We start from the raw sequence: 57671 nt of genomic DNA, 5'->3' as shown, positions 1-57671 counted from the left end.
GCCAGACCAACCCCCGAAGATGCAGACGCATCGCCGCTGGCCAGAAATACCTGCGGATCTTCCGCTGGCGTCACACCGGCAAACGCAATCCCGACGTGGTCATAAACATCAGAACTACACGACGTTAATCGCAGTGAAAACGGTACGCTGGTAGAGGCAAAGCTTCCCGTTCCGGAGAAGGCATTGGTACGATATTGCCCCATTTGCACCCGCAAATTCTGGCTGTCGGTGGCGACCGTACAGGCGCCGTTAACGAGCTGCCCTCGTAAGTGGAGGCGCCCGCTTTCCAGTATTACCGTATGAGCAAGCGCAGGCATTACGCACAGCATTCCCGCCAGCGCCACGCCTTTCCCTATCATCTGCCGCATCCTTTTTCATCCCCGGATATTGCCTCATCCAATGAGGCGAACATCATCCTTGCGCGAATCTAAACGGCTTATTCGTACTTCATGATAAACGTCGCGTCGGCATTCGCCTGACCCGGCGTAGCGCTGGTCGCGGTCGCTTTATAACGGGCAGAGAAACGCAGGGTGTTGGTCCCTTCTACCAGCGCCTGAGCGGTAGAGAAGGTTGCTCCATCCGGCTTCAGCGCGGTGGACGTATTGTCCAGAATTTCAATCCCTACACCGCCCGCGGTAGTGCTGTTATCCGAGGAGGAAACGGCCAGCAGGTTATTGTTAATGAGGTCAGTCTGACCAGAGAAAGCAACCGCGGCGGTCGCAGCCACTTTCGGGTCACAGTCGTTCAGTACGATAGTGAACGGAATTTGTGCCGTCGTGTCGCCTACTGCAGCAAAACTGGCGGTACGATATTGGCCTAACGTAACAACCTGATCGGATGACTGAGTGCTGACTGCACAGGCTGCATTGACCAGTTCACCTTCAAAATGCACGGTACCACCGCTAACGCTTACCGGATCGGCCGCAACCGCTGCGCCCGCAACTAACATCAGGCTGGCAATAACAGAAGAGGTCATTAATTTACGTTTCATGGATTTCCCTTGAATTACATACATCCGGCTCCGGCGTCCTGCGGGATCCGTTTGAATCATTATCGACATTAAATGTCAGGCTAATTATCTCTGCATCCTGTAAAGATATATATCGCAAGAGAATTAGTTAACTTTTTACCCCTACTCTCCTGAGTATTTGATTCACTAATTAATCTTCGCGAATATGACTATTCGTCACAGCGTTAAATTAAACATTTCAATTAATGAAAAATACCTGCAAATCCTTTTAATGCTCCTGGCTAATTCTTATTGGGATCCAGGAAAATTCTGGGTAAAAATGAGGTAAAAGACACCATAATCAGACGTAACAGACTGGTTTATGGTGCATTAACCTTGAAAACACCAGGGTGATGAGTTGTTTCATTGACGTTAAATTTAATTAGCATGATCATGAGTTATGTGAACGGTCTCAGCGTCTGAACCGACCCTGCCCGCTGACCGCGTTCCCCGCAATCGCACGTAAAAACGCAAACGAAAACTGACAGCACGTTCTGCTTCTGACAAAATAGTGACATCCCCTTCGATTTAACGTAACAGACGGAATCCTCTCTCTGATGGCAGCAAAGATTATTGACGGTAAAACGATTGCGCAGCAGGTGCGCTCTGAGGTTGCTCAAAAAGTTCAGGCGCGTTTAGCGGCTGGATTACGCGCCCCAGGCCTGGCTGTTGTGCTGGTAGGTAGCAACCCGGCTTCGCAGATTTATGTCGCGAGTAAACGCAAAGCCTGTGATGAAGTGGGGTTTGTCTCCCGCTCTTATGACCTGCCTGAAACCACCAGCGAGGCGGAGCTTCTTGAGCTGATCGATACGCTCAATGCAGATACCACCATCGACGGTATCCTGGTACAACTGCCATTACCGGCAGGTATCGACAACGTTAAAGTGCTGGAGCGTATTGCACCGGATAAAGACGTAGACGGTTTCCACCCGTATAACGTTGGTCGTCTGTGTCAACGCGCGCCGCGTCTGCGTCCATGTACTCCGCGCGGGATTGTCACTCTGCTTGAGCGTTATAACATCGATACCTATGGTCTGAATGCCGTAGTGATTGGCGCCTCAAATATTGTCGGACGCCCGATGAGCATGGAGCTGCTGCTGGCTGGCTGCACCACCACGGTCACCCACCGATTCACCAAAGATCTGCGTCGCCACGTAGAACATGCGGACCTGCTGATTGTTGCTGTCGGCAAACCTGGCTTTATTCCCGGCGAGTGGATCAAAGAAGGTGCGATTGTGATTGATGTCGGCATCAACCGTCTGGAGAATGGTAAGGTTGTTGGCGATGTGGTCTTTGAAGATGCTGCCGCGCGTGCGTCATATATCACGCCGGTACCGGGCGGCGTAGGCCCAATGACTGTCGCCACACTTATCGAAAACACGCTACAGGCGTGTGTTGAATACCATGATGTAAAGGACGTTTAAGATGGCCACATTTTCACTGGGTAAACACCCTCACGTTGAACTCTGCGATTTGCTGAAGCTGGAAGGCTGGAGCGAAAGCGGCGCCCAGGCAAAGATTGCTATTGGCGAAGGTTTAGTGAAGGTCGATGGCGCTGTTGAAACGCGCAAACGCTGTAAAATCGTTGCCGGACAGACCGTCAGCTTTGAAGGCCACAGCATTAACGTCGTGGCGTGACCCCGAGTGCCGGATGAGGTTAACACCGCGTCCGGCCACTTCCCCATCTCATTTTCAGATAATGACTTCATCCCTACTTCACAGTGAACGGCTAGCATGTTGTTTTTCCACACGAAGCGAACATCATGCCAACCATCATTACTCACGCGGCCGTTCCACTCTGTTTAGGATTAGGTCTCGGACTTAAAGTCATTCCCCCGCGATTACTGTTTACCGGCGTCATTCTGGCTATGCTGCCGGATGCCGACGTGCTGTCGTTTAAGCTTGGCGTCGCCTACGGCAACGTGTTTGGTCATCGTGGCTTTACCCACTCACTGCTGTTCGCCTTTGTCGTGCCGCTACTTTGCGTATTGATTGGCCGACGATGGTTTAAAGCCGGATTGATTCGCTGCTGGCTATTCCTGACGCTTTCACTGCTGTCGCACAGTCTGCTGGATTCTGTCACCACCGGCGGCAAAGGCGTCGGCTGGCTGTGGCCGTGGTCGGATGAACGCTTTTTCGCGCCGTGGCAGGTGATTAAAGTCGCGCCGTTCGCGCTGTCACGCTACGCGACCCCTTACGGGCATCAGGTTATTATTTCGGAATTATTATGGGTGTGGCTACCGGGAGTGATGATGATGGGTGTGCTGTGGTGGTACAGACGTCATTAATAGTGCCTGATGGCGCTATGCTTATCAGGCCTACCGATCATTACATCGTAGGCCGGATAAGGCGTTAGACGCCATCCGGCAATAGAGAGTTACTTACGGCGCCAGGTGGTGCCCTGCGGGCCATCTTCCAGCACGATGCCCATCTCGTTGAGACGGTCACGCGCGGCGTCAGCTGCCGCCCAGTCTTTGGCTTTACGCGCGTCCAGACGCTGCTGAATTAACGCTTCAATTTCAGCAACTTCACCGTCATCCGCCTGCGCGCCGCTTTGCAGGAACGCTTCCGGATCCTGTTCCAGCAGGCCCAGCACGCTGGAGAGCTTGCGCAGATGCGCAGCCATACCGTTAGCCGCCGCCATATCTTCACCCTTCAGGCGGTTAACTTCACGCGCCATATCAAACAGCACGGAGTAAGCTTCCGGCGTGTTGAAGTCATCGTCCATCGCTTCAATGAAACGCGCTTCAAAGTCCTCGCCACCCGCAGGGGCAACGGATTTGTCGGTACCACGCAGCGCGGTGTACAGACGTTCCAGCGCAGAACGCGCCTGTTTCAGGTTCTCTTCGCTGTAGTTCAACTGGCTACGGTAATGACCCGACATCAGGAAGTAGCGAATGGTTTCGGCGTCGTAGTATTTCAGCACGTCGCGTACGGTAAAGAAGTTGCCCAGCGATTTGGACATTTTCTCGCGGTCAACCATCACCATCCCGGAGTGCATCCAGTAGTTCACGTATTCGCCATCGTGCGCACAGGTGGACTGCGCGATTTCGTTTTCATGGTGCGGGAACATCAGGTCGGAGCCACCGCCATGAATATCGAAATGGTTGCCCAACTGTTTGCAGTTCATCGCCGAACACTCGATATGCCAGCCCGGACGACCTGCGCCCCATGGAGACGGCCAGCTAGGTTCGCCCTCTTTGGACATTTTCCACAGCACAAAGTCCATCGGGTTGCGCTTCACGTCAACCACGTCAACGCGAGCGCCCGCCTGCAACTGATCCAGAGCCTGGCGTGACAGCTGACCGTAGTTCGGGTCAGTCGGAACGTCGAACATCACGTCGCCGTTATCGGCAACATAAGCGTGACCTTTGGCAATCAGCTGTTCGGTGATCTCAATAATCTCGGCGATATGGTGCGTAGCGCGAGGTTCCAGGTCCGGGCGCAGAATATTCAGCGCATCGAAATCGCTATGCATTTCCGCAATCATACGATCAACCAGCGCGACAAAGCTCTCGCCGTTTTCATTTGCGCGCTTGATGATTTTGTCGTCGATATCGGTAATGTTGCGCACATACTTCAGCTTATAGCCGAGGAAACGCAGATAACGCGCAACGACGTCGAAAGAAACAAAAGTACGTCCGTGGCCAATATGACAGAGATCGTAAACGGTAATACCACACACGTACATGCCGACTTCCCCGGCATGAATAGGTTTGAATTCCTCTTTTTGGCGCGTCAGTGTATTAAAGATTTTTAACATCGAAGATTCCGTGTAGACGTGTGTGGATAGTAAAGTCTGTATAATACCCATAATTTAGACCGGAAGCAGCACACTTTGCGAGGTGATCGCAGCTTGCGGTTATGCTATAACACACCCCTAACTCTGACCCTTGACAGGGTCGAAGCACCAATCTATCGGAACAGGATGCAAAAATGGTTACTTTCCACACTAATCACGGCGATATCGTAATCAAAACGTTTGATGATAAAGCGCCTGAAACAGTTAAAAACTTCCTGGACTACTGCCGCGAAGGTTTTTATAACAACACCATTTTCCACCGTGTTATTAACGGTTTCATGATCCAGGGCGGTGGTTTCGAGCCAGGCATGAAGCAAAAAGCCACGAAAGAAGCGATCAAAAACGAAGCGAACAACGGTCTGAAAAACACCCGTGGTACGCTGGCAATGGCGCGTACTCAGGCTCCGCACTCCGCAACCGCACAGTTCTTCATCAACGTTGCTGACAATGACTTCCTGAACTTCTCCGGCGAAAGCATGCAGGGTTGGGGTTACTGCGTGTTTGCTGAAGTTGTTGAAGGCATGGACGTGGTTGATAAAATCAAAGGCGTTTCCACTGGTCGCAGCGGTATGCATCAGGATGTGCCTAAAGAAGACGTCATCATTGAAAACGTGACCGTCAGCGAGTAATCGTGGCGACACTGTTTATTGCAGATCTTCACCTCTGCACAGAAGAACCGGCGATCACCGCCGGTTTTCTGCGTTTTTTAGCCGGTGATGCGCGACAAGCCGATGCGCTGTACATTCTCGGCGACCTGTTCGAAGCCTGGATTGGCGACGACGACCCTAATCCGCTGCATCATCAAATAGCCGCGGCGATAAAATCACTGGTTGATTCCGGCGTTCCCTGCTTTTTTATTCACGGCAACCGTGATTTTCTGCTCGGCAAACGTTTTGCCCGTGAGAGCGGCATGACTTTACTGCCCGAAGAGAAAATGCTCGATCTGTATGGTCGCAAGGTACTGATCATGCATGGCGACACGTTATGCACCGACGATGCTGGCTATCAGGCGTTTCGCGCCAAAGTGCATCAATCCTGGTTACAAAAACTATTCCTCGCCCTGCCATTGTTCATTCGCCAACGTATTGCCGCGAAAATGCGCGCCAACAGCAAAGCAGCCAACAGCAGTAAGTCGCTGGAGATCATGGATGTGAATCAGCAGGCCGTTATTGCCGAGCTGGAAAATCATCAGGTCCAGTGGTTAATTCACGGTCATACCCACCGTCCGGCAGTACACGAACTTACGGCCAATGGGCAACCCGCCTTCCGCGTAGTATTAGGCGCCTGGCACAGCGAAGGTTCGATGATCAAAGTCACACCACACGACGTTGAACTGATCGCATTTCCATTTTAACTCCCCCGTCAAAACGCTTGCTACACAGGCTACGCAATCGTTTTCCTTGACGGTGAATTATGCTATTCTCTGTGGCCTCAAAAGTCGAGTGTAGTGCACCACAGGAGTTTTCAGACGCATGTCTTCCCGCAATAATCCGGCGCGTGTCGCCATCGTGATGGGGTCCAAAAGCGACTGGGCTACCATGCAGTTCGCCGCCGAAATCTTCGAAATGTTGGACGTTCCACATCATGTTGAGGTCGTCTCTGCTCACCGTACCCCAGACAAACTGTTCAGTTTCGCCGAAGGCGCTGAAGAGAACGGTTATCAGGTGATTATTGCCGGTGCCGGTGGTGCTGCACATTTGCCTGGTATGATTGCGGCGAAAACGCTGGTGCCTGTTTTAGGCGTTCCGGTACAAAGCGCAGCGTTGAGCGGCGTAGATAGCCTTTATTCCATCGTTCAAATGCCTCGCGGTATTCCGGTGGGCACGCTGGCGATCGGCAAAGCGGGCGCGGCCAATGCGGCCCTGCTGGCCGCGCAAATTCTGGCAACACACGACAAAGAATTGCATCAGCGTCTGGCTGAGTGGCGTAAAGCGCAAACCGACGAGGTGCTGGAGAACCCGGACCCGCGAGGTGTAGCATGAAGCAGGTCTGCGTACTCGGCAATGGTCAGCTAGGACGCATGTTGCGTCAGGCCGGTGAGCCGCTGGGGATTGCGGTCTGGCCCGTCGGGCTGGACGCCGAACCCGCCGCCGTTCCTTTTCAACAAAGCGTGATCACCGCTGAGATTGAGCGCTGGCCGGAAACGGCGCTCACCCGCGAACTGGCACGTCACCCGGCGTTTGTTAACCGCGACGTCTTCCCGATTATTGCTGACCGTCTGACGCAAAAACAGCTTTTTGACAAACTCAACCTGGCGACCGCGCCATGGCAACTGCTGGCGGATAAAAGCGAATGGTCTGCGGTGTTTGACAAACTCGGCGAGTTGGCAATTGTGAAGCGTCGCGTCGGCGGCTACGACGGTCGTGGACAGTGGCGTTTACGCGCGAATGAAACCGAACAACTGCCAGACGACTGCTACGGCGAGTGCATCGTCGAGCGAGGAATCAACTTCTCCGGTGAAGTCTCACTGATTGGCGCGCGTGCGCACGACGGCAGCACCGTCTTCTATCCGCTGACCCATAACCTTCATCAGGACGGCATTCTGCGCACCAGCGTGGTATTTCCGCAGGCTAACGCTAAACAACAGGCGCAGGCCGAAGCGATGCTCTCTGCCATCATGCAGGAGCTGGGCTATGTCGGTGTGATGGCGATGGAGTGTTTCATCACCCCGGAAGGTCTGCTGATTAATGAACTGGCTCCGCGCGTGCACAACAGCGGGCACTGGACGCAAAACGGCGCCAGCATCAGCCAGTTTGAACTGCATCTGCGCGCCATTACCGGCCTGCCGCTGCCGACGCCGGTGGTGAACAATCCTTCGGTGATGGTAAACCTGATCGGCAGCGACCTGAACTACGACTGGCTGAAGCTGCCGCTGGTGCATCTGCACTGGTATGACAAAGATGTACGCGAAGGGCGTAAGGTGGGACACTTGAACCTGAGCGACAGCGATACCGCGCGCCTTAGCGCCACGCTGGAAGCGCTCATTCCCCTGCTGCCGCCGGAATATGCCAGCGGTATCATCTGGGCGCAGTCAAAGCTGAAATAAACCGATACGGGAGGTGTGCCTGCGCACGCCTCCCGTTACTTTTACAGACGAATGCAGGTTCCGGCTTTCCCCGCCAACGTGTCTTCAATGCGAGACAGCGCGCCAATCCACGCGGGTTTTCCACGTCGCTTCACGTATCCGCTTACGGCTGTCACCTTTGGCCCCATCGAACCATCAGCTTTAGCAAACGGTGCCAGTTCATCAGGAGAGGCTTGTCGAATCGCACGTTGCTCTGGTGTGCCCCAGTTCTCATAGACCGCATCAGCATCGGTGAGGATAACCAGACCGTCGGCATCGATCTGTTCAGCCAGCAATGCCGCCGCCAGATCCTTATCAATGACCGCTTCAGACCCAACCCCTTCCCCGGTAACCGGCACGCCGCCACCGCCGCTACAAATCACCACATGGCCTTCTTTGAGCAAGAGCTTAATAGCATCGCTTTCGACGATCTGGCGAGGCTCAGGCGAGGCGACAACACGACGCAGGTATTTGCCGTCACGTTTCATATGCCAGCCGTAGGTGGCTTCCAGCTGCGTTTGATCTGCAGGCGAATACACCGGGCCGATAAATTTTTCCGGCGCCATAAACGCGGGATCGTCTTCAGACACCACAATTCGCGTTAACACTGTGGTCACCGGCGGCATCTCCGGTTCAGCGGTCAGACTTTGCGCTAACATATAACCAATCATGCCCTGAGTCTCTGCCACCAGCACATCCAGCGGGTAAGGTTCAACCTCCTTCCAGGCAAGATTCTGTAACGATAACAGACCAACCTGCGGCCCATTGCCATGTACGATGGCCAGGCGGTACGAACGCGCCAGACGCGCCAGGGCAGGTACGGCGCTGGCAATATTACGATATTGATTTTCTGCCGTCAGCGCCTCGCCGCGCTGCAATAATGCGTTGCCACCAAGAGCAACAACCAGCGTTTTCATTCCCTATCCTTCTATGATTTGTTGCCCAAGCCAGAACCCCAACAGGGTGTCTGCGCCGGAGGTATGCCCGAGCGCTAGCAGCGAATTTATCGCCGCGTCCATCCTTTGGTGTCGGCCCAAAGCATGAGTGAAGTGGAGCAAAGGTGAAGCGAAGTATCCTAATGCCGCGTAGCGTAAGTAGCTCACGCTAACCACGGTCGTCGCCAGTTCAAGATTGCCGGAATATTCAAAGAAACGATGGCCGGAATCCTTATTCAGCGCGCCAAAATACCAGGCGGCCAGAAGCATTCCGGTCAACGTATCATCATGGCTGGGCGTTAAACCTGGCCCCTTACCTAACCACTGCCGCCAGTCTGTCGATAAGCCAGCCAGCGCCGAGAAAAAGCAATGGCGGAACTGACGTAACTCGGAGCACAAAGGCAAATTTGCCGCCAGCATTAACGGCCCGAATAACCCCGTTTCCTCGCCGCGCTCCATCCAGGCGGATGCAAGGCGTGGAGCATGTGGGCGGGACGTTATTTTCAACGAACAATAACGCTGCGGTTGGCGCAACAGAAACGGTCCCAACACGATCCCCTCGGGGACAGCCTGAGGGGTTTCACTACCGCTTAACGCCATACACAGCGCATCAAAATCAGGCGCACGGATCACCCATCCTCCCGGGCTAAAACCACTGCCCTGGCGGTGCAGCGTTAACAGTGCGCCTCCTTCGGCCACAAGGTTAATCGAGCGCCGCCAGATCCCGGATAGCTGCCATGACTGGCGAAAATCCGGAGACTGCTGACTGCCCATCAGAGGACGGATGATCATCATGCGCGGCTCTCTTAGCTAATGCCCATACTTTCAGCCAGCGCTTCCAGAGCCAGCTCAAAGCAGGCCAACGGCGCACGAACTGTGCCCGCGCCGATCTGACCAATACCGGCTTCTTTATGGGCAATACCCGTGTTGATCAGCGGCGTAATACCTGTTTCCACGACGCGACGGATATCAAGACCAAGGCAAGCCCCCTGGAAATCCCAGCCAGGGATCTGCAACTGCATATTGCGTTCCAGATAGATTTCAGCCATCTCCTCGGAAACGGACTTCGCGGCCTCCATCCCTCCGGCACCGACAAAACGCGTTACGCCAGGGGCAGCGATCATCGCGGCGCCGCCAATCCCAAAGGTTTCGGTGATGGCGCTATCGCCCATATCCGGGTTAGCTTGTTCCTGCGAGAAGCCGGTAAAGAACAGCCCCTGCGGTGTGTTAACCGGCGCAGTAAACCAGCGATCGCCAAGTCCGCTCACCCGGATACCGAACATATCGCCATTACGGGTCATTGCGGTCACAATACTGCCGGAACGCACCATTGCTCCGGCATCCATTGCCGCTTTGCAGTAAGCCATCGCCAGGTTCAAGAAGAACTGGTCGGTCACACTGAGAAAATCCATCACCTCAGCAATCTGCTGCTTATCATGTTCCAGACGGGCAATTTGCGGTGCCAGAGTTCGCATCAGCAGAGCTGAAGAGGCAATGTTGCGCTGATGGAACTCATCGCCCATCGTAATGCCCTGCGCCATCATGGCGGTCAGATCAATACCCTGTTCCAGATTGGCCAGCGCCGCGCTTAAAACAGGCATCAGGACATCGCGCATCCAACGTAGACGCTGCTGGACATCTTCGCCATACGCGCCGAAGCGCATCACTTTGCCAATCCCTTCGTTGAGATTGCAGTAAGCCCGGTTACCGTCGGTGATATTTTCCACCACCAGCATCGGCATGCTGGCAGAGGTGATTCCCCCCATTGGCCCCACAGCATTAACATGGTGGCAAGGTACGAACCGGACTTTGCCCTGCTCCAGTAAAGCCAGCGCGCTCATCTCATCATTGGCCCACCCTTCAAACAGACATGCACCAATACAGGCCCCTTTCATCGGACCAGTCATCTCTTGCCAACGCATTGGCGGTCCCGCATGCAGCAACGTTTTCCCTTCATTGAGCTCGCGAATTAATGAGGAGGCTGGTTGCACATCCAGCCAGTGCGGACGCGCACGACGAATTTGTTCGATTACTGCAGCATTGGCTTGCGCCACTGATGTAAACATTGGAACCCCTTATTGCAAACGTTCTAATAAACGAGCCAGTTTCTTATTACCGCCAGCGACAGGCGCCCACTGGTAATGCACCACAGGCATTTCTGCCGCCTGTAAATCCAGTGCAAAACTGCGTAACCCGGCATTGATGACCGCCACTTTTTCCAGTAGCGGAGGTGTGGATTTGTCAGATAACGGTTGAGATGGACGAATCAGTTCGGCGGCAAGCAGCGTTGCCTCAGGCAGTGAACTCACTACGGCAATGCCGGCATCTTCCAGTGTGGCAATCTGCAGTGAGCGACACTGCGGATCGCGTTCTGTACCTGTCACCGTCGCAATCGCATACAGCGGTTGCTCATGGCCTCGCGCAGCGCACGCCTTCTGCCAGGCCTGAACCAACGATGCGGCCGGATCTGCCGTCGCGCCGTAACCAATCACGACATCAACTAACAGTACGCGTACCTGCGGCTGCGTCCCCAGATCCGTAATCAGTTGATTACGTAAGGCAGGGTCAATCATCGGATGCGGCCGCCCGACGGTGTAAAAATCATCCCCCAGATCGATAATCTGGTGCCCGGCGGCATCCAGCATCATGCCATGATGATGTTGTGCATCCGCGGTGACATTCAGGTGGGCGGCCAGCAGCCCAGCGGCTTCGGCGGCCAGCGTACCTCCGGTGTATAACCCTCGGATCACACCGTCTCCTGTGGTTGAAAGCGAGCTGCGTCGCGCCGCGACTCTCGCCAGTAAACAGGCCAGACGGGCCGCATCGTCCAACGTCGCGGCAAACCAGACGTTTTCGTCGCGGGCGACCGCGGAGGTGTAACCTAAAAACAGGGCTACCACGGGTTTGCCGGTGGCCTTCATCGCCGTCACGATATGCTGGCGAACAACCTCCGCCGGTGGTTTCGACACAAAAGCCAACACCTGGCTTTTGTCGTCTGCGCCAAGCATCTCCATCGCGGTAAGCGCGCTAATCCCCCCTACCTCGGCGCTCAGGTCCCGTCCGCCCAGACCGATGGCGTGAGTGATGCCTTCCCCGGCCAGCGCTATCTGTGAACAGAGCTCCTGAATCCCTGTGCCGGAGGCGCCCAGCACACCGATATTGCCTTCCGGCATCACGTTGGCAAAAGCCAGCGGCGTGCCCGCAATCATGGCGGTTCCGCAGTCCGGTCCCATCACCAGCAGACCTTTATCCTGCGCACGGCGCTTGAGGGTGATTTCATCTTCCAGGGTCACGTTATCGGAGAACATCATGACATTCAGGTTGCGATCCAACGCCTGGTTCGCCAGCTCCGCCGCGTATTCACCGGCGACGGAAATGAGCGTCATATTCGCCTCAGGCAGTTTCTGGCACGCGCTTTCCCAGCGTCTGACCTGCAGGAGCGTTTGGCTACCGCCAGTGGCCTGCGCCAGCTGCTGCAACGACTCATCCAGTTGTTGCAGAATGGCCTGCGTAATACTTTCATCAGCCGTTTCAGTGCGAATCGCCACACAAATATCGTTTGGCGTCGCATTATTAAAATCGTCATGCCAAAACCCGGTCGTTTCCAGCAATGATTTATTTGCTGGCGTTCCCATCATGACCGATACATCGTCTACATTTTCGGACTCACTCAGCTTGCGTGAAATAATCATTAAACTGACAGAGTCCTGAAAACACCCTTTTTTAATAAAGGCGTGGATCATAACAACCCCTTAATAATTGCACCCATGGCAATTGCACGAGTAGTGTTAATGTGTAGCTCAAGGTATATATCTGGAATCCCAAATAGAGTGACTGGCATCACACTGGAATTATTAACAAAATAAATTTAACAACCACCAGAGTATTAAACATTATTTTTTAACGGCATTGTTTATTTAAAAAGAAAGGGCAAATCAACACTGATTATCAAATAAATTCTAACTATATTTTTTTGTGTGTCTGGATCACATAATCAATTTTTATTCCCGGTATGTTAACGGCAGTCATGCTTCACACCGTCGTTAAAAAGGAAGACAGATGAAAATCAGTCGGGAAACACTCCACCAGCTTATCGAGAATAAGCTTTGCAAGGCCGGACTAAAACGTGAGCACGCCACAACGGTTGCTGAGGTATTGGTTTACGCCGATGCCAGAGGCATTCACTCTCATGGCGCCGTACGCGTTGAATACTATGCTGAGCGCATTTCAAAAGGCGGTACCAACCGCGAACCCACATTTCGTTTTGAAGATACCGGTCCCTGTACAGCGATTTTGCATGCCGATAATGCCGCCGGGCAAGTCGCAGCAAAGATGGGTATGGAGCATGCCATTAAAATTGCTAAAAAAAATGGTGTCGCCGTCGTTGGCATTAGCCGAATGGGGCACAGCGGTGCCATTTCTTACTTTGTGCAGCAAGCCGCTCGCGCTGGTCTGATCGGCCTCTCCGTGTGCCAGTCCGACCCGATGGTGGTACCGTTCGGCGGCGCAGATATTTACTACGGTACCAATCCGTTAGCCTTCGCTGCGCCAGGAGAAGGCGACGACATCATGACGTTTGATATGGCGACAACGGTGCAGGCATGGGGAAAAGTTCTGGATGCCCGCTCCCGCAACGAGCCGATTCCGAATACCTGGGCAGTCGATAAAAACGGCGCGCCAACTTCCGATCCATTTGCTGTCAATGCGTTGCTACCTGCGGCTGGGCCTAAAGGCTATGGCCTGATGATGATGATCGATGTGTTATCCGGCATTTTATTGGGATTACCGTTTGGTCGTCAGGTCAGTTCAATGTATGAGGATTTACATGCCGGTCGGAATTTAGGCCAACTGCATTTGGTTATTAATCCCGACTTTTTCTCCTCCAGCCAATTATTCCGCCAGCACCTCAGCCAGACCATGCAAGAGTTAAATAACGTTACTCCTGCACCCGGCTTTAAACAAGTTTATTACCCCGGACAGGATCAAGATATTAATCAACGCAATGCCGCGGTCCATGGTATCGACATTGTTGACGATATTTATCAATACCTGATTTCCGATGCCCTCTATCTCAAGTCATACGAAACAAAGAATCCCTTTGCACAATAATTATTGAAACAGGAATTTCATATGATCAACCATTTTCGTCACGCAATTGAAGAAACCCTTCCCTGGCTCTCTTCCTTTGGCGCGGATCCTACCGGTGGGATGACGCGCTTGCTGTATTCGCCAGAATGGCTTGAAACACAACAGCAATTCAAAAAACGCATGGACGCCAGCGGCCTGGAAACTCGCTTTGATGAAGTGGGCAACTTATACGGTCGTCTGCTTGGGAACGAATCGCCGGAACAGGTCATTTTAAGCGGCTCGCATATTGATACCGTCGTCAACGGCGGCAATCTTGACGGCCAGTTTGGCGCGCTGGCGGCATGGCTCGCGGTTGACTGGCTCAAGAGCACCTATGGCGCACCGCTGAAAACGGTCGAAGTCGTTTCCATGGCGGAAGAGGAAGGCAGCCGTTTCCCGTATGTCTTCTGGGGCAGCAAAAACATTTTTGGACTGGCAAATCCCGATGACGTCCGTAATATCCAGGACGCGAAAGGCACCCGTTTTGTTGACGCAATGAACGCCTGCGGCTTTACCCTCCCCGCAGAGCCGCTTCATGCCCGTAATGACATCAAAGCCTTCGTTGAATTACACATCGAACAAGGTTGTGTGCTTGAAAGTAATGGCCAGTCGATAGGCGTCGTCAGCGCGATTGTCGGCCAACGTCGCTATACGGTAACGCTGAACGGTGAATCCAACCATGCGGGGACAACGCCGCTGAGCTACCGTCGCGATACCGTATACGCTTTCAGTCGCATCTGCAGCCAGTCTATCGAGAAAGCCAAAAAGCATGGCGATCCTCTGGTACTGACCTTTGGTAAGGTAGAGCCGCAGCCGAACACCGTCAACGTGGTGCCAGGCAAAACGACCTTCACAATCGATTGCCGTCATACCGATGCCGACGTATTGCGTGATTTTACTCAACAACTGGAAAACGACATGCGCGCCATCTGCGATGAAATGGATATCGGCATTGATATCGATTTGTGGATGGATGAAACGCCGGTCCCGATGGACAGTAAACTGGTCTCTACCCTTACCGAACTGTGTGAAAAAGAACAGCTGAACTACCGTGTCATGCACAGTGGCGCAGGCCATGATGCGCAAATTTTCGCTCCCCGCGTACCGACCTGCATGATTTTCATTCCCAGCATTAACGGTATCAGCCACAACCCCGCTGAACGCACAAACATTAACGACCTTGCCGAAGGGGTCAAAACTCTGGCATTAATGCTTCATCAACTTGCCTGGCAGAAATAAGGAGTCACCCATGGGATATCTGAATAACGTCACGGGTTATCGCGATGATTTATTGGCTAATCGCGCAATTGTAAAACACGGTAACTTTGCCCTGCTAACCCCGGACGGACTGGTTAAAAATATCATTCCGGGTTTTGAAAACTGTGACGTCACCATCCTCTCAACGCCAAAACTGGGCGCGTCATTTGTTGACTATCTGGTGACCCTACGCCAGAACGGCGGCCACCACAGCGGTTTTGGCGGCGAAGGTATTGAAACGTTCGTGTATGTTATTTCCGGCAAAATTGAGGCGAAAGCGGAAGGTAAAACCTTTGCTTTAACCCAGGGCGGATATCTGTATTGCCCGCCAGGTGAACTGCTCACCTTTAATAATGCCCAGACAGAAGACAGCCAACTGTTTTTATACAAACGCCGTTATACGCCGGTGGCAGGCCATTCACCATGGCTGGTCTCCGGTAATGCCAACCAGTTAGAACGTATTCATTATGAAGGCATGGATGACGTAATCCTGCTGGATTTCCTGCCTAAAGAATTAGGCTTCGATATGAATATGCATATTCTGTCATTCGAACCCGGCGCCAGTCATGGTTATATCGAAACGCATGTACAGGAACATGGGGCTTATATTCTCTCAGGTCAGGGCGTTTATAACCTCGATAACCAATGGATCCCGGTGAAAAAAGGCGACTACATCTTTATGGGCGCGTACTCCCTGCAGGCGGGTTACGGCGTGGGGCGTGGTGAAGCGTTCAGCTATATCTATTCCAAAGATTGCAACCGGGATGTTGAGATTTAACGGCGAACAGCCCGCCTGATAATTTTTTATTTAGCTATGTTGGGTTTTGCCACGGTTAACACCGTGGCTTTTTTTATGCTTAACGCAGATTAATCGCCTGACCGAGCTTCATCGCGCAAGCAATATTACGCGCACAGTGATAAAGGTTGGTTTCACCACTCGCCAGCACTTCCGCCAATGGCGCGAGTCGCGGCAAAATACTGAATACCGCATCAATACCATGATCGTGAACCACCTCCACACCTTCCCCCAGCACCCCGGCGATACCAATAACCGGAACATGATGCTGCATAGCAACAGAAGCAACACCGATTGGCGCTTTTCCCCCGACCGTTTGCGAATCAATACGTCCCTCGCCGGTGATGACCAGCGATGCATCTTTGATGGACTGCTCCAGTTGAACGGCCTGCAGCACAATCTCAATCCCTGGTTTCATGATGGCCTGCAGAAAGATAGCCGCAGCGATGCCCATTCCACCCGCCGCCCCACCGCCCGCAACCTGAGATACATCCTCACCGGTCAACGTTCGCAGCACATGCGCGTAGTTGAGTAATCCTTCTTCCAGTTTCTCAACCATTTCCGGCGTCGCCCCTTTCTGCGGACCGAATACTCTTGCCGCGCCACGCGGGCCAACCAATGGGTTATCCACATCACAGGCAACTTCGATCCGACATGCTGTCAGCCGCGGATCGCACTGTTGCAGGTCAATGCTCGCGAGGCGAGATAAGCTACCACCTCCCGCCCTCAATGATGTCCCTTGCACATCAAGGAACCGCACGCCTAGCGCCTGAGCCATCCCCATGCCGCCATCAACTGTCGCACTCCCGCCGATACCGAGGATAATATGACGAATACCGGCATCCAGCGCATGCCGAATCAGTTCGCCAGTCCCGTAACTTGATGCCAGCAGTGGATTACGCGCCTGCGGTTCGACCAACATCAGTCCACTCGCCGCGGCCATTTCAATAATGGCGGTCTTTCCATCACCGGTCAGGCCATAAAATCCCATGACCTTTTCCCCCATCGGCCCACAGACCTCCAGCGAGACCACTTTTCCACCTGTCGCCGCCACCATGGCATCCACGGTCCCCTCCCCGCCATCTGCAATTGGTAAACAAATGTATTCTGCATCCGGGAATATGGCTGAAAATCCAGCTTTAATTGCCTGGCAGCATTGGTCGGCGCTTAAGCTCTCTTTAAACGAATCTGGCGCAATTACAATTTTCATCATTAATCCTTTTTCATCCTGTTATTTAATGCGTTCCCATGGAATGAGGTTTTCCATAAGCACTGCCAGTAAAATCCCCACCAATAAGCCATTACTCAGTAATGGCCGAATAGTCAGTGGAAGATCTTGTAAATAAACCGGAGGCAGCCCCATCAAAAAAATCCCCACAAACAGCGGGAGTGCCAGCCGATAAATATTTCGTGCGGTAAATGTGATTTGCTGGCTGAAAACCAGACCGGAATAGAGCAACGGCAGATAAGATACCAACATAACGGCACTGCTGATTGCCAGTGGAATGGCGCAGAATAAGCGGGTTAGCGGCGTCACTATCGCCACCAATAAACATAATACGCTGCCATAAATAAATGATTTTCGCGAACTGTCGCCAGTTTGTGTTAACAGCCCGATAGAAGAGACAAAAGGTGAAAATGGAATCACGGCAAAAGGCACTGTCACCAGCGTCATAAAACCGGAAATGATAAAGCTACGACGATAACGCGAGCTGCTGGAGCCTTGATGCGTGTAAAAGATGTCCGTGCCGCGCACCGCGCCATAGGTATTACTGATATTCACCAGACCGGTGATAACCGCCGTCAGGATAATACCGGGTAACAGCCTGCCATGACTGCCTAACGGGAACCACTGCCAGCTTAATTCCCCAGACGGCAAAGACGTTGATGGAAAGCACAACCGCCAGAGTCCCCATCCCACTACCGCCCCCACCAGCAGGGCGTAACGGGAGATCCGCTGCGGTAAAAAAATGATCATCGCAAGGATGAAGCACATCACGCCAACCGCCAGGCTAAAAGGCGCCAGTTGAATTTTGACGCTGGTGTCAGCAATGCCAAAAGGCAATCCCAACATGCCCTTAAAAAAGATAGTGGTGAGCTGAGCGCCCAACAGCAGCATAAAAAAGACCATCACCGTTGGGGTAAATAGCCGGGCCAACCGGTGTCCTAAGCCGCTAAAGCCGATAATCATCGTCAGCACAGCGGAAATGACAATCCCGACGCTCAGACTGGTGGCGATATCATTGAGCGGTGTCCCGCGTGACGCCTCAGCCAGGGTAATTGTCAAAATGGTGCCCCACCATAAACCGGTCGGACCTTCCATAATGGCGCGACGATGGCCACAAATAACCTGCGCAAGGCAGGCCAGCGATGTCGTGAAAAAAGCGTATTGCGTGAGCATTAACAGATTGCTCGCGGGGAGATGAAAAGCAGAAACCAGCGTTGGGGGGACCACGACCGTATTGCAAAAAATAAAGAAAAACCACTGAAAGCCAGATAGCAAACTTTCGCGGTTAATAACAGGAAGCATATTCATACCTTAAAATAGAGAATGCCCGCCAGCATGACGGGCATTAATTCACATCACATTATTGTTGATGTTTAAGGATAAATTGACCTTTTGGCGCTACCGGGAACCCCTGCTCGATGTCATAGATAACATCCCCGCGAAGAATAGTTTTCGTAATGCGCGCGCCAATCGTCCGGCCAACATACGGACTGACCTTGTGGCGATATTCCAGGTCTTCGTTTTTCAGAACGTATTTGCTGTCCGGTTGAATAAAGACGAAGTCAGCATCTTTACCCGGGGCAATACGTCCTTTCTGCTTCAGGCCGAAAATATCTGCGGCGTTGGTTGCCATCAATTTAGCGAATAGCGGCAGTGACATACCGCGTTTTTGCACGGCCTCATCAAACATGACGTCCATACAGCTCTGCAGCCCGGCAATGCCGCCCCACGCCTGCATGATATTGCCAGCCTTCATTTCTGGTGGGCATGGCGAGTGGTCGGAAACCAGGCAGTCAATCTCACCATTGAACAGTTTTTCCCACATGCCTTGTTGATTCTGTCGATCGCGGATCGGCGGAGAACATTTTGCCAGCGTGCCAATCTCTTCAAACTGATCGGTATCCAGCACAAAATAATGCGGGCAGGATTCGCAGGTCACATCCTGGCCTTCCTGACGGGCACGGGTCACTTCTTCCACGCCTTCCGGGCTGCTGATATGGCAAACGTGCAGGCGGCAACCGGCGACTTTCGCCAGATACAGCACGCGGCGAATAGCTTCCACCTCAGTGAAAACCGGACGTGAAGCCACATAATCATGTGCCGTCACACGGCCTTCGCGTTTAGCTTCCTCGCCAAGCTCGTCGCAAATGAGCGCATTTTCGCAATGCACCAGCACCGTCTGGTCCATTTCTGCTAACTTCTGCGCGCCTTTGTAGAACTGCCAGTCGTTAACGTCACGGAAGTCATTGTCGATTCCGCGATCGCCACAGGTAGCAACAAAGCATTTGAAACCGACGACACCGACCTCATCCAGCTCGTGCAGACGATCAAGGTTGTAAGAAACCAGACCGCCAAGCTGCGCGGCATCAATGGTCAATTTACCTTTTGCCGCATCAAATTTAAGTTCGATGGTTTCACGATCTACCGTCGCGGGCAGCTGGTTGAGAGGCATTTCGATCATTGTGGTGATACCGCCTTTTGCCGCGGCACGCGTTCCGGTCTCATAGCCCTCCCAATGTGTACGTCCCGGCTCAGAGATATGGGTATGCGCATCAACCATGCCCGGTGAAACCACCAGACCTGTCGCATCCATTACCTGCTTTGCCTCACCCAGATTCTCGCCAATGGCGGCGATTTTTCCTGCCTGGACGGCAATATCAACAATACGAGCTTCATTTTCTAAAATAACAGTACCGTTCTTAATAATTAAATCAAAAGACATAACGAACTCCTTGTATGGATACAGATAGTTTTTATAAATAACGCACGCTTACACCTACGTTTACTGATTTCATTACAACTGACCTGTTGCTTTTTCTACTGCGGCAGGTTGTCCAACCGTTCTTTTTTTCAGTAAGGCATATGCCACAAATGCGACAATAACCCCAACAAACCACGACACTCGCGATAACGGCTCAAGCAATGGAATAAACTTTCCACCCAGTGAAAGAATTACCGCCACTAACGTTACGGAGAATGCCGTCAGGTTAAATCCATTATCATAATATTGATAATTACCACTAGCGGTATATAATTCATCAAGATTAATCTTGCCACGCATAACGACAAAATAGTGCGCTAACATAACACCAATAACAGGACCGAGCATACCGCCAATGATATCCAGAAACAGATAAATACTGCTCTGATTTTCCATGAGTTTCCATGGACAAATCAGTAAGCTAATAATACTGGCAATCAATACACCATTTTTATATGTTAGTTTTGTTGGCGCAATTGCGGCAATCTGATAACCAGCCGGGATTATATTACCCGTAGCGTTTGTTGAGATTGTGGTCATCAGAATAACCAAAACCGCGAAGAAGGAGGCAAACAGACTGTCCCAACGCTGTACGATATCCAGCACATTCCAGGTATCCGTTCCATAATGAATACTGGCACCGGCAATAATACACACGCTGGCAATCGCAAATAACACGTACGCGACAATAAGACCCAGCGTCTGGCCTAACGCCTGTTCACGAAATGAGTGGGCATTTTGCGTAAAGTCCGAGGCGCTCACCGCCGGAGCGGCCCATACCGCAACCACGGCGTTAATCACTACCAGGAACAGGAATCCGCTGTTTCCCGCTTTTTGCACACCGCCCGGAATGTAGTCCAGAATGGGGCCAATCCCTACCAGGGATATCGCCCAGATAGCCATTCCGCCAAAAACGATATAAATGCAAGGATTCAGGATCGCAGTAAATTTATTTAATACTTTACCGCCGCCAAAACCGATACCAACGTTAATCAGCCAAAAGATAAGAAATGTGATTAACCCCGGCAGGGACAACCCCAGTAATGTAAAATCACCGCCCAGCGTTAAAAAACCAGGCCATATCTTGCCAATCAGAATAAGAAAAGCCAGCGATCCGGCATAACATTGCAGACCGAACCACATAATTGCAGCAATCCCGCCTCTTAATAATCCCGGGAAAAGCGCGCCACGTACGCCATACGAGCCACGCAGAATCATTGCAAAAGGTACACCGTATTTACTTCCGGCGGCGCCGTTCATAACCATGACTAATGCAATAAACAATGCACTAATAATAATAGCCAACATAATACTGAATGTGGACAGCCCGAGAATGAAGAACCCGCCAACCATAACGTAATTAGGTACGTTATGTACTGACCCCATCCATAAAGTAAAATAGTTAAATGTTTTCCAGTTTCGTTGTGCTGCCGTTTTTGGTAATAAGTCGTCACTATAACCACGTTGTTGGTATAGATCTCTTTGATGTTCCATAAATCCCTCTTGTCACGTATCGGATAACGTTGTAATGGGTTTAGCTATGCGGAACAAAAACAATATATAAAGTAATGCAAATAGTTTTAATTATATTTTTATGCTGAAGCAGTAACTGGTGTTGCTTTCTTTTTATATAACGTCACGCCGGCAAAAATAAGCGTTCCGGTAACAACCAGACAAGCAGAGATGACAAAGCTTATCTCTTTTGAGCCAGTCAAATCGGAAATAAATCCGGTTAACGTTGGCGCAATAACGGCTGAACTCATACCAAAGAAGTTAAACAGGCTAAATGCTCTGCCCAGCGTTTTCGCCGACGCCTGCTCAGACACGAAGGAGATCAGGATGGGATCCACCGCCATTTTTCCCAATAAACCGTACAGGGTCAGGCTGACCATCAACATCGTGGTATTCGGCGATAACACCGTAAACACCAGCATTGCGGCGGCCATAATTTCCAGCCCAAGAATGACTTTGACTTTGCTGTTACGGAATTTATCGGACAGATGACTGAAGAACAACGCACCGGGAACCCCCACCACGGCGACCAAAGCCGAGGCAACGCCAATCGCGCCACCATCAAATCCCCTTTCAGTCTGCAGATAAGACGGAAGCCAGGTCACAATCAGGTAATAGCCATAACAGGTACAGAAATAGAGGAAGTAGACGCTGCATAACAAACCCGAAAACAGCGGCGGACTTTTCTCTTCTGTCATCGTTGCCGTCTGCGTTTTTTGGTCTGACGCCGCCGTTTCGCTTTTTGCCTTACCGCGGATAACCAAAGTAAATACGCACAGCATCACCACCAACACAGCCGCAACCAGAAACAACACGTTTTGCCAGGCCATGCTCATACTTTTAACCAACACGCTGGAGCCGATTAAACCTATCCCCATCCCAATCGCAGAGCCGCTATTAATGATGGCGTTTGCCAGTGCCCGGCGAGCCTGTGGGACATTTGCCGAAGAGAGAGAATACGCAGAACTAAAGAAAGAGGCGCAGCCCGCTCCTGCCATCAGCGAACCGGCATAGATCATCACCAGTCCAGTGGCTTTTGCGATACTGAGCGTACCAATAATAAAGAGCGTAAACCCACACATCAGCATAATTTTCTGGCCAAGCTTATCGACCAAAATTCCGCAGGGAATTTGCATGCTGCAATAGGCGAAAAAATAGAAACTGGCGATGGCGCCAATTTCAGCATTGCTGACATTGCCCAGGGAAGCCTGAATCTCAGGATAAATAGGGGTTAATACGGTGCGATAAATCCATATCGCTACCCAACCCAGACTCATTACGACGACGATCTTCTTCCAGTATTCAATACCGGATGTATTTTTTTCACTCATGACATGCACCTTTCCAAAGTGTGTCTGATTAGAATGTATCGCTGCAGGATTGCAGCGATACCAACGATCATGACAATTTATGATTAGCCATTAATTCCAGAGCCTGAACCATTGCCGAGTGATCCAACTGGCTTCCACCATTCGCGGCACAGGTATTAAATAACTCCTGACAGGTTGCCGTATTAGGCAAATTCAAAGAGAGCGCCTTGGCACTTTGTAATGCAAGGTTGAGATCTTTTTGATGCAATGCAATTTTGAAACCGGGATCAAAAGTGCGTTTAATCATGCGCTCACCATGTACTTCCAGAATACGAGATGAGGCAAATCCGCCCATTAATGCCTGACGCACGCGAACCGGATCCGCACCCGCTTTAGAGGCAAATACCAGCGCTTCAGAAACGGCTTCAATATTTAAGGCAACGATAATTTGGTTAGCGACTTTACAGGTTTGGCCATCACCATTTCCACCCACCAGGGTGATATTTTTTCCCAGAATATCAAAGAGCGGTTTAACCCTTTCAAATACATCAGGTTCACCGCCAACCATAATGGACAGCGTCCCTTCGCGAGCGCCAATTTCTCCACCGGACACGGGCGCATCCAGGTAATCCCCGCCGAGTTCATTAACCTGCTGAGCAAAACGCTTAGTTTCGATAGGAGAAATAGAACTCATATCGACAATGGTTTTTCCCTGCAATGTGGTTTTAGCGCATCCGTGTTCACCAAAAAGCACTTCTTCAACCTGCGGCGTATCCGGCACCATGATGAAAATAATATCTGCAAAATCAGTCACCTGACGCGCAGTTTCAACATTAACCGCCCCCAGTGACAGCAACTCTTCAGCCACCGGTCCAATGGTCGTGACATGTAATTGATGTCCGGCGCGAGCCAAATTAATCGCCATTGGCGATCCCATAATACCCAGGCCAATAAATCCCAGTTTCATTTGCAACCTCTTTTATATCTGTCGGTATTCCTGAATTCAGGCAAAACGATTCCCTTCCAACAGAGTGGAAAAAATAGTGTTGCCTGAAATTACTTACAAATTATCGATACTGATTAATCCACGATAATCCCGCTTCGGTGGTCGTCAGCGGCTTATATTCGCAACCTACCCACCCGTCATAACCTGATTTATCAATAAACTTAAAAATAAAGTCATAATTGATTTCCCCGGTCCCTGGCTCTCCGCGACGAGGGTTATCTGCAATTTGCAAATGACCTATTTTATTTGCCCACGTGGTCATGGTTTGGGTTAACTCCCCTTCCATGCGCTGCATATGATAAATGTCATACTGAATTTTGATATTATTGCATCCGACGCTATCAATTAACGCTAACGCCTGATGCGTACCGGTGAGATAGAAACCAGGAATATCAAAATGGTTGATCGGCTCAATCAGCAATAAAATATCTTCTTGCGCTAACATGTTGGCCGCATAGCGCAGATTTTCCACCAGCGTTTGCTGGATCTGTTCAGCCGAAAAACCCGCCGGTGTTTTACCTACCAGGCAATTGATTTTTGTATTGCCCAGCCCCTTTGCATAGCGAATAGCCGCCGCTACACCATCACGAAACTCTTCTTCGCGACCCGGAATACAGGCGATACCGCGTTCACCCGACGCCCAATCTCCGGCGGGGAGATTATGCAACGTATGCTCCAGCTTGTTGGTCAGCAGTTTTTCCTTTAATACGTCAATGTCGTAATCGTAGGGAAACATAAACTCTACGCCACGAAACCCCGCTTGCGCCGCTTTGTCGAAACGCTCAAGAAAACTGTATTCCAGAAACAGCATGGAAAGATTGGCTGAGAACCGTAACATCTGTCACCTCCTCTATTCATATTTCATAAAACAGGTTTCGGTTGGCGCATCAACTGCACCGTCTGCAACCTCTTCAAACTCGGTCACGTTATCCAGTTCGCTACCCATCGAGATATTGGTCACTCGCTCAAGGATCACTTCGACAACAACCGGAACACGATACTGCGCCATCAGGACTTTGGCTTGTTCAAACGCCGGAGCGAGATCTTCAGGTTTGAAGACGCGAATGGCCTTACAACCTAATCCTTCTGCCACTTTGACGTGATCGACGCCATAGCCGTTTACTTCGCTGGAGTTGATATTTTCAAACGCCAGTTGGACGCAGTAATCCATATCAAAAGCACGCTGCGATTGACGAATCAGGCCCAGATAGGCGTTGTTGACCAGCACATGGATGTAAGGAATGTTGAATTGCGCGCCCACCGCCAGTTCTTCAATCAGGAATTGGAAGTCAAAATCCCCCGAAATCCCGACGACGTTGCGTGTTGGATCGGCAACACAAACCCCTAATGCAGCAGGCAGCGTCCAGCCGAGAGGGCCAGCCTGACCGCAGTTGATCCAGTGACGCTCTTTGAACACATGCAGCATTTGCGCAGCGGCAATTTGTGATAATCCGATGGTGGTGACGTAGCAAACGTCGCGACCAAAGGCTTTATTCATCTCTTCGTAGACACGCTGCGGTTTCACCGGGACATTGTCGAAGTGGGTTTTACGCAGTAACGTCCGCTTACGCTGTTGGCATTCAGCAACCCAGGTATTCCGGCAAGGTAAACGTCCGGCTTTCTGCATTTCCTGAGCGACGTCAATCAACAAGGTCAGCGCGGCTTTGGCATCAGAAACAATACCTAAATCCGGGCACAGAACACGGCCAATTTGCGTCGGTTCAATGTCGATATGAATGATTTTGCGCCCTTCAGTGTACTTCGAGACGGAGCCAGTGTGACGGTTAGCAAAACGGTTACCAATACCGAACACCATATCAGAAGCAAGCAGCGTGGCATTTCCGTAGCGGTGTGCGGTTTGTAGCCCTACCATGCCGGCCATTAACTCATGATCGTCAGGGATACATCCCCAGCCCATCAACGTGGGGATAACCGGTACATGGGTCAGCTCCGCAAAACGTTGCAGCAGTGCGGAAGCATCAGCATTAATCACCCCGCCCCCTGCGACGATGACCGGACGTTCCGCCTGGATCAGCATTTCCAGCGCTCTCTCAATTTGCTTGCGGCTGGCGGCAGGTTTGTATACTGGCAAAGGCTCATACATGTCGGGATCGAATTCGATTTCTTCAACCTGGACATCAAAAGGCAAATCGATCAGCACCGGGCCAGGGCGACCTGAGCGCATGACATGGAATGCCTGCTGTAAAACCCGAGGCAGCAGTGCCGCTTCACGTACCGTTACCGCCATTTTGCTGACTGGTTTAGCGATAGATTCAATATCGACAGCCTGAAAATCTTCCTTATGCAGGCGGGCACGAGGCGCCTGACCAGTGATACATAAAATAGGAATAGAGTCGGCAGAGGCGGAATACAGTGCAGTGATCATGTCAGTTCCTGCCGGGCCAGAAGTGCCAAGGCAGACGCCAATGTTGCCTGCTGTGGCACGCGTATAACCTTCCGCCATATGGGAGGCGCCTTCAACGTGGCGAGCCAGAATGTGACGGATGCCGCCGTGATTACGCATTGCGGAATAGAACGGGTTGATTGCCGCTCCAGGCACGCCAAATGCGGTGGTGATACCTTCTTTTTCCAGCACATACATTGCCGCGTCAACGGCTCTCATTTTTGCCATTTTCTTTCTACCTCTATTTATTGGAAAATTTTTCCAACTTTGAAAAAATCCAAAAAAGTCCCGCTCCTCTGAGCGGGTTGCGACTTAAGCTACGGGTGCTTTTAACCCAAGCGCCGTACTGATATCTCGTGCTGTATCCCGTACCAGCTCCCCCTGACTAATAAAACGATCTTCCGTCAGTCTGGATGCGGGCCCCGAAATAGAGATGGCAGCCACTACACTGCCTGCATCGTCATAGATAGCCGAAGCGATGCAATTCAATCCAACAACATGTTCTTCGTGATCAACGATATAGCCATTCTCGCGCGCCTGTTCCAGATTACGCAGCAGAGTAGGAAAATCCACCAACGTATTCGGCGTAAACTGCTGCAAACCCGTTTTCACGACAATGTCCATTAACTCTTCTTCCATCAGCGGATAAAGCAGTGCTTTCCCCGCGCCGGAAGCATGCAACGGCATACGGCTGCCCAAAGGTGCACACATCCTGACCATCGATTTGCACTCCTTCTGGCCAATCAGCACCGCTTCAGTGCCATTACGAATCGCGACATTCACCGTTTCGCCTGACAGCAGCATTAATCGGTGCATAAACGGTCCGGCTACCGACAGGACGTCGCGATTATGAATATACGCGGAGCCCACATTGAAGACGCCTAAACCGATGTGCCACCAACCTAACTGACTGTCCTGATAGACAAAATCAGCACCCTGTAAAACCTTTAGCAGGCGAAAAGTCGTGGAGAGCGGTAAATCCAGACTGCCGGAAATATCGCTGACTGACGAACTCCCCCCACTTCTTTCGAGATACTGCAAAATCGCAATGCCTCTTTCGAGCGCCTGAGCGCCTTTCTGCGCAACCGGCTCCGTCTGTCCAGGCCTGCCGCGCCGTCTTACTTCCGTCTCCACTACATTTACTCCGGCCCAAAATATGAGCATAAACAATGAACAATATGCTCATATTAAGCAAGAAGGCCAATAGCGTCACGCAAAACAGAGTTCATGTGCCGGGATACGTTCAACATCGCAATTATCGCTACCACCACGATCGACCGTCAGAAAATCGGTCACGGTTTGCCAGGCAAACAGCGGATGATGCCAGACGTTTCGGTGGTAATTCACACCCTGTTGACCATTGGTGATAAAGGCTTTTAAGGTGGAAAGATCGGGTTTGTCCTCACCAAGCGCGACAATCACCACAAACGCTTCGCCCTTCATGGGCATAAATGCCTGGGTGCCCAGCGGGTGGCGCTCCAGTTCATGCACAATAATAGGCATCGTTGCCGGTTGCGCGCGGTTAATGCTGATGAGCGTACGGTCCTGCTCAAGGATCTCCACATTAGCCAGATCGTGATAACGTTCAACCAACCCATCATTGATATGAAAAAAGTCACGTTTATGGGTTTCTATGACATCGCCATAGGCGCTGAACGTGTGCTGATTTAACGGTAATACCTCAAGTTTCATCATCTTTTCCTTGTAACTGAATTCCTCTGAACCGCAGCCAGAACTCTTAGCGGCTTCAATATCATGCAATCTAAAACCTTCGGGATTTAACATCAACACAAAAGTTGGAATATTTTTCCAAAATTCGATTTAGACCACAATTTAAACAAGGCCATTATGTAAAAATACTTATAAATCAGAGAACAAGAAATCAGGCTTGCGGAAGAGCATTCAGGGAGTAGCTGACGATGTTTGATCCAGAAACACTGCGTACTTTTATTGGCGTAGCCGAAACAGGGAGCTTCTCCAGGGCGGCGGATCGCTTGTGTAAAACCACGGCCACCATCAGCTATCGCATTAAGCTTCTGGAAGAAAATACCGGGGTTGCTCTGTTCTTTCGCACCACCCGCAGCGTTACGTTAACCGCCGCGGGCTCGCATCTTCTTTCTCAGGCAAAAGACTGGCTCGCCTGGCTGGACAGCATGCCCAGCGAATTACAGCAAGTGAACGACGGCGTAGAGCGGCAGGTGAATATCGTGGTCAACAACCTGCTGTATAGCCCGCAAGCCGTCGCTCGCCTGTTATCCTGGCTTAACGCCCGCTATCCCTTTACTCAGTTTCACTTTTCCCGGCAAATCTATATGGGCGTCTGGGATTCACTGCTATATGAAGGATTCTCTTTGGCCATCGGCGTCACGGGTACTGAACCAATGGCCAACACCTTTACCCTCGATCCTTTGGGGTCTGTTCAGTGGCGGTTTGTTATGTCGGCGAATCATCCATTGGCAGGCGTCAGTGGTCCATTAACGGAAGCGCAGTTGCGCCGTTTTCCGGCGATCAACATTGAAGACAGTGCGCGCACCCTGACCAAACGGGTCGCGTGGCGGCTTCCCGGTCAAAAAGAGATTATTGTCCCGGACATGGAAACCAAGATTGCGGCGCATCTTGCTGGGGTGGGTATCGGCTTTGTTCCGCAACCGCTGTGCCAGCCATTGCTTGATAACGGGCAACTGGTCAGTAGCATTATTCCTACCATGCGCCCCCCTTCGCCCTTAAGTCTCGCCTGGCATAAGTTTGGCGCAGGTAAGGCTGTGGAAGATATTGTGACGTTATTTACGCAACGAAAACCAGAAATCGCCGGATTTTTAGCAATTTTCAACAATGCACGCGATTGAAAATCAAGTCATCCTGCTCTTTGGCGCGTAAAATGATACGCAAGATGATTTGAGGTTTCGTTTTTTACTATGCAAGACACACAAACAGCACAGGACTATCGCGCGATTCTGCTCGCCGGTACGCCTATTATCGATGTACGCGCCCCCGTCGAATTTCAACAAGGCGCGATGCCGGGCGCGGTCAATCTCCCCTTAATGAACGATGACGAACGCGCCGCAGTCGGTACCTGTTATAAACGTCAGGGGCCTGAGGCTGCGCTCGAATTGGGCCATCAACTGGTCTCGGGTGAAACCCGCCAACAGCGCATGAACGCCTGGCAGGATGCCTGTCGTCAACACCCAAAAGGATATTTATGCTGCGCGCGAGGCGGTCAGCGTTCACATATTGTGCAGCAATGGCTGCACGAGTCCGGCGTTGACTATCCGCTGATACAGGGCGGTTATAAGGCTCTGCGCCAGGCGGTCATACGGATAACGGAAGAATTGGTGCAAAAACCGATCGTCTTAATTGGCGGCTGTACCGGGAACGGTAAAACGCAACTGGTACAACAGCAGCCGAACGGCGTGGATCTCGAAGGACTGGCGCACCATCGTGGTTCCTCGTTTGGACGTACCGTGGAACCGCAGCTAAGCCAGGCGAGTTTTGAAAACCTGCTGGCGGTCGAAATGCTCAAAACGGACAGCCGACAGGATTTGCGCCAGTGGGTGCTGGAAGATGAAGGCCGGATGATCGGTGCTAACCATCTGCCCGAATGCCTGCGCGAGCGCATGACCGAGGCATCCATTGCGGTGGTGGACGATCCTTTTGAGCTTCGTCTGGAGCGCCTGCGCGAGGAGTATTTCGTGCGCATGCACCACGATTTTACCCAGGCTTATGGTGAGAGCCAGGGCTGGGAGGAATACAGTGAGTATCTGCACCACGGCCTGTTCGCTATTCGCCGTCGTCTGGGATTACAGCGTTTTGCCGAGCTGACCGCCCTGCTTGACGTGGCTCTGCGCGAACAGCAGTCGACGGGCAGTACCGACGCTCACATGGGCTGGCTGGTGCCGTTACTCAACGAGTATTATGATCCGATGTATCGCTATCAACTGGAAAAGAAAGCCGCGAAAATCGTCTTTCGCGGCACATGGCACGACGTTGCCGGATGGCTTAACGCGTAGTGATCAATGTCTGTCGCGCTTATCCGCGCGTTTTGCCAGCCAGTCGCCCAGCACCTGGACGACCTGCACCAGAATAATCAGCGCGACAACGGTGACGATCATGACCTGGGTTTCATAGCGGTAATAACCAAAGCGAATCGCCAGGTCACCTACCCCACCGCCGCCGACAATCCCGGCCATCGCGGAGTAACCGATCAGGCTCACCAGCGTGATCGTCAGCCCACGCAGCAGTCCCGCGCTCGCCTCAGGTAACAGAACGGTGCAAATGATGCGCATCGGGCTGGCGCCAAAAGCTTCCGCCGCCTCAATAATGCCTTTATCCACTTCACGTAGCGCGCTATCCACCAGCCGGGCATAAAAAGCGATCGCCGCCACCGAGAGCGGGACCGATGCCGCAATCGGCCCGATGGTGTTCCCGAGCAAAAACTGGGTGAGCGGTAGCAGCAGCACCAGCAGGATCACAAACGGTACCGAGCGGATAATATTCACCAGCACGGAGCTGAGCAGATACACAAAACGGTTCTGCCAGAATAAATGCCGGTCGGTGACGAAAATAAGAAAACCGAGCGGCAAACCGCCAATAATCGCCAGCACCGTTGAGATGCTCAACATCTGGAAGGTTTCATTAAACGCCAGCGTCAAATCAGGCAATAAATCATCCACGAATCACCTCCACTTGAGCAGTACGTTGACGAATATGTTCCACGGCGATATCCACCGCAGAAGGGTTATGCGGCGCGGTCAGTTGCACCACCAGAATCCCCAGCGCGCGTTCGCCGATATATTCAATTTTGCCGTGCAGAATGTTCACCGCCACGCCAAACTTAACCGCAACTTCTGACAGCACAGGCTGTTCCGCCGAATCGCCGATAAAAAGAATTTTCAGCAACTGGCCGGGCAGATGCTGGCGCAGACGTTCAGGTAGCGTCAGATTGAGGGTATGCGACACCAGTTGTTGAGTAAAGGCGTGCTGCGGGTGAGCAAAAACGTCAAACACCTCACCGGACTCCACCACCTTGCCGCCTGACATCACCGCCACGCGATCGCAAATCGATTTGATCACGTTCATCTCGTGAGTGATCAGCACGATCGTGATCCCCAACTGTTGATTGATCTGCTTAAGCAACGCCAGAATCGTGGCCGAGGTTTCGAGATCTAACGCGGAAGTGGGTTCATCACACAGCAACACATCCGGATGATTGGCAATCGCACGGGCAATGCCCACGCGCTGCTTCTGACCACCGCTGAGCTGAACCGGAAAACGGTTCGCCTTATCAGACAGTCCGACCAGCGCCAGAATCTCCTTGACGCGTGGAGCAATCTTGCTGCGTTCCCATCCGGCAGCTTTCAGACTAAAGGCGACGTTTTGCGCCACGGTGCGGGTATGCATCAGATTAAAGTGCTGGAAAATCATGCCAATACGCTGGCGCGCTTTACGTAACTGAGTGCCTTCCAGCGCAGAAATTTCTACGCCGTTCACCTTCACGCTTCCCTGGCTCGGACGGGTTAAGGCGTTCAAGGTGCGCAGTAGCGTACTTTTCCCCGCGCCGCTGGTTCCGACAATACCAAATATCTCGCCCGCGCCAATGTGCAAGCTGACATCATCAACCGCCCGGGTTGAGGGTCCACGGCCTGCGGTAAAATCCACGCAAACCTTTTCTATCTCAATCATATCCACCTCAGAAATGCGAAAAGGGCAGTCGCCGCTGCCCCTGTTAACCCTTGCATGCAGCGATTATTGGGCTGCCGACATCCATTCCGGTTTCTGGAAGGCGCTGTAGATGTTTTGCGGATCGTCGATCACCGCGCGATACGCCGGGGACTTCACCGCTTCAACAATATCTTTCGCGAACGGTTTATCCGCATCTTCACTGCGTACCGCAATGATATTTTTCAGATTTTCGTCCAGATGCTCTTGCTTGATGGCGCTGGAAAGATCCAGTTTTGCCGCCACGGCAAAGTTACCGTTGACCAGCGCGCCGGTCACACCGTCCAAAGTGCGCGGTAGTTGTGCTGCTTCCAAGGGTTTAAACACCAGCCCTTTCGGGTTGCTGGCGATATCGCGCTCGGAGGCTTTCGTAGGATCGATATTGTCTTTGATGGTGATAAGGCCAATGGATTGCAGGAAACGCAGACCGCGGGCCAGGTTGGTCGGATCGTTGGACAGCGTGATCACATCCCCTTTTTTCAACTCATCCAGGCTTTTGATTTTGTGCGAGTAAAACCCCATCCCGGCCGTCGGGACCACAATCAGCTTGCTCAGCTTTAGCCCTTTATCGGCGGTGAATTTGTCAAAATAGAGCGAGTGCTGGAACAGGTTGGCATCAATGCTGCCGTTGGAAAGCGCCATATTCGGCTGCACGTAGTCGCTGAATTCGCGCACCACCACCTTGTAACCTTTCTCTTTCAGCGTAGGGGCAATGGCCTGTTTCACCATATCGCCGTACGGCCCAGGCGCGACGCCAAACACGATGGTATGCGGGTCACTGTTCGCATGAGCAAATTGTAAACCGCAGGCCAGTAACAGCGCCCCGGTCGCAACGCGTAAACTCTGACGCAATCCCATATTTTCTCCATTTTAACGTTGTGGTGTCATGTCTCACGCCGTTCATGCGGCGTTGTTCTCGTTGGCCTGATAACAGGCAGATTTCTAACATGACACAGATCACAACCCGCTGTCCTTGAAATTATTTCATGATGTTGCGAAGTATGTCGTTGAATGTGCAAGGAAGGTGCTTATGCGTTTTTCGGCAAGGGAGAGTAAAAAAACCGGATAACGCCCTGGTTACCCGGCTTTGGAAGGGAAATTGACTTAGAAGTCGTAACGCAGACGCACCAGGTTCATATCGCCTAGGTTGTCGGTGCTGGAGGTAAAGACGTGTTCGTAATCCACACGGAAACCGTAATCCAGCTGGAAGCTGATACCTACACCGTTGTCGGTACGCAGATAGTTACGACCATTCACGTACTCGATGCGATCTCCCATAAAGTAAGGCTGAACAGATTTCAGCGCATACTGACCAACCGGGAAGGTGTAACCTGCGAAGTATTCCAGACCCCACGCATCACCGGCAAAGTAGTCATTAACCGAAACTTTTTTGGTGGTCATGAAGTTTTGATACCAGCCGCCGCCCATTGAGAAGGTCCAGTTATCCGGTTTCCAGCTCAGTGCGGTACCGACGATGTTTTGATCGTAGGTTTTGTTGCCGTCGCCGCGCATTTCCGCACGGGTATAGTTCCACGCGGTGCCCCAGGTCAGGTCATCAGTGATGTGATAATCCACACCCAACGAGCCGCCGCCTTTACGCTTGTAGCGCAGGCCGTTGTTCGGGTTGTAATCATCGCTGAACAAATAAGATGCATAGAGATCAACATCACCCACCGTTTTCTTATACTTCAGCGATTTACGTGTACGATAGGAACCGTCATAGTCGCCATTGATACCGTTACCTGGCGCCTGACCGATCATATCGTAGTCCCAGATATCCGTTTTCGCCCCGACCACGTCATAGTAAATGCTGTTCTGTTGACCGAAGGTCAGCGTACCCCAGGTCGCGCTCTTCAGACCGGTGTACAGCATACGACGCGTGGTGTCGTTGGCGCCGTCAGCGTAGTGATTATCCCAGTTGAACATGGCCGGGAAGTTAACGCCCAGCTCGTAGTAGCTCACCCAACTGATGTCATCAAACAGATAGTAGTCTGCGGCGAAGCGGAAACGGGTCCCGCCGTCGAAACCATTACGTTTGTAGCCATTCTTACCATCGTCACCGGCCATATTCTGGAACTGCGGACGAATACTACCGCCGACGGTGAAGTTAAGACGGCTTAGCGGATCGCCCGCCTGCGGATCTTGTTTCAGGACCGTGATTTCCGCCTGGGAAGCGAAAGTCGTTAATGCCACTGCTGCGCCGATCGATACCGCCAGCGCCGTTTTTTTTATAGTCATTATTTGTACCTTGATAGATAGCCTGCCAATTATTCAGCATACAAATATTAACGTTTATTAATACACTCGTGTTGTCGGGTTTTTATTGTTCTGTGCTGTTAAATATCAAGGAGTTATCAATTTGTGCTACATAGATAAAAAAACGCACCGATTTAAAAACCGGTGCGTAATCATCACTGACAGGAATTAACTACTGAACTGACGGAACAGCGCTTTACCTTTTAGCAGACGTGAACCGAGCCATCCGCCGCATAGAGAGAGGAGCAATGCCCCACAAAGCGGCAACACAACCCACAGCCGCCAGTCCGGCTCCCACGGGAAATCAAATACGCGGGTTTGCAATACCGCCAGCGCGGTTTCCGCACCGATGGCCGCCACCAGCCCGGCGACCATCCCGAGCATGGCGAACTCGCACCACAGCGTAGTACGCAGCAATTTCTTGCCTGCTCCCAGCGTGCGCCAGACCACCAGTTCCTGATGACGTTGACGCATCCCCACCTGAACCTGCGCCAACAGCAACAACATGCCGCAGGCGGTAACCAGCACCACCATCACCTCCAGCGCCCTACTTACCTGCTCCAGCACCTGGCCCACCTGTTTGAGGATGGCGCCTATATCCAGCAGGCTGATGGTCGGGAATTCGCGGTTAAGCTGCGTCAACATGCCGTTGCCGTTCTCCCAACGAAAGCTGGTTAACCAGCTCTGGGGCTGATCGTCCAGCGCCCCGGAAGGGAAAATAAAGAAGAAGTTAGGCCGCAGGCTTTCCCAGTCCACTTTACGCAGGCTGCTGACCGTGGCGCTGAAATCCTGGGTATCGCCCATAAAGGTCACCCGATCGCCGAGCTTCACGTTTAACCGCTTCGCCAACCCTTCTTCCATCGATACTTCACCCGCTTTTGGCGGCCAGCTTCCGGCAGTTATCGGGTTATGATCTGGTCGGGTATCCTGCCAGGTCAGATTAAGCTCACGGTTAAGCGCCTCATCCTGATTGCCTTCGGTCGGCTTATCGTTAATGGCTGTCAGACGCGCCCGTACAATCGGATAGAACGATTCCGGGATCACCTGATGTTCCGACAAGAATGACTTCAGCGGTACAACCTGCTCACTGGCAATGTTGATCAAGAAATAATTGGGACTTTCTGGCGGCATTTGCTGCTGCCAACGGTCGAGCAGATCGCCACGCAGCACCAGCAGCAACGCCAGCAGCATAAAGGAAAGTGAAAATGCCGACAGCTGGCTGAGCGTTGACCACGGCTGGCGCAACAGTCGACTGACCGCCAAACGTAACGGCAGCGAGGTGAGCGTCAGACCACGCAGCACGTTGAGCAGCATCCAGCCAAGCACGCCGCACACCAGCGCCAGTACCACCGCCCCGGCCAGCACGGCCCATAACAGCAGGCTTCCCCCCATCAGTCCAGCGAGCAGGACGACCACAACGACCAATACTACCGGCAAATAAAACTTCAGCGGCCAGACGTTTGCCACCACGTCACGGCGTAACACACGTAGCGGCTGCGTCGCCAGCAGTAGCCGATAAGGACGCAACCCGACCAACAGCGAAATAACCGTCATAGTGCCTAAGGCCCACAGCCACGGCCAGGGGCTGGCGGGCGGCAGCTCGCCGGGCAGGACCGGCTTGAGTAACACCACCAATGCGTGCTCAAACAACAGCCCAAAAAGCCCACCGGTAACACCAGACAGCGCCAGCACCATCATCCATTGACCAACAATCAGCCTACGCAGTTGCGCTCTGCCCGCGCCGAGGGTTTTCAGTATAGCCACCAGATCGTAACGGCTGCGGCAATAATGGCTCATCGCCACAGCAACCGCGGCGACCGCCAGCAGCAGCGTTAACAGCGCCGACAACAGCAGGAACTGTTGCGAACGCTCCAGAGATTTCCCCAGCGCGCCTTCATCCTGCTCCAGCCCGTACCAGCGCTGTTCAGGCTTTAGCTGCGGCAACAGCCATTTTTCGTACGCGTCCAGTTGCTGCGGCGTTCCGCCAAATTTATAGCGCCAGGTCACGCGGCTTCCCGGCTGGACCGCCGCCGTTTTTTCGACATCAGCCATGCTCATCATCAGGCGCGGTGCTATCTGGAACGGATTAAAACCGGAGTCCGGCTCCTGCACCACTTCTCCAGCGATGCGCAGCGTGGCATCACCGACGTCAATAGAATCACCGATTTTTAGATTGAGCAGCGCCATCAGGCGCGGGGCCAGCAACACCATGCCCGGCTGCGGTTTCAACCCCGGTGGATTAGTTTGTAACGTGCCGTACATCGGATACACGTCATCTACCGCTTTGACGTTCGCCAGTTGCGGCGTGTCATGGGCAAAAGTCATGGTCGCAAAAGTCAGTTGCTCGCCGACTTTCAAACCCTGCTGCCGCGCCTCGTCAATCCACGCTTTCGGCACGGTACGCGAACTTTGCAACGACCGATCGCCCGCCATAAACTCGCGGCTTTGCTGGCTCAACCCTTTTTCCATACGGTCGCTGATATTCCCCAGCGCCAGAACGCAGGCCACCGCCAGGCTCAGCGCCAGCCAGACAATCAGTAGTGAAGGCGAGCGCCATTCGCGCCAGAACCAGCGTGCAATCATGCCTCCTCCTGCAACTGTCCATTCACCAGACGTAAGCGCCTGTCGCAACGCGCCGCCAACTGCGGGTCATGCGTCACCAGAATCAGGGTGGTGCCGTGTTCCCGGTTCAGAGAAAACAACAGGTCGGCTATTTTGTCTCCGGTCTGGCGATCGAGGTTGCCTGTCGGCTCATCGGCAAACAGCACATCCGGACGCCCGTTAAATGCCCGCGCCAGCGCCACGCGCTGCTGTTCCCCGCCGGAAAGCTGGGCCGGAAAATGATCCAGACGTTTTCCCAGCCCAAGTTGCTCGAGCAGCGTTTTTGCCCCGTCGCGGCTTTTTCCGCTGTTTTCACCACGCAACAGCGCGGGCAGTTCGACGTTTTCCAGTGCGTTCAGGGTCGGGATTAACATGAATGACTGGAAAACGAATCCCACATGTTTTGCCCGCAACTGCGCCCGGGCTTCTTCATCCATGGTATGTAGCGCCTGCCCCACCAGACTCACTTCACCGCTGGAACCATCGTCCAGCCCGGCGAGGATCGCCAGCAACGTGGATTTCCCCGAACCCGACTCGCCAATCAGCGCAATGGTCTCGGCGCGTTTGACAACCAGTTCAACTCCGGTAAGGATGGATAGCTCATGATCACCCTGACCGACGGATTTCTTAAGATGATGAACTTCAACAATGTTTTCCGCTGGCATTGGCCTTTCCTGTTCCTGGTCCTGTTAACTTTCCGCGCCGCCGCTGCGGACACGTTATTAATTCTGGGTGACAGCCTGAGCGCCGGATACCGTATGTCCGCCAGCGCCGCGTGGCCTGCGCTACTTAATGATAAATGGCAAACCAAAACGCCAGTGGTGAATGCCAGCATTAGCGGCGACACCTCGCAGCAGGGCCTGGCCCGTCTGCCTGCATTACTCAAGCAGCACCAGCCGCGTTGGGTACTGGTCGAACTTGGCGGCAACGATGGCCTGCGCGGCTTTGCGCCTGCGCAAACCGAACAAACCCTGCGCACGATTTTGCAGGACGTGAAAGCGGCAAATGCCGAACCGCTATTAATGCAAATTCGTCTGCCGGCAAACTACGGTCGCCGTTATAATGAAACCTTTAGCGCGATTTATCCAAAGCTCGCCAAAGAGTTTGATATCCCTCTGCTGCCCTTTTTTATGGAAGAGGTTTATCTGAAACCCCAGTGGATGCAGGATGATGGTATTCATCCTAATCGTGACGCCCAGCCGTTTATTGCCGACTGGATGGCGCAACATCTCACTCCTCTAGTTAATCACGACTCGTAATTCAACGGAGATCCCGACAGGTAAAGTTATGCAAAAATCGGTCTTAATAACAGGATGTTCCAGCGGAATCGGCCTGGAAAGCGCACTTGAGCTAAAGCGCCAGGGTTTTCAAATTCTGGCTGGCTGCCGCAAACCTGACGATGTCGCGCGTATGAACAGCATGGGATTCACCGGCGTATTGCTGGATCTGGATTCACCCGAAAGCGTGGATCGCGCCGCCGATGAGGTGATCGCCCTGACCGATAATCGTTTATATGGGATCTTTAACAACGCCGGATACGGCGTCTACGGCCCACTGCCCACGATTAGCCGTGAGCAGATGGAGCAGCAGTTTTCCGCCAACTTCTTTGGCGCACATCAGCTTACCATGCGCCTGTTGCCCGCCATGCAACCTCACGGCGAAGGGCGCATCGTGATGACCTCCTCGGTAATGGGATTGATCTCAACGCCGGGACGTGGTGCCTATGCCGCCAGTAAATATGCGCTGGAAGCCTGGTCCGACGCGCTGCGTATGGAGCTGCGTCACAGTGGGATTAAGGTCAGCCTGATTGAACCTGGCCCCATCCGCACCCGCTTTACCGAAAACGTTAACCAGACGCAGAGCGATGCCCCCGTCGAAAACCCCGGCATTGCCGCGCGATTTACGCTGGAACCACAAGCGGTTGTCGCCAAAGTGCGTCACGCATTTGAGAGCGACAAACCGAAGCTACGTTATCCGGTTACGCTGGTGACCTGGGCAGTTATGCTGCTTAAACGCCTGCTGCCAGGCCGCATAATGGACAAAATTTTACAGGGTTGAGTTGAAGCTCGCGCGTCAGCCCCCATGTAACAAGAAATCGACAAAAGAGAGTAACTCCATGTCCACACAGAATATTGTTAATATTAATGAATCGAACCTGCAGCAGACCCTTGAACAGTCGATGACCACGCCGGTCCTGTTCTATTTTTGGTCTGAGCGCAGCCAGCATTGTCTGCAATTAACGCCGGTGCTGGAGAGCCTTGCCGCCCAGTATAATGGTCAGTTTATTCTCGCTAAACTCGACTGCGACGCCGAACAGATGATCGCCTCCCAGTTTGGTCTGCGCGCGATCCCTACGGTTTATCTGTTCCAGAACGGTCAGCCGGTAGATGGTTTCCAGGGTCCGCAGCCGGAAGAGGTTATTCGTGCGCTGCTGGAGAAAGTGCTGCCGAGCGAAGAAGAGCTGAAAGCACGCCAGGCTATCGAGTTTATCGAAGCGGGTAATCACGCGGATGCGCTGCCGCTGCTGAAAGAAGCCTGGCAACTCTCCAACCAGAGCAGCGAAATCGGCCTGCTGCTGGCGGAAACGCAAATCGCCCTCAATCGTTCTGACGATGCCGAAGCTGTGCTGAAAACAATTCCATTGCAGGATCAGGATACCCGTTATCAGGGGCTGGTGGCACAGATTGAACTGCTGAAGCAGGCGGCGGATACGCCGGAAATCCAACAGTTGCAGCAACAGGTTGCCAGCAACCCGCAGGATGCTGCGCTGGCCACGCAATTAGCCATCCAACTCCATCAGGTTGGACGTAACGAAGAATCGCTGGAATTGCTGTTCAGCCACCTGAAGAAAGATCTTACGGCTGCCGACGGTCAGGCGCGTAAGACCTTCCAGGAGATCCTTGCCGCACTGGGAACCGGCGATGCGCTGGCTTCGAAATACCGCCGCCAGCTGTACGCGCTGCTGTACTAATCCGTTTGATTTGGCCCGATGGTGCTTGCGCTTATCGGGCCTGGAAATTCAACAAATACCGCTCCCTCCGGCATCACATCACGTCTTCTTCAAATGCGTTACGACTAATTGGTGGCGTGAATTATAGAACTTCCGATAGGTCAGGTAGCAGGCAATAATGGTTGACAGGCTGGCGGTCGAAAGCAGCATAAACGTCACCATAATCTGATACTTAATCGCTTTTACCGGATCAATACCTGCAAAGATCAATCCGGACATCATCCCCGGTAAACTCACCAACCCCACGGTCTTCGCTGAATCGATCGTCGGGATCAGCGAGGCGCGAATGCTGTCGCGAATCAGCGGCGCGGAGGCAACCTTCGGCGTCGCACCGAGGCTGAGCTTTTCCTGGATTTGCTGCTGTTCACTGTTAAACCGCTGCCCCAGATTGTTGTAACACAACCCCACCGCCACCATTGCATTACCTGCAATCATCCCGGAAATCGGGATCACCTGCATCGGCGTGAACTCAATAGAGCCGGACAACACCAGTACCGACAGCGTCAACCCCGCCCCAACCGTAATGGCAATAAACGACGAGAGAAAAGCGTTATCAATATATTTACTGCGTTTTTGCGCGTTATATGCGGCGTTAAAACAGATAAACAGCACCATCAATAAGGTCAGAATGCTGTGATTGACGCCGAAAATATATTTCAGTACATAGCCGACGATAATAAGCTGAACCACCGCCCGGCAAACGCTCCAGAGAATATCTTTTTCCAGCGCCAGTTTTTCTTTGTTACTGATCAGTATGGCGACCACCACCAGCATCATCGCTAACGCCAGTGATTCATTGGTAATATTATGCTCATTCATTGCTGACTTCCTGCATTTCTCCGGCGTGCGGTTGAAGCGTTATGACATTATCCGCATGATTAATCTCATCTTTGTCGTGCGTCACCCACAGCACGGCAATATTCTTATCGCGAACATAGTGGTGAATTAATTCATTCACGTTACGTTTGTTGGACTCATCCAGCGCGCTGGTGATTTCATCAAGCAGCAGGATTTTTGGCAGAAACTGTAAATTACGAATTAACGAGACGCGCTGCTTTTCGCCGCCAGACAGTTCATTGATCCCTTTTTTGAGGATGCTCTCGGGCAGCTCAAAACGGGCCAGATCTTCCAGAAATACCTCCGGTTCCGGGCGTTTATCGCGAATTTGCCAGGGGAAAATGAGGTTGTCGTAGACGGTATCACCGAACAAAGCGGGCGTTTGCGCGCAATAAGAGACCTGCTGGCGATAAGCTTCAGGCTTAAGCGTTGATATCTCCTTGCCCTCAAAAAGGATTTCACCGGAACTCGGACTAATTAACGACGCCACAATTTTCAGTAACGTACTTTTACCGCAGCCGGACTGGCCGGTAATCAGCTTAAATTCTCCGGCATGGAGATTAAAACAGATGTTATTGAGAACCTGCGTCGCCCCCGCCTGCCAGGCGACATTTTTCAACTGAAGCAAAATGCTGCTTTCTTCCATTATCGATCCTTTTTTACCTCTTTCGTGCAGACAGTCTATTCCTGTAATTTATTATAGGGGAGCCCACCTTGATTAATCGGGTATAATTTGACTAATGAGGCAGTAAAGGACAGCACAACAGGAGGTTTCATCAATGCTCATTTTTATTCCTATTCTTATTTTTGTCGCGCTGGTCATCGTCGGCGCAGGCGTCAAAATCGTCCCACAGGGATACCAGTGGACGGTAGAGCGTTTTGGCCGTTACACCAAAACCCTGCAGCCGGGTTTAAGCCTTGTTGTACCGTTCATGGACCGTATTGGTCGTAAGATCAACATGATGGAACAAGTGCTTGATATCCCTTCTCAGGAAGTCATCTCCAAAGATAACGCCAACGTCTCGATTGATGCCGTGTGCTTTATTCAGGTGATCGACGCGCCGAAAGCGGCATATGAAGTCAGTAACCTCGAACTGGCAATCATCAACCTGACCATGACCAACATTCGTACCGTTCTCGGCTCAATGGAGCTTGATGAAATGCTCTCCCAGCGTGACAACATCAACACGCGCCTGCTGCATATTGTTGATGAGGCCACCAATCCCTGGGGCATCAAAATCACCCGTATTGAGATTCGTGACGTGCGTCCACCGGCGGAACTGATTGACGCCATGAACGCGCAGATGAAAGCCGAACGTACCAAGCGCGCCTACATTCTGGAAGCCGAAGGCATCCGCCAGGCGGAAATCGTCAAGGCCGAGGGTGAGAAGCAGTCGAAAATCCTGATAGCGGAAGGTGAACGCCAGTCCGCGTTTTTACAGGCTGAAGCGCGTGAACGTTCCGCAGAAGCAGAAGCCCGCGCAACGCAGATGGTTTCTGAAGCCATTGCCGCCGGGGATATCCAGGCCGTGAACTACTTCGTGGCGCAGAAATACACCGAAGCGTTGCAGCATATCGGTTCGTCGAATAACAGCAAAGTGGTGATGATGCCGCTGGATGCCAGCAGCCTGATGGGTTCCATTGCCGGGATCGCCGAACTGGTTAAGGACAGCGCCAGCGAGCGGAAAAAATCATGATAGCGATGATTCTGGTACATCCGCACATCTTCTGGCTCAGCCTCGGCGGTCTGTTGCTCGCCGCCGAGATGCTGGGCGGTAACGGTTATTTGCTATGGAGCGGCGTGGCAGCGGTGATAACCGGACTGGTGGTTTGGCTCCTCCCGCTCGACTGGGCGTGGCAGGGAGCGATGTTCGCTGTACTCACGCTACTGGCGGCCTGGCTGTGGTGGAAGTGGCTGGCAAAACGCGTGAAAGAGCAGAAACCAGCCGACAGCCATCTTAACCAGCGCGGTCAGCAGTTGGTTGGCCGTCGATTTATTCTGGAAAGCGCCCTGGTCAATGGTCGCGGACATATGCGCGTCGGCGACAGTTCGTGGCCCGTCAGCGCCCGCGACGATTTGAGCGCGGGAACGCAGGTTGAAGTCATTGCCGTTGAGGGAATTACCCTGATTATCAAAGCGGTACCACACTAAAATAGACAGGAATTCAGACTATGATCAGGAAGACGTCTCTCGCCGTTGCCCTTTATTCTTTGCTGGCTGGCGCGCCTCAGGCTTTCGCCTCCTTCGATATGGAAGACTGCAAATGGAGCGACGACAGCTGCCTGCTGAAAGGTACGCCGACCTTTAACCCGGCAAACGACAGCCGCGACAACCTGCTGCGGCTGCTGAGCCAGGAAAAAGCATTTGATCTGCCCGTGCAGTCGATGCCTGAAGATATCACCCGCTCCCGCGATTTCTATTTTGCGTATCACCCGCAGTGGGATGAAACAGCCCCGCAGCCAGCCTCTGCCCCGGCATCCGCTGAAGATAGCCCCCTCTCCCGACAGATGGCCGAGCTGAACATTAATGCGGATGAAGCCAACCTCAACGACGCCGAGCATGAGAACCGTCATGTTTCGAATAATACCGCCAGCGTCAGCCAGTTTTTTGCTGCACTGCTGGCCGATACCGCGTTAACAGCAGAGCAACGCCAGGCCTTAGCGCAAGCGCGTATGGGGCTGTTCTCTGACGCGACCCGAGAACAGATTGAGTCATCTCTCGCCACTCTCCCAACGGATTCGCCAGCTCAACACTACAAAAGTTACCTCGCGGCAGCCGCCAGCTTCTATGCGGGTGATTATGCCAGCGCCGAACGGGATTTCACTCAGCTCGCTAAAAGCGATCGCCCGTGGCTGGCGGAGACCGCGCAATACATGCTGATGCGTACGGCGCTGAACAAGAGCAGTCAGAACAGCGTGGGCGAATATGGCGATTTTGATATCGCAAAAATTAACCGCGAGGACGCCACTCAGGCTCAAACGCTGGCGCAAGCCTATCTGCAACGCTTTCCGCAGGGGCAATACGCCGACTCCACGCGCGGCATGTTGCGCCGAATTAACTGGTATTTACAGGCGTGGCCGCAGTTGGCCGGGTTGTATGAGCAGACGCTCCAGCAGTCGGCTGACGCACAGCAACTGCGTGAAACCGTCATCGAATACGATAATGTCTACGGCATGGCGTTCTACGATCAATCCGTACTGGAAGCCTTCCCCGATGCGCCGCGAGTCAGCTACATCGAACTGCTACGCGCGTTACGTCTGGATAGCAATAACAACCCCACGCTGACCCAGGCGCAACTCGATGCCAGCAAGCCGGTGTTTGAGCAAAGCCAAAAATTGCCGCTGTGGCACGATCTGCAACTGAATTTGTGGATGGCGACAGGCAACTATGCGGCGATTATCCAGGCGGTAACGCCAGCGCAGAAACTTGCACCGCGCGATACGCTGGCTTTCAGCGAACAGGTGCTGTACGGCGAAGCGCTGATGGGCCAGAAGAATTGGACCGCGGCACGCGATTTCTGGCAGCAGTTGCTGAAACTCAGCCAGGACAACGAACAGCGGCAGTATGTGCAGGCTAAGCTCGCCGCAACGCTGGTTTATAGCGGCGACGTGGCTGCGGTTTTCGCTCCGGATAGCGCGGTGACTAGCCTGCGTTTTCGTTCGCAGGTGCTGAAAACACAGGCCACACTTGAACAACTGCGTCAGCAGGCCATCCATGGACCGAATAACGAAGAACGTACCATCGCCCTGCATACGCTGCTGGTACGGGATCTTACCGAGAATCGTTTTGGCGACTGGTTGAAAGATAAAAAGCTTGTCAGCGAAATCGCACCGCCGGTCATTGGTGAGGCGTTTAATGACGTGAACCTGAGCACTTTTGACTGGAACGGCGATACGGCTCAGGCCGGGTATACCTGCCGCAGCCTCAATGAAACGGTAACGGTATTGAGTAAAAAAGCGGATGATGCCCACGCGCTGAACTGTTTAGGCGAATTTTTCCGTACCACGCAAACGCATGTTGATCTGTGGAAAAACAGCGCTGGCAACGACGTGCTTGAAGCAGCCATTTCTCGTAAGGAGCCGTTTGGCCAGTTCGACAGACAAAGCTACTATCAGCAGGTAATCACCTCGCCCACCGCCGAAGTCGAAGATAAGAGCTTCGCGCTGTACCGCGCCATCATGTGCTATGCGCCTTCAGGCTCTAACGAATGCGGCGGTGATGACGTGGATAAACTGCAGCGTAAGGGCTGGTTCACCCAACTGAAAACGCAGTATCCGGGAAGTCCGTGGGCGCAAAAACTCAAATATTACTGGTAACCGCGCTACTGATGGGCCAGGCACAGGCGGCGGATGTTGTTGCCGCCCGTGAACATCCGGCCTTCTGGCTATGGTCTGGGGTGAAGGCCAGTGACGAGCTGAAAAACGCGCAAACGGTCTATCTGCATCAGGGCGAGGTACTGGTTCGGTCGGGTAACGTGGTTTTCCAGCGCTTGGGACTGCCGGTCAGTCGACTGACTTTTCCCTCAATCTGGCTGACCGTACGCTTTACCACGCTCGACGTACCGGAGGTGATTCCTGCCCGTATCATACGGCTGATGCAACGCTGGCAGAACGCTGGCAACCACGTCGTCGGCCTGCAGGTTGATTTTGACGCGGCGACCCACCAGCTAACCGATTACGCCCGTTTTCTACAGCAGCTACGCCAACAGCTACCGGCCGAGTTTGCGCTTGGCGTTACCGGACTACTGGATTGGGCAAAAACAGGCGATGTCGCCACACTGAACGCGCTGGCGGTTGATGAACTGGTAGTGCAGAGCTATCAGGGGCGGCGCACGGTGACGAATTACCAGGCGTATCTGCCCGCACTCAGCCGCCTGCGTATTCCATTTAAGCTGGGACTGGTGCAAAACGGCAGCCGGGATTTGCAGGCAGAAGCGCAGCTGGAGAAATCCCCGTGGTACCGCGGCACGGTGGTGTTTATGCTTAATCCCCCACGCCGTTAAGCCTTCGCTTTGTGATGACAGCAGCCAGAAAGATTATCCATGATCGGGCATTCGGCGCTGTCATCGCCGGGGCAACTCTCCGCCAGCGCCAGCAAATGCAACCGCATGGCCTGCAGCTCGCTGATATGCCGCTCAATGTCCGCGACTTTCTCTAATGTGCGTTTTTTTACGTCCGCGCTGTGACGCGCCGGATCGTTAAACAGATTTACCAGCTCGCCGCACTCTTCCAGGTTAAAACCAACCTGCCGCGCCTGGCGCAGCAGCGTCAGTTCATTCAGATGCTGTTGGTTGTATGTGCGATAGCCATTTTCGCTACGCAGCGGCGGCGTCACTAGCCCTTTTTCTTCATAAAAGCGTATCGCTTTGCTGGTTAAACCGGTTTTTTTCGCTACATCGCTAATATTCACATTTCCCCCATCAGATCATTGAAGAGCCGAATCTCATTATAACGCACAACCTTCTCTCTTATAGATCCGAAACGATCCAGACCCACCACGCAGCAGGAAAGCCACTGGAGAACGGGGCGATAAATAAAGAAATGCTCAAACCCGCTCCCCGGTTTTAGCAACATCAATATCTTATATTTTTTTCTCGAGCAGATGAGTGCGCATCAGTTCTGAAGCCATTTGAGCATCACCTTTTCTAATGTATGACAGGATTTCCCTTTGTTTTGTCGCGGTATCCAGGAAATATTGGCGATCATTTGCCGGTAACGACTCTCTTGTTTTCTCAAAATAAGTAATTAACACATCAGAGAAAACCTGCAGAACACGGTTGCCGCTTGCCTGCAGCAGGAGCAGATGAAAATCCCGATCGTGTTGATCGGCTTCTTGCGGATTGTCTGCGTTTTCTTCTATAAGCCTCAGTTCATTTTCGAGTTTCGAGAGCATGGCCGGAAAGATTCGCCGGGTTGCCAGGGGAATGATCGCACATTCAATCAGGATCCTGGCCTCTGTAAATTCCGTAATGTCAAAACCAGACAGATCGAACTGCATCAGCAGTTGGTTGTTAATGCTGCTTTGTCCCATATTTTTCAACACGCTGCCTCGGCGAGGGGCGCGTTCAAGCATCCCCATCTGTACCAGAGTGCTGAGCGCCTGACGGACTTTATAGCGAGATGTATTAAAACGAGCCGCGAGTTCAGTTTCTGTTTCAATACGTCCGTCGGCTTTACGGTTAGCATCATCAAGTAGATAATCTTTAATACTTTCAAACAGTTCGTTTTTTTTATCCATAACGTTCTCTGATTACAGTGTGACTGCATTCATAAGTATAAATAATATAATAAATTAGGTTACTTTATATACCATCGTGATAAAATTATAACCCATCATTATTAGAATAATATTAAAATATTTGTTAACAAAAAGGAATTAATTATGGTGTTATTCGTAATTCAGTTTGCGATAGTTCTTACATGTATTGGTATAGGGGGGCGCTTTGGGGGAATTGGCTTAGGCGCCGCAGGCGGATTAGGGCTCGCTATTCTGACCTTTGGCTTTGGCCTCCCTCCTGATTCTCCCCCTATTACGGTCATTTCAATTATTCTTGCAGTTATCACTTGTATCACTATCCTTCAGGCGGCAGGTGGTCTGGATCTCTTCGTTACGATGGCTGAAAGAATTCTGAGAAAGTGGCCTGGGGCAATCACTTTTCTGGGGCCAGCAGTCGCTTATCTTTTTACAGCTATATGCGGAACAGGATATGTTGCCTTTTCCGTTTACCCGGTGATTGCAGAAATAGCAGCAGATGCCAGAGTACGGCCGGAACGAGCAATGTCGATGTCAGTTATTGCCGCCAATTTTGGGCTCATTGCCAGCCCGGTGAGTGCCGTCGTAACAGGAACAATTGCCGTCCTTGCCGGGTTACATATTTCTGCTTTAGATATTTTATTAGTGACCGTTCCCGGAACGTTTCTTGGCTGCCTGGTTGGCTGTCTTTTTGTCTTTAAAAGAGGCCATGAGCTTGAAAATGATCCAGAATTTCAACGCCGGGTTGCTGAAGGTGAATTTGAGTCAGTAAAAGCTGAAGATCGTACAGCAAACATCGTGACCAAAGAAGCGAAGAGAGGATTGCTGATTTTTCTTACCGGCATCATTTTGGTTGTTGTTATGGGATCTATTCCTCAATTACGACCAGTATGGAACACTGGTTCCGGCATAGAGCGCATGAGCATCCCAACCGCGCTGCAAATAATCATGCTAACAACGGCGTGTATTATTATGATGGTATGTCGAATTTCTCCTTCGAAACTTGATTCAGGTTCCGTTTTTAAAGCGGGCCTGGTCGGTGTCGTTGCCATATTTGGTCTGTCATGGATGATGAACTCTTTCTTTGAAGCCTGGCACGAACTATTTAATACGGCTTTTCATGGTTTTCACAACCCCGTGCTATTCGGCATAATTGTGTTTGGTCTTTCCGCCGTGATTTATAGCCCTGCAGCAACTGCGGTGGCGTTATTACCTGCTGGCGTATTAATGGGATACCCGGCTGAAACGCTGATAGCATTACTTCCGGTCACGTGTGGATCGTTTATTATTCCAGGTGGGGCACAGATTGGATGCGTGGCGTTTGACAGGACCGGAACAACCCGTATTGGTAAGTATGTGGTAAATCACAGTTATATGTTACCAGGTCTGGTCACCGTTGTGGCGTCGACCCTTTTCTGCTTCCTCTTTGCCAAAATCATATAGTGCCGAAATATTATCCTGTGACATCCCCTGCTGCATAAAACAGAGGGGATGCCGCTCATTTAGGTCAAAGCACAATCACTGTATCTCTCTTCACCTGCAACTAAAGAACAACCTGCGCAATCAGGTAGGCAAAAATTACCTGTGAGATAACCATGACGAAACCAGGACGAATATAGCTATGGTTAACCACAAAACGTCCAATTTTGGTTGTACCCGTTCTGTCAAACGCCACGCAACCAATCTGATTCGCCCCAGGGATAATAAAATCACCGCAGGTACAGGCAAATATAGCGATGAGATACGGAGCGGGAATACCCAGCGTGACGCCTAAGGGCATGATTGCCGCTACCGTCGCAGCCGGACTCATGATGACCAGGGAGAACAGGAATACCACAATACCAAACAGCATTGGCGCCCCATTCACGAGACCGCCAAAAACGTTGATCAGTTCTGACTGGTAAGCATCAAAAAAAGTTGCTGTCATCCAGGACACACCGAGTATTGCCACGACCCCCATCAAACCGGCACGAAATACCGACCCACTATTCAGAGTACTGCTGGGAACCCTGCCGACAATCATGATGAATAATGCAGCGGTTAGCATGATCATCTGAATAACCATTGGGGTTGAAAGTCGCTTTCCATCCCAGGAAGGAAGTAGTTCTGTAAAAGATCCCAAAATGAGTACCAGCACAACCCCGATTGCAAAGATGGCCACACCTTTTTTGGCGCCAGGTGACGCAACATATTCCTTTTTCTGCTCGGAATGCATGAACTCATACTCACCAGCTGCAACACGCCGCTGAAATTCAGGATCGTCTTCCAGCTCTTTCCCACGCTTGTAGACTGAAAAGCTGGTGACGATTGCCGCCATAAAAAATGAAGGGAGGGCGATGGATAATATTTGTCCCAGTGTGATCCCAGCATATTCATGCAGGATAGCCAGCATCCCGGCGGTTGCCGCGCTCATTGGGCTGGCAGCAACCGCGACGCTGGCCGCGATGACCGTTGCGGATAATGCTCGTTCGGGACGGACTTTGGCTTCAGCGGCAACCTCTGCGATAACAGGATACAGGGAAAATGCAACATAAGTGGTTCCGCAGAATAACGTAAATACCGACGTTAATATTGGCGCAAAAAACGTAATCGCCTGCGGTTTTTTACGAAGTAACTTTTCAGCTACTCTGACCAGATAATCTAACCCACCAGCAGCCTGCAATATACTAACAGCGCCAATAACACAAATAATAATTAACATTGCCGTAATGGATGGTGAGGAGGGTTTGAGCCCAAAACCCAAAACGAGTATTGCGACCCCTAATCCCCCACCAGCACCAAGTCCCATTCCGCCATACCTTCCGCCAATTCCAATACAGGCGAGTACAATAAATAATTGTATAAAGAATAAAACGTCCATTTTTTTCACCTTAAAGAAGCTCCCGGACATTGCATCCGGGAGATATTGATTATTATATTCAGAATTATTTTAAATATTTTCTGGCTATATCAATCTGTTTTCTAACAGCATCCGGTCCGGTTCCACCATAGGACATTCTGGCTTTAATACATGCCTCCAAAGAAATATTCTCATAGATGTCATTTTCAATTTTATTATCAAATGAGCGGAACTCATCCATAGAAAGTTCTTCTAACATTTTTTTATGCTTAATACAGTAATTAACCGCACTACCTACTACATGGTGCGCCTCTCTGAAAGGAATACCTTTACGCACAAGGTAATCTGCCATATCAGTCGCATTCGAGAACCCTCTGGCCGCCGCGCCACGGGTATTCTCTGCAAGAATGACCATTTTATCGAGCATCGGGGCCATAATTTTCAGACTGGCCTGTAACGTATCCATTGAATCATAGACCTGCTCTTTATCCTCGCTCATATCCGTATTATAAGCGAGCGGTATTCCTTTCATGATAGTCAGCATGGCCATTAGATTTCCGTACATACGCCCCCCCCTTTCCGCGCATTTTTTCAGCTACATCGGGGTTTTTCTTTTGCGGCATAATGCTGGAGCCCGTACAAAAATCATCAGAAAGCTCTATAAATTTAAAATCCTGGCTGGAGAATAAAACCAGTTCCTCTGAAAGACGAGTTAGGTGCATAAAGCACATCGCTGCAGCTGCGGTGAATTCAACCATATGATCACGATCGCTGACAGAATCAATACTGTTTTCAGTCGGCTTATCAAAACCAAGCTCACGGGCAGTGAAGTCACGGTCAATAGGAAAAGTCGTTCCTGCGAGAGCTGCCGCGCCTAAAGGACATTCTCCCATACGGTGATACAGGTCTTCAAATCGAGTCCAGTCACGACGTAACATCCAGTAATAAGCCATAATCCAGTGCGATAAAAGAATGGGCTGACCGGTTTGTAAATGCGTGTAGCCCGGCATTATCGCATCAATATTATTTTCTGCTTTATTTACTATAATTTCTTGTAGATTAACAATGTCCTGTTGAATTTCGCGAATAGTGGCTCGCATATGCATTTTAGAATCTACGGTGGTCTGATCATTACGGCTGCGACCGGTATGTAGTTTCCCCCCGACAGGGCCAATGATTTCAGTCATTCTTCTTTCAATAGCCATATGAATATCTTCATCGACAGTATCGAAAATGAATTGACCTGCTTCAATTTCTTTATTTACCTGTGTTAATCCGCCAATAATGGCATTTGCTTCATCTTGCGTAATAATCCCCTGACGCCCCAACATGGTGGCATGAGCAATACTTCCCTTAATATCAAAAGGGCATAACCGTTGCTCCAACATAATAGTTGCATTATAGGATTCAACTAATTTATTTGTTGGCATATCAAAACGCCCGCCCCATAACTTTGTAGACATAAAGCCTCCAGCTTAATTGTTACAGAATAGTCAAATTGCCAGATAATCGGTTTGAGTTCAGTTTCAGAGTACAAAATCGCGCCTTTAATTGTCAACAAATGAAGCCATTAAATCGACTTATACAAAAATTAATTACATTTATTAAATCATTATGCTTACTAATACTTTAAGCTAAATAAAGAGACCTTCATCACATTTAAAAGGCCATCTGAAGAGAAATACATTCAGCATATTTAGAGGTGTCAAAATACAGTCAGCTAACCAGAAGAAAACAGCGACAATTATTTGATAAAAATCAAGAAACATTCATCAGCACGGTGAATGGCTTGAGATCCCATATACAAATGCGGATTCCGGGCTTGACCTTCCCCCAGATGGAAGGTTTACCCTTTATCACAGTCAGTAAATCCTGCAATAAAGGAGTTGGTTATGTCTCAAACAATCGATCTAACCCTGGACGGCCTGTCCTGTGGTCACTGCGTAAAACGCGTTAAAGAGAGTCTGGAACAACGCCCGGACGTTGAACAAGCGGATGTCACCGTGACTGAAGCGCACATCACCGGGAGCGCCAGTGCTGAAGCACTGATTGAAACCATCAAACAAGCCGGTTACGGCGCGGAGTTAAGCCACCCAAAGGCTAAACCGCTGACGGAGTCATCAATCCCGTCGGAAGCACTGGCAGCGGTCCCTTCCGAGCTTCCGGCAGCTACGGCTGATGATGACAGCCAACAGTTGCTGTTAAACGGCATGAGCTGCGCCAGCTGTGTAACCCGCGTACAAAATGCCCTGCAAAGCGTACCGGGCGTCACTCAGGCACGGGTAAACCTGGCGGAACGCACTGCGCTGGTAATGGGCAGTGCGTCCGCCGCAGATTTAGTGCAGGCGGTAGAAAAAGCGGGCTACGGTGCTGAAGCCATAGAAGATGATGCGAAGCGCCGCGAGCGCCAGCAGGAAACCGCCGTCGCGACCATGAAACGTTTTCGCTGGCAGGCAGCCGTCGCGCTGCTGCTGGGTATACCGGTCATGGTGTGGGGAATGATTGGCGATAACATGATGGTGAGTGACGACAACCGTAGCCTCTGGCTGGCGATTGGTCTGGCAACGCTTGCCGTGATGGTTTTCGCGGGCGGTCACTTTTACCGCAATGCGTGGAAAAGCCTGATGAATGGCACCGCGACCATGGATACGCTGGTGGCGCTGGGTACGGGGGTGGCATGGCTCTATTCCATGAGCGTCAACCTCTGGCCGCAATGGTTCCCAATGGAAGCACGACACCTTTATTATGAAGCCAGCGCGATGATTATCGGTTTGATTAACCTCGGACATATGCTGGAAGCGCGGGCTCGCCAACGCTCGTCCAAAGCGCTGGAAAAACTGCTCGATCTGACGCCACCAACCGCACGCGTCGTCACCGATGAAGGTGAAAAAAATGTGCCGCTGGCAGATGTTCAGGCAGGAATGTTGCTGCGCCTGACCACCGGCGACCGCGTTCCGGTCGATGGCGAAATCACTCAGGGCGAAGCCTGGCTGGATGAAGCCATGCTAACCGGGGAGCCGATTCCGCAACAAAAAGGCGAAGGCGATAGTGTCCACGCCGGTACGGTCGTACAGGACGGCAGCGTGCTGTTCCGCGCCAGCGCCGTAGGCAGCCATACCACGCTGTCGCGCATTATTCGCATGGTGCGCCAGGCGCAAAGCAGTAAACCGGAGATTGGCAAACTGGCTGACCGCATCTCCTCGGTATTCGTTCCGGTGGTGGTCGTTATTGCGCTGGTTAGCGCAGCTATCTGGTATTTCTTCGGACCGGCGCCACAAATTGTCTATACGCTGGTGATTGCCACCACTGTTCTGATTATTGCTTGCCCTTGTGCACTGGGCCTGGCGACGCCGATGTCGATTATTTCCGGTGTTGGTCGCGCCGCTGAGTTCGGGGTACTGGTACGCGATGCCGATGCGCTGCAGCGCGCCAGCACGCTTGATACCGTCGTATTTGATAAAACCGGGACGCTGACTGAAGGTAAGCCACAGGTTGTCGCCATCAAAACGTTTGGCAATACCGATGAAGCGCTGGCGATTCGTCTGGCTGCGGCCCTTGAACAGGGTTCCAGCCACCCGCTGGCCAGGGCGATTCTGGACAAAGCCGGTGATGTCACGCTGCCGCAGGTCAACGGGTTCCGTACGCTGCGCGGTTTGGGCGTCAGTGGTGAAACGGAAGGCCATACGCTGTTGCTGGGAAACCAGGCGCTGCTCAATGAACAGCAGGTAGATACCGCTCAAATGGAAGCTGAGATTACCGCTCAAGCCTCTCAAGGGACAACTCCAGTCCTGCTGGCGATTGACGGTAAAGCCGCGGCCCTGTTAGCAGTGCGCGATCCATTGCGTAGTGACAGCGTGGCGGCCCTGCAGCGCCTGCACCGCGCCGGGTATCGTCTGGTAATGCTCACCGGTGATAACCCGACCACGGCTAACGCCATTGCTAAAGAAGCAGGTATTGATGAGGTGATTGCGGGCGTTCTCCCGGACGGTAAAGCCGAGGCGATTAAGCGTCTGCAAAGCCAGGGACGTCAGGTTGCCATGGTTGGTGACGGTATCAACGATGCGCCTGCGCTGGCGCAGGCCGATGTAGGGATTGCCATGGGTGGCGGCAGCGATGTGGCGATTGAAACCGCCGCGATTACGCTGATGCGTCATAGCCTGATGGGCGTTGCGGATGCGCTGTCTATCTCACGGGCAACGCTGCGCAATATGAAGCAGAACCTGCTCGGCGCGTTTATCTATAACAGCATCGGTATCCCCGTTGCTGCCGGGATCCTGTGGCCGTTCACCGGAACGCTGCTCAACCCGGTGGTTGCCGGCGCGGCGATGGCGCTCTCCTCCATTACCGTGGTAAGCAACGCTAACCGTCTGCTGCGCTTCAAACCGAAAGAGTAAGCCTTTGCCGGATGGCGCTATCAACCGCGCTATCCGGCAATTCACGCATTGCACCTTCCCGGACCACGCGCTAGCATGGAAGTCCACTTAGGGAGGTCGTATGGATTTGTTGTACCGGGTAAAAACATTATGGTCTGCACTGCGCGGCAACCACTATACCTGGCCCGCCATTGATATCTCTTTACCCGGCAACCGCCATTTTCATCTGATTGGCAGTATTCACATGGGTAGCCGCGATATGGCGCCTCTGCCTGCCAAATTACTCAAAAAGCTCAACCGTGCTGATGCGCTGATTGTCGAAGCCGATGTTTCCGGCGATGACGCGCCATTTGCTAATCTTCCGACCTTTGCCGCCCTGGAAGAACGCATCAGTGAAGAGCAATTAGATAATCTGCGTAAAGTCACCAACGAATTGGGCATTTCCCCTTCCCTGTTATCAACACAACCTTTGTGGCAAATAGCCATGGTATTACAGGCGACACAGGCACAACAGCTGGGGTTGCGGGCGGAATACGGGATTGATTACCAACTGCTGAAAGCGGCAAAACAAGCACACAAACCGGTGATCGAGCTGGAAGGTTCATCCAGTCAAATCGAGCTGCTATGTCAGTTACCCGATAATGGTCAGGCTCTTCTGGATGATACCCTGACGCACTGGCATACCAACGCCAGGTTGCTACAGCAAATGATGGGCTGGTGGCTTAAAACGCCGCCGCGCGATAGCGAATTGACGCTTCCTAATACTTTCAGCCAGTCGTTATATGACGTCTTGATGCATCAGCGCAATGTAGCCTGGCGCGATCGACTCAGGGCGATGCCAGCTGGCCATTATGTGGTGGCCGTAGGCGCACTGCATCTGTACGGAGAAGGTAATTTGCCGGAGATGTTACGGTAAAAAAATGGCCAATATTTCTATTGGCCCGTCAAAGAGGAATTTCATCATTATTATAATCCCGATGCTTAAAGCATCGGTGTAGGTCGATTGTCGCTCAAAGTCATCATCCTGCCAATACTATTGCGCAAGATGGTACTATTTTTTAGACCGCCATCAGGCGTATGCTTGTGTCGTATTTTGTCTGGGCCAGGAAAAATTGCTATGACACCCGCCGTTAAATTACTCGAAAAAAACAAAATTTCTTTCCAGATCCACACCTACGATCACGATCCGTCCGAAACAAACTTTGGTGATGAAGTGGTGCGCAAGTTAGGTCTGAATGCGGACCAGGTTTATAAAACGCTGCTGGTTGCCGTGAATGGCGATATGAAGCAGCTGGCCGTTGCCGTCACGCCGGTGGCGGGTCAATTGGATCTTAAAAAAGTCGCCAAAGCGTTAGGGGCCAAAAAGGTCGATATGGCCGATCCGCTGGTTGCACAGCGAACTACGGGGTATCTGGTGGGCGGTATCAGCCCGCTGGGACAGAAAAAAAGATTGCCGACGCTAATTGACGCCCCCGCCCAGACGTTTGACACCATTTATGTATCCGGTGGCAAACGCGGGCTGGATATCGAACTGGCAGCGGGCGATCTGGCGAAAATTCTGGATGCGAAATTCGCCGACATCGCACGCCGTGATTAAGCGGTTGTAGAATGAATGCCTGATGGCGCGCAGCTTTAAGGCCTACAACCGAAGACTCTTACAGTCAGCAGGCCGGATAGGGTGCCAGCACCGCCATCCGGCACTTCGCCCTGTTACTGCCAGCTCACCTCGCCCTTCGGCTCATACGCACTGGCATCCAACGGTGAGTTTTTCTGCACGTACTCTTTCAGCACTTCCGCATCGATAAACCCGGTATTCACATAACCTGGCTTGTTATCAATTCGCGGATAGCCATCGCCGCCGGTGGCATTGAAACTCAGCGTTGCCATACGATAGGTTTTAGACGGGTCAACCGGTTCGCCTTTGATTTTCAGATCGTTAAGTTTACCGTCTTTCGCCACAAAGCTGACGTTGGCAAACTGCGGATAGGCCCCGGAGTCCGGCTTCATTTGCGCCACGGCGGTCAGATAGTCAATCACCTCTTTCCCGCTCATGTCGGCATACACCACAATATTGCCGAACGGCTGCACCTTCAGCACGCTCTTATAGGTAATATCGCCGCCTTCAATGGAATCACGAATACCGCCACCGCTCATCACGCCAAAGTCAGCGCTGGTCCGCGCCATTTGCGCAGCCAACAGCAGGTGCCCCATATTGGTCTGTACAAAACGAACTTTGCTACGGTCACCTTCGAGGCGCGCATTGACGCTGCCAATCTTCACGTCCAGTTGCGCTTTACCTTTATTCTGGAATGGCGTCAGCAGCGAGAGCATTTGCTGATTCTCAGCAATTTCCGGGGTGTAGAGTACGCGCTCACTTTTCCCGTTGTCCCAGGTCACTTTTTTCTTCAGGTTGACGGGGATAAGCTGGTAGTTAACCATTTTCATTTCGCCGTTACGGAACTCAAAGTCCGCCCGGCCCACGTATTTCCCCCACTCATGCGCTTGCACAATCCAGATGCCATTTTGCTTATCTGGCGCGCACGGCGTACCCGGTACGTAATCAACCTGCTTCTTGTTTTCCGAGGCCATACACACCGGATCCTGTGAGTGACCACCCACAATCATCGCCAGCGAACCCGCCGGCAGGCTACGCGCCATTTCTACGTCGCCAGGCGCGTTCGAGCCGTGATTGCCGTTGTCATAATGACCCATATGGGTGGTCGCAATAATGATGTCTGGCTTTTCACCCATATTCAGTTCCTGGATGACCAGTTTGGCTTCATCGGCAGGTTTACGGAATTCGATATCGGTAAAGAACTCCGGATTACCAATTTTCGCCGTATCGTCAGTGGTTAAACCAAGTACGGCAATTTTTAAATCCTGACGCTTAAAGATGGCCCACGGCTTGAATAAACGTTCGCCCGTGCTTTTCTGGTAGATATTGGCTGAGAGAAACGGGAATTTGGACCATTTTTCCTGCTGGCGCAGCACGGTTAGCGGGTTATCAAATTCGTGATTGCCAACCGCCATCGCGTCATAGCCAATCAGGTTCATGCCGCGAAAATCAGGTTCCGCATCCTGAAGATCGGATTCTGGGACGCCGGTGTTAATATCGCCGCCGGAAAGCAGCAGTACGCTTCCCCCTTCTTCCGCCACCTCTTTACGAATACCATCCACCAGCGTTTTTTGCGCCGCCAGCCCATATTCCCCATATTCGCTGCGCCAGAAGTGACCGTGATGATCGTTGGTATGCAGAATGGTAATTTTGTAGGTTTTATCTTTTTCGTACGCCTGCGCAGGCTGAGCTGCCAGCGCAAATGCGGCGAATAACGCCAGCGCCACGCCCCGTTTTAAAAACTTCATATTTCTCTCCCTGAGCCAAAATCAACGACTGAAATTACAATGATATGAAATAATAGTCGAAAATGTTTTCAGAAATGAGACTTCCTTCAAACACCTTCCGCAGGTATGTTAGTCAGGTAATAATAACAAAATAGACTACCCTCATAATCGCAACCCAAACAGAAGTGACTTTCTATGGCAATAAGTGAACCAACCCCGCCAGTGGCTGGCGCG

General features: G+C 52.0%; 54 protein-coding genes (1 of these 54 cut by a window edge). 23 read left to right on the top strand and 31 right to left on the bottom strand.

Annotated elements, in window-relative coordinates; translation table 11 throughout:
* Together fimI and fimA are read right to left on the bottom strand one after the other, a co-directional pair.
* Window positions 1-359, bottom strand: partial view of a type 1 fimbrial protein subunit FimI gene (gene fimI / locus FDW92_RS18435; protein WP_042309947.1) — the 5' portion only. The gene continues 175 nt to the left of window position 1, outside the view; the window shows 359 of its 534 coding nt (coding positions 1-359); it begins with the start codon at window positions 357-359; its stop codon lies beyond the left edge, outside the window.
* Window positions 360-436: 77 nt separating this feature from the next.
* The gene (gene fimA / locus FDW92_RS18430) at window positions 437-991 is read right to left on the bottom strand and encodes a type 1 fimbrial major subunit FimA (protein ID WP_042309949.1); all 555 of its coding nucleotides are present in this window, start codon (window positions 989-991) and stop codon (window positions 437-439) included.
* Between the two features lie 575 nt (window positions 992-1566).
* On the opposite strand from fimA, the gene folD reads away from it, so the two are divergent.
* The 3 genes from folD to FDW92_RS18415 all read left to right on the top strand — a co-directional run bounded on the left by folD (window position 1567) and on the right by FDW92_RS18415 (window position 3297).
* Window positions 1567-2433, top strand: a complete 867-nt coding sequence (gene folD / locus FDW92_RS18425; RefSeq protein ID WP_003021887.1) for a bifunctional methylenetetrahydrofolate dehydrogenase/methenyltetrahydrofolate cyclohydrolase FolD — start codon at window positions 1567-1569, stop codon at window positions 2431-2433.
* 1 nt (window position 2434) lies between these two features.
* Window positions 2435-2647: a ribosome-associated protein YbcJ gene (gene ybcJ / locus FDW92_RS18420; protein ID WP_016152124.1), complete on the top strand. Its 213-nt coding sequence runs from the start codon at window positions 2435-2437 to the stop codon at window positions 2645-2647.
* A gap of 125 nt (window positions 2648-2772) precedes the next feature.
* Window positions 2773-3297 (top strand): metal-dependent hydrolase, encoded by a 525-nt coding sequence (locus FDW92_RS18415; protein WP_042309952.1) that lies wholly within the window; start codon window positions 2773-2775, stop codon window positions 3295-3297.
* An 89-nt stretch (window positions 3298-3386) separates the two neighbouring features.
* On the opposite strand, the gene cysS is transcribed toward FDW92_RS18415, so the two are convergent.
* On the bottom strand, window positions 3387-4772 hold the full coding sequence (gene cysS, locus FDW92_RS18410) for a cysteine--tRNA ligase (protein ID WP_042309953.1): 1386 nt from the start codon (window positions 4770-4772) through the stop codon (window positions 3387-3389).
* A 173-nt stretch (window positions 4773-4945) separates the two neighbouring features.
* Between cysS and ppiB the strand changes: the two genes are divergently transcribed.
* The 4 genes from ppiB (at window position 4946) to purK (ending at window position 7857) form a co-directional block, all read left to right on the top strand.
* On the top strand, window positions 4946-5440 hold the full coding sequence (gene ppiB, locus FDW92_RS18405) for a peptidylprolyl isomerase B (RefSeq protein WP_003021875.1): 495 nt from the start codon (window positions 4946-4948) through the stop codon (window positions 5438-5440).
* Window positions 5441-5442: 2 nt separating this feature from the next.
* Window positions 5443-6165, top strand: a complete 723-nt coding sequence (gene lpxH, locus FDW92_RS18400; RefSeq protein ID WP_042309956.1) for a UDP-2,3-diacylglucosamine diphosphatase — start codon at window positions 5443-5445, stop codon at window positions 6163-6165.
* A 118-nt stretch (window positions 6166-6283) separates the two neighbouring features.
* Entirely contained in the window at window positions 6284-6793 is a 510-nt protein-coding gene (purE, locus tag FDW92_RS18395; RefSeq protein WP_042309959.1) for a 5-(carboxyamino)imidazole ribonucleotide mutase, read from the top strand.
* Window positions 6790-7857 carry a 5-(carboxyamino)imidazole ribonucleotide synthase gene (purK, locus tag FDW92_RS18390; RefSeq protein ID WP_042309961.1) on the top strand — a complete coding sequence of 356 codons (1068 nt, stop codon included), beginning with the start codon at window positions 6790-6792 and terminating at the stop codon, window positions 7855-7857. The genes purE and purK overlap by 4 nt, the downstream gene beginning before the upstream one ends.
* A 41-nt stretch (window positions 7858-7898) precedes the next feature.
* On the opposite strand, the gene FDW92_RS18385 is transcribed toward purK, so the two are convergent.
* Genes FDW92_RS18385 through FDW92_RS18370 form a run of 4 tightly spaced genes read right to left on the bottom strand, consistent with a single transcriptional unit; the run spans window position 7899 to window position 12553 of the window.
* The gene (locus tag FDW92_RS18385) at window positions 7899-8792 is read right to left on the bottom strand and encodes a carbamate kinase (RefSeq protein ID WP_042309963.1); all 894 of its coding nucleotides are present in this window, start codon (window positions 8790-8792) and stop codon (window positions 7899-7901) included.
* Window positions 8793-8795: 3 nt separating this feature from the next.
* A complete protein-coding gene (locus tag FDW92_RS18380; protein ID WP_042309965.1) occupies window positions 8796-9605 on the bottom strand; it encodes a DUF2877 domain-containing protein in 810 nt (269 codons plus the stop codon).
* An 11-nt stretch (window positions 9606-9616) separates the two neighbouring features.
* On the bottom strand, window positions 9617-10876 hold the full coding sequence (locus FDW92_RS18375) for a DUF1116 domain-containing protein (RefSeq protein ID WP_042309967.1): 1260 nt from the start codon (window positions 10874-10876) through the stop codon (window positions 9617-9619).
* A 9-nt stretch (window positions 10877-10885) separates the two neighbouring features.
* On the bottom strand, window positions 10886-12553 hold the full coding sequence (locus tag FDW92_RS18370; RefSeq protein WP_137400674.1) for an acyl-CoA synthetase FdrA: 1668 nt from the start codon (window positions 12551-12553) through the stop codon (window positions 10886-10888).
* Between the two features lie 316 nt (window positions 12554-12869).
* Here FDW92_RS18370 and allD point away from each other — a divergent pair, with 316 nt between their 5' ends.
* Genes allD through allE form a run of 3 tightly spaced genes read left to right on the top strand, consistent with a single transcriptional unit; the run spans window position 12870 to window position 15972 of the window.
* Window positions 12870-13919 carry an ureidoglycolate dehydrogenase gene (allD, locus tag FDW92_RS18365; RefSeq protein ID WP_042309971.1) on the top strand — a complete coding sequence of 350 codons (1050 nt, stop codon included), beginning with the start codon at window positions 12870-12872 and terminating at the stop codon, window positions 13917-13919.
* 21 nt (window positions 13920-13940) lie between these two features.
* A complete protein-coding gene (gene allC / locus FDW92_RS18360; RefSeq protein WP_042309974.1) occupies window positions 13941-15176 on the top strand; it encodes an allantoate deiminase in 1236 nt (411 codons plus the stop codon).
* Window positions 15177-15186: 10 nt separating this feature from the next.
* Entirely contained in the window at window positions 15187-15972 is a 786-nt protein-coding gene (gene allE / locus FDW92_RS18355) for a (S)-ureidoglycine aminohydrolase (protein ID WP_042309976.1), read from the top strand.
* A 79-nt stretch (window positions 15973-16051) separates the two neighbouring features.
* On the opposite strand, the gene glxK is transcribed toward allE, so the two are convergent.
* The 10 genes from glxK to allA form a co-directional block, all read right to left on the bottom strand.
* A complete protein-coding gene (gene glxK / locus FDW92_RS18350) occupies window positions 16052-17200 on the bottom strand; it encodes a glycerate 3-kinase (protein WP_042309979.1) in 1149 nt (382 codons plus the stop codon).
* Between the two features lie 21 nt (window positions 17201-17221).
* Complete coding sequence (locus FDW92_RS18345) at window positions 17222-18520, bottom strand: uracil/xanthine transporter (protein ID WP_042309980.1); 1299 nt, start codon at window positions 18518-18520, stop codon at window positions 17222-17224.
* Window positions 18521-18578: 58 nt separating this feature from the next.
* Entirely contained in the window at window positions 18579-19940 is a 1362-nt protein-coding gene (gene allB / locus FDW92_RS18340; protein WP_042309982.1) for an allantoinase AllB, read from the bottom strand.
* A 72-nt stretch (window positions 19941-20012) separates the two neighbouring features.
* Window positions 20013-21473, bottom strand: a complete 1461-nt coding sequence (locus tag FDW92_RS18335; protein ID WP_042309984.1) for a putative allantoin permease — start codon at window positions 21471-21473, stop codon at window positions 20013-20015.
* A gap of 98 nt (window positions 21474-21571) precedes the next feature.
* Window positions 21572-22822 (bottom strand): MFS transporter, encoded by a 1251-nt coding sequence (locus tag FDW92_RS18330; RefSeq protein WP_042309985.1) that lies wholly within the window; start codon window positions 22820-22822, stop codon window positions 21572-21574.
* 67 nt (window positions 22823-22889) lie between these two features.
* Window positions 22890-23768, bottom strand: a complete 879-nt coding sequence (gene glxR / locus FDW92_RS18325; RefSeq protein ID WP_042309987.1) for a 2-hydroxy-3-oxopropionate reductase — start codon at window positions 23766-23768, stop codon at window positions 22890-22892.
* A gap of 100 nt (window positions 23769-23868) precedes the next feature.
* Window positions 23869-24645, bottom strand: coding sequence for a hydroxypyruvate isomerase (gene hyi / locus FDW92_RS18320; protein ID WP_042309989.1), 777 nt, complete (start codon window positions 24643-24645; stop codon window positions 23869-23871).
* Between the two features lie 12 nt (window positions 24646-24657).
* Window positions 24658-26439, bottom strand: coding sequence for a glyoxylate carboligase (gene gcl, locus FDW92_RS18315; protein WP_042309991.1), 1782 nt, complete (start codon window positions 26437-26439; stop codon window positions 24658-24660).
* Between the two features lie 84 nt (window positions 26440-26523).
* A complete protein-coding gene (allR, locus tag FDW92_RS18310) occupies window positions 26524-27375 on the bottom strand; it encodes an HTH-type transcriptional repressor AllR (RefSeq protein ID WP_042309993.1) in 852 nt (283 codons plus the stop codon).
* Between the two features lie 45 nt (window positions 27376-27420).
* The gene (allA, locus tag FDW92_RS18305; RefSeq protein WP_042309995.1) at window positions 27421-27903 is read right to left on the bottom strand and encodes an ureidoglycolate lyase; all 483 of its coding nucleotides are present in this window, start codon (window positions 27901-27903) and stop codon (window positions 27421-27423) included.
* A gap of 227 nt (window positions 27904-28130) precedes the next feature.
* Between allA and allS the strand changes: the two genes are divergently transcribed.
* Together allS and mnmH are read left to right on the top strand one after the other, a co-directional pair.
* Window positions 28131-29057: an HTH-type transcriptional activator AllS gene (allS, locus tag FDW92_RS18300; protein WP_042309997.1), complete on the top strand. Its 927-nt coding sequence runs from the start codon at window positions 28131-28133 to the stop codon at window positions 29055-29057.
* 69 nt (window positions 29058-29126) lie between these two features.
* The gene (gene mnmH / locus FDW92_RS18295) at window positions 29127-30218 is read left to right on the top strand and encodes a tRNA 2-selenouridine(34) synthase MnmH (protein WP_042309999.1); all 1092 of its coding nucleotides are present in this window, start codon (window positions 29127-29129) and stop codon (window positions 30216-30218) included.
* A gap of 3 nt (window positions 30219-30221) precedes the next feature.
* Here mnmH and FDW92_RS18290 read toward each other — a convergent pair whose 3' ends face one another.
* From FDW92_RS18290 to ybbA, 6 genes are all read right to left on the bottom strand, one after another.
* The gene (locus FDW92_RS18290; protein WP_003831085.1) at window positions 30222-30881 is read right to left on the bottom strand and encodes a methionine ABC transporter permease; all 660 of its coding nucleotides are present in this window, start codon (window positions 30879-30881) and stop codon (window positions 30222-30224) included.
* Window positions 30874-31890, bottom strand: coding sequence for a virulence-associated ABC transporter ATP-binding protein SfbB (gene sfbB / locus FDW92_RS18285; protein WP_042310001.1), 1017 nt, complete (start codon window positions 31888-31890; stop codon window positions 30874-30876). Before sfbB ends, FDW92_RS18290 begins: the two co-directional genes overlap by 8 nt.
* Before the next feature lie 63 nt (window positions 31891-31953).
* Entirely contained in the window at window positions 31954-32784 is an 831-nt protein-coding gene (locus tag FDW92_RS18280) for a MetQ/NlpA family ABC transporter substrate-binding protein (protein ID WP_038638419.1), read from the bottom strand.
* A gap of 246 nt (window positions 32785-33030) precedes the next feature.
* The gene (locus FDW92_RS18275; protein ID WP_042310002.1) at window positions 33031-34164 is read right to left on the bottom strand and encodes a porin; all 1134 of its coding nucleotides are present in this window, start codon (window positions 34162-34164) and stop codon (window positions 33031-33033) included.
* Between the two features lie 186 nt (window positions 34165-34350).
* Window positions 34351-36765: a putative ABC transporter permease subunit YbbP gene (ybbP, locus tag FDW92_RS18270; protein WP_042310005.1), complete on the bottom strand. Its 2415-nt coding sequence runs from the start codon at window positions 36763-36765 to the stop codon at window positions 34351-34353.
* Window positions 36762-37448: a putative ABC transporter ATP-binding protein YbbA gene (gene ybbA / locus FDW92_RS18265; RefSeq protein ID WP_042310007.1), complete on the bottom strand. Its 687-nt coding sequence runs from the start codon at window positions 37446-37448 to the stop codon at window positions 36762-36764. The genes ybbP and ybbA overlap by 4 nt, the downstream gene beginning before the upstream one ends.
* Here ybbA and tesA point away from each other — a divergent pair.
* The 3 genes from tesA to FDW92_RS18250 are packed head-to-tail and all read left to right on the top strand — an operon-like array spanning window position 37416 to window position 39754.
* On the top strand, window positions 37416-38042 hold the full coding sequence (gene tesA / locus FDW92_RS18260; protein ID WP_003021850.1) for a multifunctional acyl-CoA thioesterase I/protease I/lysophospholipase L1: 627 nt from the start codon (window positions 37416-37418) through the stop codon (window positions 38040-38042). The two genes, ybbA and tesA, sit on opposite strands and share 33 nt — an antisense overlap.
* A 28-nt stretch (window positions 38043-38070) precedes the next feature.
* Window positions 38071-38841 carry an SDR family oxidoreductase gene (locus tag FDW92_RS18255; RefSeq protein ID WP_042310009.1) on the top strand — a complete coding sequence of 257 codons (771 nt, stop codon included), beginning with the start codon at window positions 38071-38073 and terminating at the stop codon, window positions 38839-38841.
* Between the two features lie 58 nt (window positions 38842-38899).
* Window positions 38900-39754, top strand: a complete 855-nt coding sequence (locus tag FDW92_RS18250) for a co-chaperone YbbN (RefSeq protein ID WP_042310010.1) — start codon at window positions 38900-38902, stop codon at window positions 39752-39754.
* 78 nt (window positions 39755-39832) lie between these two features.
* On the opposite strand, the gene fetB is transcribed toward FDW92_RS18250, so the two are convergent.
* Entirely contained in the window at window positions 39833-40612 is a 780-nt protein-coding gene (gene fetB / locus FDW92_RS18245) for an iron export ABC transporter permease subunit FetB (RefSeq protein ID WP_038638405.1), read from the bottom strand.
* The gene (gene fetA, locus FDW92_RS18240) at window positions 40605-41276 is read right to left on the bottom strand and encodes an iron ABC transporter ATP-binding protein FetA (protein ID WP_042310012.1); all 672 of its coding nucleotides are present in this window, start codon (window positions 41274-41276) and stop codon (window positions 40605-40607) included. The genes fetB and fetA overlap by 8 nt, the downstream gene beginning before the upstream one ends.
* A gap of 133 nt (window positions 41277-41409) precedes the next feature.
* On the opposite strand from fetA, the gene FDW92_RS18235 reads away from it, so the two are divergent.
* The 4 genes from FDW92_RS18235 to FDW92_RS18220 are packed head-to-tail and all read left to right on the top strand — an operon-like array spanning window position 41410 to window position 45633.
* Window positions 41410-42327 (top strand): SPFH domain-containing protein, encoded by a 918-nt coding sequence (locus FDW92_RS18235; RefSeq protein WP_003831073.1) that lies wholly within the window; start codon window positions 41410-41412, stop codon window positions 42325-42327.
* Window positions 42324-42782, top strand: coding sequence for an NfeD family protein (locus FDW92_RS18230; protein ID WP_042310014.1), 459 nt, complete (start codon window positions 42324-42326; stop codon window positions 42780-42782). Before FDW92_RS18235 ends, FDW92_RS18230 begins: the two co-directional genes overlap by 4 nt.
* 20 nt (window positions 42783-42802) lie before the next feature.
* On the top strand, window positions 42803-44947 hold the full coding sequence (locus FDW92_RS18225; RefSeq protein ID WP_042310016.1) for a hypothetical protein: 2145 nt from the start codon (window positions 42803-42805) through the stop codon (window positions 44945-44947).
* Entirely contained in the window at window positions 44917-45633 is a 717-nt protein-coding gene (locus FDW92_RS18220) for a DUF3142 domain-containing protein (protein WP_042310017.1), read from the top strand. The genes FDW92_RS18225 and FDW92_RS18220 overlap by 31 nt, the downstream gene beginning before the upstream one ends.
* Here FDW92_RS18220 and cueR read toward each other — a convergent pair.
* Both cueR and FDW92_RS18210 read right to left on the bottom strand, forming a co-directional pair.
* Window positions 45630-46040 (bottom strand): Cu(I)-responsive transcriptional regulator, encoded by a 411-nt coding sequence (gene cueR, locus FDW92_RS18215; RefSeq protein ID WP_006685661.1) that lies wholly within the window; start codon window positions 46038-46040, stop codon window positions 45630-45632. The genes FDW92_RS18220 and cueR overlap by 4 nt on opposite strands.
* A gap of 171 nt (window positions 46041-46211) precedes the next feature.
* Window positions 46212-46868: an FCD domain-containing protein gene (locus FDW92_RS18210; protein WP_042310019.1), complete on the bottom strand. Its 657-nt coding sequence runs from the start codon at window positions 46866-46868 to the stop codon at window positions 46212-46214.
* Window positions 46869-47012: 144 nt separating this feature from the next.
* Here FDW92_RS18210 and FDW92_RS18205 point away from each other — a divergent pair, with 144 nt between their 5' ends.
* Window positions 47013-48326 (top strand): anaerobic C4-dicarboxylate transporter family protein, encoded by a 1314-nt coding sequence (locus FDW92_RS18205; RefSeq protein ID WP_042310021.1) that lies wholly within the window; start codon window positions 47013-47015, stop codon window positions 48324-48326.
* A gap of 100 nt (window positions 48327-48426) precedes the next feature.
* On the opposite strand, the gene FDW92_RS18200 is transcribed toward FDW92_RS18205, so the two are convergent.
* From FDW92_RS18200 to argH, 3 genes are all read right to left on the bottom strand, one after another.
* The gene (locus FDW92_RS18200) at window positions 48427-49743 is read right to left on the bottom strand and encodes an anaerobic C4-dicarboxylate transporter family protein (protein ID WP_061381577.1); all 1317 of its coding nucleotides are present in this window, start codon (window positions 49741-49743) and stop codon (window positions 48427-48429) included.
* 64 nt (window positions 49744-49807) lie between these two features.
* Entirely contained in the window at window positions 49808-50272 is a 465-nt protein-coding gene (locus tag FDW92_RS23270; RefSeq protein ID WP_249357203.1) for a hypothetical protein, read from the bottom strand.
* The gene (gene argH / locus FDW92_RS18195; RefSeq protein WP_249357201.1) at window positions 50229-51185 is read right to left on the bottom strand and encodes an argininosuccinate lyase; all 957 of its coding nucleotides are present in this window, start codon (window positions 51183-51185) and stop codon (window positions 50229-50231) included. Before argH ends, FDW92_RS23270 begins: the two co-directional genes overlap by 44 nt.
* 429 nt (window positions 51186-51614) lie before the next feature.
* Between argH and copA the strand changes: the two genes are divergently transcribed.
* The 3 genes from copA to ybaK all read left to right on the top strand — a co-directional run bounded on the left by copA (window position 51615) and on the right by ybaK (window position 55692).
* Window positions 51615-54116 carry a copper-exporting P-type ATPase CopA gene (gene copA / locus FDW92_RS18190; RefSeq protein WP_042310026.1) on the top strand — a complete coding sequence of 834 codons (2502 nt, stop codon included), beginning with the start codon at window positions 51615-51617 and terminating at the stop codon, window positions 54114-54116.
* Between the two features lie 100 nt (window positions 54117-54216).
* Window positions 54217-55011: a TraB/GumN family protein gene (locus FDW92_RS18185; RefSeq protein ID WP_042310027.1), complete on the top strand. Its 795-nt coding sequence runs from the start codon at window positions 54217-54219 to the stop codon at window positions 55009-55011.
* Window positions 55012-55212: 201 nt separating this feature from the next.
* Window positions 55213-55692, top strand: a complete 480-nt coding sequence (gene ybaK / locus FDW92_RS18180; protein ID WP_042310028.1) for a Cys-tRNA(Pro)/Cys-tRNA(Cys) deacylase YbaK — start codon at window positions 55213-55215, stop codon at window positions 55690-55692.
* Window positions 55693-55805: 113 nt separating this feature from the next.
* Here the strand turns inward: ybaK and ushA are convergent, their stop codons facing one another.
* A complete protein-coding gene (ushA, locus tag FDW92_RS18175; protein WP_042310029.1) occupies window positions 55806-57458 on the bottom strand; it encodes a bifunctional UDP-sugar hydrolase/5'-nucleotidase UshA in 1653 nt (550 codons plus the stop codon).
* Between the last annotated feature and the right edge of the window lie 213 nt (window positions 57459-57671).

The sequence above is a fragment of the Citrobacter sp. wls706 genome (assembly GCF_005281305.1).
In the GTDB taxonomy this organism is placed as follows: Bacteria; Pseudomonadota; Gammaproteobacteria; order Enterobacterales; family Enterobacteriaceae; genus Citrobacter; species Citrobacter werkmanii.
The sequence above is the reverse complement of the archived record's forward strand: the minus strand, read 5'-3'. Positions and strand labels throughout refer to the sequence as shown.

Coding starts and splice junctions, on each gene's coding strand:
- argH (WP_249357201.1), bottom strand. CDS start 51,185: ATGTCTACAAAGTTATGGGGCGGGCGTTTTGATATGCCAACAAATAAA.
- FDW92_RS18200 (WP_061381577.1), bottom strand. CDS start 49,743: ATGGACGTTTTATTCTTTATACAATTATTTATTGTACTCGCCTGTATT.
- FDW92_RS18385 (WP_042309963.1), bottom strand. CDS start 8,792: ATGAAAACGCTGGTTGTTGCTCTTGGTGGCAACGCATTATTGCAGCGC.
- FDW92_RS18275 (WP_042310002.1), bottom strand. CDS start 34,164: ATGACTATAAAAAAAACGGCGCTGGCGGTATCGATCGGCGCAGCAGTG.
- FDW92_RS18335 (WP_042309984.1), bottom strand. CDS start 21,473: ATGGAACATCAAAGAGATCTATACCAACAACGTGGTTATAGTGACGAC.
- ppiB (WP_003021875.1), top strand. CDS start 4,946: ATGGTTACTTTCCACACTAATCACGGCGATATCGTAATCAAAACGTTT.
- purK (WP_042309961.1), top strand. CDS start 6,790: ATGAAGCAGGTCTGCGTACTCGGCAATGGTCAGCTAGGACGCATGTTG.
- allD (WP_042309971.1), top strand. CDS start 12,870: ATGAAAATCAGTCGGGAAACACTCCACCAGCTTATCGAGAATAAGCTT.
- FDW92_RS18250 (WP_042310010.1), top strand. CDS start 38,900: ATGTCCACACAGAATATTGTTAATATTAATGAATCGAACCTGCAGCAG.
- ybcJ (WP_016152124.1), top strand. CDS start 2,435: ATGGCCACATTTTCACTGGGTAAACACCCTCACGTTGAACTCTGCGAT.
- sfbB (WP_042310001.1), bottom strand. CDS start 31,890: ATGATTGAGATAGAAAAGGTTTGCGTGGATTTTACCGCAGGCCGTGGA.
- FDW92_RS18230 (WP_042310014.1), top strand. CDS start 42,324: ATGATAGCGATGATTCTGGTACATCCGCACATCTTCTGGCTCAGCCTC.
- allB (WP_042309982.1), bottom strand. CDS start 19,940: ATGTCTTTTGATTTAATTATTAAGAACGGTACTGTTATTTTAGAAAAT.
- FDW92_RS18375 (WP_042309967.1), bottom strand. CDS start 10,876: ATGTTTACATCAGTGGCGCAAGCCAATGCTGCAGTAATCGAACAAATT.
- tesA (WP_003021850.1), top strand. CDS start 37,416: ATGATGAACTTCAACAATGTTTTCCGCTGGCATTGGCCTTTCCTGTTC.
- fimA (WP_042309949.1), bottom strand. CDS start 991: ATGAAACGTAAATTAATGACCTCTTCTGTTATTGCCAGCCTGATGTTA.
- FDW92_RS18255 (WP_042310009.1), top strand. CDS start 38,071: ATGCAAAAATCGGTCTTAATAACAGGATGTTCCAGCGGAATCGGCCTG.
- FDW92_RS18280 (WP_038638419.1), bottom strand. CDS start 32,784: ATGGGATTGCGTCAGAGTTTACGCGTTGCGACCGGGGCGCTGTTACTG.
- gcl (WP_042309991.1), bottom strand. CDS start 26,439: ATGGCAAAAATGAGAGCCGTTGACGCGGCAATGTATGTGCTGGAAAAA.
- FDW92_RS23270 (WP_249357203.1), bottom strand. CDS start 50,272: ATGGCCATGCTGACTATCATGAAAGGAATACCGCTCGCTTATAATACG.
- allE (WP_042309976.1), top strand. CDS start 15,187: ATGGGATATCTGAATAACGTCACGGGTTATCGCGATGATTTATTGGCT.
- FDW92_RS18345 (WP_042309980.1), bottom strand. CDS start 18,520: ATGCTTCCTGTTATTAACCGCGAAAGTTTGCTATCTGGCTTTCAGTGG.
- ybaK (WP_042310028.1), top strand. CDS start 55,213: ATGACACCCGCCGTTAAATTACTCGAAAAAAACAAAATTTCTTTCCAG.
- FDW92_RS18185 (WP_042310027.1), top strand. CDS start 54,217: ATGGATTTGTTGTACCGGGTAAAAACATTATGGTCTGCACTGCGCGGC.
- ybbA (WP_042310007.1), bottom strand. CDS start 37,448: ATGCCAGCGGAAAACATTGTTGAAGTTCATCATCTTAAGAAATCCGTC.
- purE (WP_042309959.1), top strand. CDS start 6,284: ATGTCTTCCCGCAATAATCCGGCGCGTGTCGCCATCGTGATGGGGTCC.
- folD (WP_003021887.1), top strand. CDS start 1,567: ATGGCAGCAAAGATTATTGACGGTAAAACGATTGCGCAGCAGGTGCGC.
- FDW92_RS18205 (WP_042310021.1), top strand. CDS start 47,013: ATGGTGTTATTCGTAATTCAGTTTGCGATAGTTCTTACATGTATTGGT.
- FDW92_RS18380 (WP_042309965.1), bottom strand. CDS start 9,605: ATGATGATCATCCGTCCTCTGATGGGCAGTCAGCAGTCTCCGGATTTT.
- FDW92_RS18225 (WP_042310016.1), top strand. CDS start 42,803: ATGATCAGGAAGACGTCTCTCGCCGTTGCCCTTTATTCTTTGCTGGCT.
- allA (WP_042309995.1), bottom strand. CDS start 27,903: ATGAAACTTGAGGTATTACCGTTAAATCAGCACACGTTCAGCGCCTAT.
- cysS (WP_042309953.1), bottom strand. CDS start 4,772: ATGTTAAAAATCTTTAATACACTGACGCGCCAAAAAGAGGAATTCAAA.
- allS (WP_042309997.1), top strand. CDS start 28,131: ATGTTTGATCCAGAAACACTGCGTACTTTTATTGGCGTAGCCGAAACA.
- FDW92_RS18370 (WP_137400674.1), bottom strand. CDS start 12,553: ATGATCCACGCCTTTATTAAAAAAGGGTGTTTTCAGGACTCTGTCAGT.
- FDW92_RS18210 (WP_042310019.1), bottom strand. CDS start 46,868: ATGGATAAAAAAAACGAACTGTTTGAAAGTATTAAAGATTATCTACTT.
- mnmH (WP_042309999.1), top strand. CDS start 29,127: ATGCAAGACACACAAACAGCACAGGACTATCGCGCGATTCTGCTCGCC.
- ybbP (WP_042310005.1), bottom strand. CDS start 36,765: ATGATTGCACGCTGGTTCTGGCGCGAATGGCGCTCGCCTTCACTACTG.
- hyi (WP_042309989.1), bottom strand. CDS start 24,645: ATGTTACGGTTCTCAGCCAATCTTTCCATGCTGTTTCTGGAATACAGT.
- fetA (WP_042310012.1), bottom strand. CDS start 41,276: ATGGAAGAAAGCAGCATTTTGCTTCAGTTGAAAAATGTCGCCTGGCAG.
- allR (WP_042309993.1), bottom strand. CDS start 27,375: ATGCTCATATTTTGGGCCGGAGTAAATGTAGTGGAGACGGAAGTAAGA.
- glxK (WP_042309979.1), bottom strand. CDS start 17,200: ATGAAAATTGTAATTGCGCCAGATTCGTTTAAAGAGAGCTTAAGCGCC.
- glxR (WP_042309987.1), bottom strand. CDS start 23,768: ATGAAACTGGGATTTATTGGCCTGGGTATTATGGGATCGCCAATGGCG.
- FDW92_RS18415 (WP_042309952.1), top strand. CDS start 2,773: ATGCCAACCATCATTACTCACGCGGCCGTTCCACTCTGTTTAGGATTA.
- FDW92_RS18235 (WP_003831073.1), top strand. CDS start 41,410: ATGCTCATTTTTATTCCTATTCTTATTTTTGTCGCGCTGGTCATCGTC.
- ushA (WP_042310029.1), bottom strand. CDS start 57,458: ATGAAGTTTTTAAAACGGGGCGTGGCGCTGGCGTTATTCGCCGCATTT.
- FDW92_RS18330 (WP_042309985.1), bottom strand. CDS start 22,822: ATGAGTGAAAAAAATACATCCGGTATTGAATACTGGAAGAAGATCGTC.
- copA (WP_042310026.1), top strand. CDS start 51,615: ATGTCTCAAACAATCGATCTAACCCTGGACGGCCTGTCCTGTGGTCAC.
- fetB (WP_038638405.1), bottom strand. CDS start 40,612: ATGAATGAGCATAATATTACCAATGAATCACTGGCGTTAGCGATGATG.
- allC (WP_042309974.1), top strand. CDS start 13,941: ATGATCAACCATTTTCGTCACGCAATTGAAGAAACCCTTCCCTGGCTC.